We start from the raw sequence: 57671 nt of genomic DNA, 5'->3' as shown, positions 1-57671 counted from the left end.
CCCTCGGGCAGGACCTTGCCCGCGATGGCCCGTTCGGTCCTGGCCTCGCGCAGGTCCGCGGCGGGGACGAAGAAGTCCGTCGCGCCGGGCCGTACGACGTCCAGGCCCTGCTCCGTGAGGGTGAGCTCGACCCGGCTGCGGGTGCCGAGGCCGTGGGCGACGATCCGGTCGAGCCACTGCCCGGCCGTGGTCGAGCCGTGGTAGCGGCCGGTCAGGGTGAGCAGCTTCTCGCCGTCGGCGTAGCCCTCGGGGGTGGTCGCGAGCGCGTCCAGATCGGACTGGAGGCTCGCCCGCCACTTCCATCCCTGGCGCATCAGCCAGTAGACGAAGGCGATGAAGACGATCAGGCCGATCACCCAGCTGATGCGGGCGGACCAGTCGGTCACGTCCGCCGACTTCTGCTCGGCGGCCAGGTGGTGCAGGTGGTGCAAGGGGCGGAGTGTTGTCACGCGAGCTTCCCGTCGACGACCGTGGCACGGCCCCGCAGGAAGGTGTGGGTCACTCGGCCCGGCAGCTCGCGGCCCTCGTAGGGGGTGTTGCGGCTGCGGGAGGCGAAGCCCGCGGGGTCCACGGCTCCACGGTATGCCGGATCGACCAGCGTGAGGTTGGCGGGCTCGCCCTGCGAGACGGGCCGGCCGTGTCCTTCGAGACGGCCGATGGCGGCGGGGCGGAAGGACATCCGGTCGGCGACGCCCGCCCAGTCGATGAGCCCGGTGTCGACCATGGTCTGCTGGACGACGGAGAGCGCGGTCTCCAGGCCCACCATGCCCATGGCGGCCGCGGCCCACTCGCAGTCCTTGTCCTCGTGCGGGTGCGGGGCGTGGTCGGTGGCGACGCAGTCGATGGTGCCGTCGGCCAGCGCCTCGCGCAGGGCCATGACGTCGGCCTCGGTGCGCAGCGGCGGGTTCACCTTGTAGACCGGGTTGTAGGTCCGGACCAGCTCGTCGGTGAGGAGGAGGTGGTGCGGGGTGACCTCGGCGGTGACGTTCCAGCCCTTGGACTTCGCCCAGCGGACGATCTCGACGGAGCCGGCGGTCGACAGGTGGCAGATGTGGACGCGGGAGCCGACGTGGGCGGCGAGCAGCACATCGCGGGCGATGATCGACTCCTCGGCGACGGCGGGCCAGCCGCCGAGGCCCAGCTCGGCGGAGACGACGCCCTCGTTCATCTGGGCGCCCTCGGTGAGGCGGGGCTCCTGGGCGTGCTGGGCGACGACGCCGTCGAAGGCCTTCACGTACTCCAGGGCGCGGCGCATGATCACCGCGTCGTCGACGCACTTGCCGTCGTCGGAGAAGACCCTCACTCCGGCGGCCGAATCGTGCATGGCGCCGAGTTCGGCGAGCTGCTTGCCCTCCAGGCCGACGGTGACGGCGCCGACGGGCTGCACGTCGCAGTAGCCGGACTCCCGGCCGAGGCGCCAGACCTGCTCGACGACGCCGGCGGTGTCGGCGACCGGGAAGGTGTTGGCCATGGCGTGGACGGCGGTGTAGCCGCCGACGGCCGCGGCCCTGGTGCCGGTGAGGACGGTCTCCGAGTCCTCGCGGCCGGGCTCGCGCAGGTGGGTGTGGAGGTCGACGAGGCCGGGCAGCAGGATCAGGCCCTCGGCCTCGATCACGGTGGCGTCGCCGGCGTCCAGGCCGGTGCCGACCGCGGCGACGGTCTCGCCGTCGACGAGGACGTCCTGCGGGTCGCCGCCGAGGATCTTCGCGCCGCGGATCAGGGTCTTGCTCATGGTTACTTGGTCTCCTCGGTACGGGCGGCGGGGGCGGTGGCGGGCGAGGGGTGGGCGGGCTCGGCACCGCCGAGCAGCAGGTAGAGCACGGCCATGCGGATGGAGACGCCGTTGGCGACCTGCTCGACGGCCGTGCAACGGTCGGAGTCGGCGACCTCGGCGGTGATCTCCATGCCGCGGACCATCGGGCCCGGGTGCATGACGACGGCGTGCTCGGGCATCTTCGCCATCCGCTCGCCGTCCAGGCCGTAGCGGCGGGAGTACTCGCGCTCGGTCGGGAAGTAGGCGGCGTTCATCCGTTCGCGCTGCACACGCAGCATCATCACAGCGTCGGACTTCGGCAGCACCTCGTCGAGGCCGTAGCTGACGTCGCAGGGCCACTGCTCGACGCCGACGGGGACCAGCGTGGGCGGGGCCACCAGGGTGACGTGGGCGCCGAGGGTGTGGAGCAGGTGGACGTTGGAGCGGGCGACGCGGCTGTGCAGGATGTCGCCGACGATCGTGATCCGGCGTCCTTCGAGGTCCTTGCCGAGTCCGGTGTCCGCCCCGACGAGCCTGCGGCGCATGGTGAAGGCGTCCAGCAGGGCCTGGGTGGGGTGCTCGTGGGTGCCGTCGCCGGCGTTGACGACCGCGCCGTCGATCCAGCCGGAGGTGGCCAGGCGGTACGGGGCTCCGGAGGCGCCGTGCCGGATGACGACGGCGTCGGCGCCCATCGCCTCCAGGGTCAGGGCGGTGTCCTTGAGCGATTCGCCCTTGGAGACCGAGGAGCCCTTGGCGGAGAAGTTGATGACGTCGGCGGACAGCCGCTTGGCGGCCGCCTCGAAGGAGATGCGGGTACGGGTCGAGTCCTCGAAGAAGAGGTTGACCACGGTACGGCCGCGCAGGGTCGGGAGCTTCTTGATCGGCCGGTCGGCGACCCTGGCCATCTCCTCGGCGGTGTCGAGGATCAGGACGGCGTCGTCGCGGGTGAGGTCGGCGGCCGAGATGAGGTGGCGCTTCATCTGGGTGTTCTCCGGGTTGTGGAGGATTCAGGCATGCGGGCGTGCGGAAGCCGCCGTACGGCGATCGGCCGTACGGAGGGCAGCTACTGCTCGACCGCCGGGGCGGACTGCTCGACCCCGAGCAGCACGGCGTCGCGGCCGTCCTCCTCGGCGAGCTGGACCTTGACCGTCTCCCGCAGCGACGTGGGGAGGTTCTTGCCGACGTAGTCGGCGCGGATCGGGAGTTCGCGGTGTCCGCGGTCGACGAGGACCGCGAGCTGCACGGCACGGGGCCGGCCGATGTCGCCGAGCGCGTCGAGGGCGGCGCGGATCGTGCGGCCGGAGAAGAGCACGTCGTCCACGAGGACGACCAGGCGGCCCTCGATGCCCTCGCCGGGGATCTCGGTGCGGGCCAGGGCGCGCGCGGGGCGCAGCCGGAGGTCGTCGCGGTACATGGTGATGTCGAGGGAGCCGACCGGCATCTTTCGGCCGGTGATCTCTTCGAGCTTGTCGGCGAGCCGGCGGGCGAGGAAGACGCCCCGGGTCGGAATGCCGAGGAGCACCACATCGTCGGCGCCCTTGGCGCGTTCGACGATCTCGTGGGCGATTCGGGTCAGTACGCGAGCGATGTCGGGGGCCTCGAGAACGGGGCGTGCCGCATTGCCGGTGGCGTCGTGCTGTGCGTCCATAAGAAACGGACCTCCTTCTCCGCCTCACGGGACGGACCTTAAAGGACGTCGAAATTGCGTCATCCACGTTACCAGGGCCCCGGCGGGGGCCTTGACCCACCCCCCGGGAGGTGCCGGTCCGGACCATTCAGCTTGACGCACCCAAGTAACGCTGCGTAACCTCACAGTGAGTTACCAGCCACGCGGCTCAGCCGCGTAATGTTCCAGCGTCCGGGGAGCCTTATGTCCAGCGAATACGCAAAACAGCTCGGGGCCAAACTCCGTGCCATCCGCACCCAGCAGGGCCTCTCCCTCCACGGCGTGGAGGAGAAGTCGCAGGGCCGCTGGAAGGCCGTCGTGGTCGGCTCGTACGAGCGCGGTGACCGTGCCGTGACCGTGCAGCGCCTTGCCGAGCTGGCGGACTTCTACGGCGTTCCGGTGCAGGAGCTCCTGCCCGGCACCACGCCCGGCGGGGCCGCCGAGCCGCCGCCGAAGCTCGTGCTCCAGCTGGAGCGCCTGGCCCATGTCCCGCCGGAGAAGGCCGGTCCCCTCCAGCGCTACGCGGCGACGATCCAGAGCCAGCGCGGTGACTACAACGGCAAGGTCCTCTCGATCCGCCAGGACGATCTGCGCACCCTGGCCGTGATCTACGACCAGTCGCCGTCCGTGCTCACGGAGCAGCTGATCAGCTGGGGCGTCCTGGACGCGGACGCGCGCCGCGCGGTCGCCCACGACGAGGGCTGACCGCCCCCAGCAGAAACGTGCCGCCGGGTCGGCGGGGCCTCTCGGGCGCCCCGCCGGGCCGGCGTTCCGCTGTCCGGGCCCGAACAGGGCCGACCGGGCACGGAGACATGCCGAAGGGCCCACGGTCGTGCGACCGTGGGCCCTTCGTCGGCAGAACGCCCCGGGCTACTGCTCCCGGCGCAGATTCGGCTTGAGCTCCTTGAAACGGGCCAGCAGGCCGTTCACGAAGGACGGGGAGTCGTCGGTGGAGAACTCCTTGGCGATCTGGACCGCCTCGTCGATCACCACCGCGTCCGGGGTCGCGTCCACCCAGATCAGCTCGTACGCCCCGAGCCGCAGGATGTTCCGGTCGACGACCGGCATGCGGTCGATCTCCCAGTCCACGGCGTAGGTGACGATCAGGTCGTCGATCCGGTCCGCGTACTGCGCGTACCCCTCGACGAGCTCCATCGTGTACTCGGTGACCGGCGGCTGGCGGGTGTCGGACCGCGAGTGCCGCACCCAGTCCGCGAGGACCGTCTGCACGGACGTGCCGCGCTGGTCGGCCTCGAAGAGGATCTGGAAGGCTCGCTTGCGGGCCGTGTTCCGGGCAGCCACGGTTAGCTGTTCACCCGGCCGAGGTATTCGCCGGAGCGGGTGTCGACCTTGATCTTCTCACCGGTGGTGATGAAGAGCGGGACGCCGATCTCGTAACCGGTCTCCAGCGTGGCGGGCTTGGTGCCACCGGTGGAGCGGTCGCCCTGGACGCCCGGGTCGGTGTGCTGGATGGTCAGCTCGACGGCGGCCGGCAGCTCGACGTAGAGCACCTCGCCCTCGTACTGGGCGACGGAGGCGGTGAAGCCCTCGATCAGGAAGTTGGCGGCGTCGCCGACGGCCTTGCGGTCGACCATCAGCTGGTCGTAGGTGTCCATGTCCATGAAGACGAAGTACTCGCCGTCCATGTACGAGAACTGCATGTCGCGCCGGTCGATGGTGGCCGTCTCGACCTTCACGCCGGCGTTGAACGTCTTGTCGACGACCTTGCCGGACAGCACGTTCTTGAGCTTGGTGCGCACGAAGGCCGGGCCCTTGCCGGGCTTGACGTGCTGGAACTCGACGACGGACCAGAGCTGGCCTCCGTCGAGCTTGAGCACCAGGCCGTTCTTGAGGTCGTTCGTGGAAGCCACGGTTGCGGAATCTCCTGGACTGAAGCTGGTGGAACGACCGAGGATGCGCGCTAGAGCGCGAGCAGCTCCTTGGTCGTAATGGTGAGTAGCTCGGGTCCGCCGTCCGCCTCGGGGCGGACGACGAGCGTGTCATCGATCCGGACCCCGCCCCGGCCCGGGAGGTGGACCCCCGGTTCGACGGTGACCGGCACACAAGCGTCCAGTTTACCCATGGCGGCGGGTGCCAACTGCGGGTCCTCGTCGATTTCGAGCCCCACCCCGTGCCCGGTCGAGGGTGCGAGCCCCTCACCGTGGCCCGCCGCCTCCAGCAGATGACGGGCCGCCCGGTCCACGTCGCGGTAGGCGGCACCGGGCAGCAGCGCCTCGCGTCCGGCCCGCTGAGCGGCGAAAACCAGGTCGTAGAGCTCGATCTGCCAGTCCGCGGGGGCGGTGCCGATGACGAAGGTGCGGCCGACCTCGCAGCGGTATCCGCGGTAGCTCGCGCCGAGGCAGACGGAGAGGAAATCTCCTTCCTCCACCCGCCGGTCCGAGGGGCGGTGACGGCCCCGGCCGGAGTTCGGTCCGGTGGCGACGGAGGTCGCGAAGGCGGGGCCGTCGGCGCCGTGGTCCACCAGCCGGCGCTCCAGCTCCAGCGCCAGATGCCGTTCGGTGCGGCCGACGAGGATGGATTCGAGGAGTTCGCCCAGCGCCTGGTCGGCGATCTCGGCGGCGATCCGCAGACAGCCGATCTCCTCCTCGTCCTTGACGATGCGCTGCTGCTCCACGGTGGCGCCCAGATCGGCCAGCCGGAGCTTCGGGGCGACCGAGGCCATGGCCCGGTGCCGGGCGACCGTCAGATCGTGCTCCTCGACGGCCAGGGACTCCGCCCCGCCGGAGGCGGCGAGATCGGCCGCGGCGACCACCGGATCGCCGCCGGCCACCGGCAGCACGTCCACCCGCAGCCGGTCGTCGGTGCGCCCGTCGGCCGGATCACCGGTCGGGGGGCGCGGGCAGAGCAGGACGTCCTCGTCGGTGCCGAGCAGCAGCACGGCACCCGGGGGCGCTCCGCCCGCCAGATAGCGGACATTGGCGGGGCGGGAGACCAGGGCGGCCGCGGATCCGGCGGCGGCGCACCGGTCGCGGAGCAGCCCGCGTCGGACGGCGTGCACCTCTGACATGCGTCGAGCGTACGAGCGGATCGGCCGCCCCGCGCGGTCGGCGCATCCGACCGGGGGGCGGGGCGGGCGGCCCGTGCCGGGGGCCGCCCCCGCGTCACCAGGCCGGGGGGCTGGCGATGGAACGGGCCAGTATGTCGTCCAGGACGCGGGCGGTGGTCTCCACGTCGTACGTGGAGTTGTCGATGATCGGCAGACCGGAGCCGTACCAGCCGGCCATGCGGCCGTGGATGCGCGCGACCTCCTCGTCGGAGAGGCGGCGGTTGCCGGAGCGGGCGGCGTTGCGCTCCAGGACGATCTCCAGGCCCGGCAGCAGGACGACCGGGAGCAGCCCCGGGCCCACATGGCGTTTCCAGCCGCCGAGGCCCACGACGGGGCGGTCGGGGAAGACCGCGTCGTCGAGGATGCACGAGATCCCGTTGGCCAGGAAGTTGCGCGCGGCGAAGCCGCAGGTGCGGCGGGCCAGCCGGTACTGGGCCTCGGACTGGTCGTTCCACCCGGCCTGCGGGTCGGCGAAGCCGGAGCAGACCCATTCGCGGACGTCGTCGAGGCTGACGTGGGCGGTGGGCACCCGGCGGCGGCTGGCCCAGAGCCGGGCCACGGTGGTCTTCCCGGCGCCGGCCGGGCCGATCAGCAGCACGGCGAGGGTCGCGGTGCCGGTGCCGGGCTCGGCGGGCGGCGCGGGCAGCGCCACGGGGCCACCGGGCGGCAGCTGGATGTGGCCGGTGGTCTCCCGGGAGACCGGGACCGGGGCGTGGTGCGGAGCGGGTCCCGTCCAGCCCTGGCCCTGGTGGGCGGGGGGCGGCGGGAGCGGGGGGCCGGGGGGAGCGGCCGGGGGCGGGGCGGGCGGTCCGGCCGGCGGGACCGGCGGACCGGGGTGCCCGGGGTGGCCGGGGTGCTGGGCCCGGGGCGGCCAGCCGCCGGGGCCGTTTCCGGGTCCCTGGGGCGGCGGCAGCGGAGCCCCCACTGCGTGCTGCATCCGGTGGCACTCCGTCTCGTACAGGCAACTGGCGCTGGTGGAACGGCAACCGTACCGTCCCCGGCCGCCACTGGGGCAACGGCCGGGGACGCTCCGGAGTGCCCCGTCGGCCACAGGGACCGCGGAGCGGGTGGTGCGTCAGTCCGTCAGTTCGTCGGCGAGCGCGCGCAGCGCGAGCCGGTAGGAACCGATGCCGAATCCGGCCACGGTGCCCGTGGCGACCGGTGCGACCACGGAGGTGTGGCGGAATTCCTCCCGTGCGTACGGGTTCGAGATGTGCACCTCGATGAGCGGGGCGGTGCGCTGGGAGGCCGCGTCCCGCATTCCGTACGAGTAGTGCGTGAAGGCACCCGGGTTGAGAACGACCGGAATTGAACCGTCCGCGGCCTCGTGGAGCCAGCGGATCAGCTCCCCCTCGTCGTTGGTCTCCCGGACGTCGACGTCGAAGCCCAGCTCCTTGCCGAGGGTGCGGCAGGTGTCGACGAGGCCGGTGTAGGAGGTGCTGCCGTAGACGTCGGGCTCACGGGAGCCGAGGCGGCCGAGGTTCGGGCCGTTGAGGACGAGGACCCGGCGGGTCACGCCGACACCTCCCCGTAGGCGGCGAGCAGCACGGCCGGGTCGGGTCCCTCCAGGACGGTGGGCTTGGCGAGGCCGTCCAGGACGATGAAGCGCAGCAGGTCGCCGCGGGACTTCTTGTCGACCTTCATGGTCTCCAGCAGCTTGGGCCACTGGTCGCCGCGGTAGGTGAGGGGCAGCCCGACGGACTCCAGCACGGCGCGGTGCCGGTCGGCGGTGGCGTCGTCCAGGCGTCCGGCCAGCCGGCCCAGTTCGGCGGCGAAGACCATGCCGACCGAGACGGCGGCGCCGTGGCGCCACTTGTAGCGCTCGTTCTTCTCGATGGCGTGGGCCAGGGTGTGGCCGTAGTTGAGGATCTCGCGCAGACCCGACTCCTTGAGGTCGCTGGAGACGACCTCGGCCTTGACCCGGATGGCCCGCTCGATGAGTTCGGAGGTGTGCGGTCCGTTCGGGGTGCGGGCGCCCTCGGGGTCGGCCTCGACGAGGTCGAGGATGACCGGGTCGGAGATGAAACCGGCCTTGATGACCTCGGCCATCCCGGAGACGTAGTCGTGGACCGGCAGCGAGTCCAGCGCGGCCAGGTCGCAGAGGACCCCGGCGGGCGGGTGGAAGGCGCCGACGAGGTTCTTGCCCTCGGCGGTGTTGATGCCGGTCTTGCCGCCGACGGCCGCGTCGACCATGCCGAGCACGGTGGTCGGTACGGCGATCCAGCGCACTCCGCGCAGCCAGGAGGCGGCGACGAAGCCGGCGACGTCGGTGGTGGCGCCGCCGCCGACACCGACGATGACGTCGGTGCGGGTGAAGCCGGTCTGGCCCAGCGCCTTCCAGCAGTAGGCGGCGACCTCGACGGTCTTGGCCTCCTCGGCGTTGGGCAGTTGGACGGCGATGGCCTCGTAGCCCTGGTCCGCGAGGTCCTGGCGGACGGCCTCGCCGGTCTCGGCGAGCGCCTCGGGGTGCAGGACCGCGACGCGCTTGGCACGGTCGCCGATGAGTCCGGGCAGCTCGCCGAGGAGCTGCCGGCCGACCAGGACCTCGTACGGGTCGGTCCCGGCGCTGCCGGCGATGTGGATGCGGGTGGGTGCCTCGGTCATCGTTGCGTTCTCCCGGCCGGACGGGGCGTCCGGCAGTTCCAGTGCGTCGAGGACCGCCTGGGCGACCTCGTCCGGTGTGTGCCCGTCGGTCGCGACGGTGGCACGGGCGACCTCCGTGTAGAGGTGGCGGCGCGCCTCCATGAGTTCGCGCCACTGCCGGCGCGGGTTGACGGCGAGCAGCGGCCGGGCGGTGTTCAGTCCGACGCGCTTGACGGCCTCGTCCACGTCCATGGAGAGGTAGACGACGGGGCGGCCGGCGAGCAGGGCGCGGGTCGACGCGTCGAGGACGGCGCCGCCGCCGAGCGCGAGGACGCCCTCGTGCTCGGCGACCGCGGCGGACACGGCCTCCCGCTCCAGTGCGCGGAAGTGCTCCTCGCCCTCGTCGATGAAGATGTCGGAGATCGGCTTGCCCGCCGTCGCGACGACATCCGCGTCGGTGTCCCGGTAGCCGGTGCCGAGGCGGACGGCGAGGAGTTCGCCGACCGTGGACTTGCCGACGCCCATCGGCCCGACGAGGACGACCAGCGGACCGCTCATCGGATCTGGAGGTGGTCGAGGTACGACTGGACGTTGCGGTGGGTCTCCGCGACGCTGTCGCCGCCGAACTTCTCCGCGACCGCGTCCGCGAGGACGAGCGCGACCATGGCCTCCGCGACGATGCCCGCCGCGGGAACCGCACAGACATCGGAGCGCTGGTGGTGGGCCTTGGCGGGCTCGCCGGTCACCACGTCGACGGTGGCCAGGGCGCGCGGGACCGTCGCGATGGGCTTCATCGCGGCCCGGACACGCAGCAGCTCACCGGTGGTCAGTCCGCCCTCGGTGCCGCCGGAACGGCCGGAGGCGCGCTTGATGCCGTCCTCGGTCACCAGGATCTCGTCGTGCGCCTTGGAGCCGGGCACCCGGGCGAGGTCGAAGCCGTCGCCGACCTCGACGCCCTTGATGGCCTGGATGCCCATGAGCGCGGCGGCGAGGCGGGCGTCGAGCCGGCGGTCCCAGTGCACGTGCGAGCCGAGTCCGACGGGCACGCCGTACGCCAGCACCTCGACGACGCCGCCGAGCGTGTCGCCGTCCTTGTGGGCCTGGTCGATCTCCGCGACCATCGCCTTGCTCGCGTCGGCGTCCAGGCAGCGCACCGGATCGGCGTCGAGGCGCTCGACGTCGGAGGGCACGGGGTAGACCCCGTACGGCGCCTTGGCGGCGGCCAGCTCCACGACGTGGCTGACGATCTCGATGCCGGCGGTCTCCTTGAGGTAGGAGCGGGCGACGGCGCCGAGGGCGACGCGGGCGGCGGTCTCCCGGGCGCTGGCGCGCTCCAGGACCGGCCGGGCCTCGTCGAATCCGTACTTCTGCATGCCGGCGAGGTCGGCGTGGCCGGGCCGGGGGCGGGTCAGGGGCGCGTTACGGGCCTGTTCGGCCAGCACCTCGGGGTCGACCGGGTCGGCCGCCATGACCTGTTCCCACTTGGGCCACTCCGTGTTGCCGACCATCACGGCCACGGGAGAACCCATGGTCAGTCCGTGCCGGACCCCGCCCAGGAAGGTGACCTCGTCCTTCTCGAACTTCATGCGCGCACCGCGGCCGTAACCGAGCCGTCGCCGGGCGAGCGCGTCCGCCACCATCTCCGTGGTGACCGGGACACCGGCGGGAAGTCCCTCCAGCGTCGCCACCAGTGCGGGTCCGTGCGACTCTCCCGCGGTCAGCCAGCGCAACCTGCTCAACGGTGTGCTCCTCATGCTCGCGCCTGAAATCCAGCGGCGCGACCGGGTGCGCGGCCCTGGCCCGCCGCCCTCGATCCTCCCACGCCCGGCGCCCCGGCCCCGCCGCCGGTCCAGCAGACGGACGGATCGGACGGGGCGCGGCCGGTCAGCGGGCGGCCAGGGCCCGCTCGCCCGCCTGTCGCATGGCGGCCAGCGGCGCGGGCGCACGGCCCGTCATCTGCTCCACCTGGAGGACGGCCTGGTGCACCAGGAGATCCAGACCTCCGACGACTGCGCCCTTCCGGGCGGCCCAGGCGGCGGCGAGTCCGGTCGGCCACGGCTCGTACAGCACGTCGAAAAGGGAGCCCGGGTGCTCCGGCACGGCGGCTGCCAGCCCGTCCGTCGCCCCGGCCGGGGTCGTCGCCACGACCAGCGGTGCGCGCAGGGCCTGCGCGGCCTCGGCCCAGTCGGCGATCCGGACGTCGGCGCCGAGCCGTTCGCCCCAGCCGCGCATCTCGTCGCCGCGCTCGCGGCTGCGGACGTAGGCGGTGACCGGTCCCGTGCAGATGCGCGAGAGCGCGGCGAGCGCGGACGAGGCGGTGGCCCCGGCGCCGAGGATCGCGGCGGACTCGGCCTTCTCGACGCCGCGCTCACGCAGGGCGGCGATCATGCCGGGGATGTCAGTGTTGTCGCCGAGCCGCCGCCCGTCGTCGGTGAGGACCACCGTGTTCACGGCCTCGACGGAGGACGCGGTCGCGCTGATCTCATCCAGCAGCGGAATGACCGCCCGCTTGAGCGGCATGGTGAGGGAGAGCCCGGCCCAGGAACCGTCCAGCTCCGCGACGAACCCGGGCAGCGCCGCCTCGTCGATCTCGAACCGGTCGTACGTCCAGCCGTCGAGGCCGAGGGCGGCGTAGGCCGCCCGGTGCAGGACCGGGGAGAGCGAGTGGGCGATGGGGGATCCGAGGACGGCTGCGCGGTGGCGTCCGTCATTGGCTGGCATCGAACTTGTCCTTGAGCTTCAGGAACTCGGCGTAGGTCTTGGCGAACTCGGTCTTGTGCTCGCCGTCGGTGGCGACGAAGTAGATCCAGCCGTCCTTGGTCGGGTTCAGGGCGGCGGCAAGCGCCTCGTTGCCGGGGTTGCCGATGGGCCCGGGGGTGAGGCCCTGGTGGGTATACGTGTTGTACGGGTCCTTGTTCTGCCGGATCTCTTCCAGCGTGATGTTGATCTTGCTCTGCTTGTTCAGGTAGTTGTACGACGAGTCGAACTGGAGGTACTGGTTCGTCTGGGTGTTCGTCGGCTTGAGGCGGTTGTAGATCACTTCCGCCATCTTCCGGAAGTCGTCGTGCGTCTTTCCCTCGGCCTGAACGAGGCTGGCCGCGGTGAGCATCTCCCACGGACTGTCCAGATTGTGTTTCTTGGCCGCGGCGGAGAGGTCGAGCTTGTCGTACTCCTCGTTGGCCCGGGAGACCATCTTCTTGAGGATGGCCTCCGGCTTCGTCTCCTTGGTGACCGGGTACGCGGCCGGGTACAGGAAGCCTTCCAGCGGATCCTTGAGATCTTTGTGCCCACCCGCCCAGCCCGGCAGCCCCAGATCGGACTTCTTCTCCTTGGCGACGCCCTCGGTGGTGCCCTTCTTGAGCCCGAGCTTCTTGTCGACCATCGCGTAGACCGCGGAGTTCCGCGTGCCCTCCGGAATCACCAGAAGGTTCTGGCTCTTCGGGTCGACCATCATCTTCACGGCCTCGGCCGCCGACATCTCCTCGTGGAGGAGGTACACCCCGGCCTGGATCGACTTCCCCTTGGGGTTCTCGTTCTGGGCCGAGACGAAGGCGTCGACGCTCTTGACGACGCCGGCCTTCTTCAGGATGTTGCCGATGTCGTAGCCGTACGCGCCCTTGGGGATCTCGATCTCGACGGAGCCCGTACCACTGCCCGAGTAGTCGGGGTCCGGACCGTAGCGGTCCTTGTAGAAGGAGTAGCCGAAGTAGCCCACTCCCCCGAGGCCGCCGACCAGGACGAGGGAGACGACCAGGCAGGCGCAGCCGCTGCGGCCCTTTTTCTTCTTCTTGCCCTTGCCCCGGCGCTCGCCGTCCCCGCCGCCCCGCCGGGAGTCGCGGGGGTCGTCGTCGTAGTCCTCGTCCTCGGGCCCGCTGTCGTCCGCACCGGTGAAGAACGGGTGGGTCTCCTCGGGCTGGACGTCCGGGTCCCAGTCCTGACCGCGGTCGGGGGCCTGCTCGGGAGCGGCCTCACGCCGGCCGGGGGGCTGCGGCGGCGGATAGGCCTCGGGGGTGCCGTAGTAGTCGTTCGTCTCGCCGTAGCCGTACTGCGCGGGCTGCTGCCCGGTGTCGTACGGCATCGCGGCGGGCGTCTGGCCGGTGTCCCAGCCCCCGTTGTACGCGGGGTTGCCGCCGTAGGGGTCCTGCTGACCGCCGCCGTACGACGGCTGCTGCGGGTAGGACTGCTGCGGCTGTTGCGGGTGCTGCTGACCGCCGTACGGAGCCTGCTGGTGCTGCTGGGCGTAGGGGTCCTGCTGATGCTGCTGCGCGTACGGGTCCTGCTGATGCTGCTGGGCGTAGGGGTCCTGAGGGGCGTAGGACGGGCCTCCGCCGTACTGGTTCTGGCCGTGGGCAGGCTGCTGTCCGCCTCCCCATCCCTGGTCCCCGTACAGGGGATCCTCGGGATGCCACGGTTCGGAGCCGGGGCCCCGGCCATACTCAGTCATCGATCCCCTTGAGCCGCGAGACGACGTTCCGTCTCTTTTGCTGTGCGGTGTTTGTTCGACCACCGCCGCATCGCGCGGAACGTTACCGTATCGCGATCAGACAACCACTTCGACGCCTTCTCCGGGAGGATTGCCCGAAGCCCGCTCGGACTCCAGAGCGTTCTGGAGGATCACCACAGCGGCAGCCTGGTCGATGACGGATCGGCCCTTTTTGGACTTCACGCCCGAGGCCCGCAGCCCCTGACTGGCCGTTACTGTGGTCATCCTCTCGTCCACCAATCGCACCGGAATGGGTGCGACCGCACGGGCGAGCACCTGCGCGAAGGCACGCACCTTGGCGGCGGCCGGTCCCTCGCCGCCCCCCAGGGAGCGCGGCAGGCCGACGACGACCTCGATCGGCTCGTACTCCGCGACGATGGCGCCGAGCCGCCGGTGGGCGGCCGGGACATCGCGTCCCGGCACGGTCTCCACCGGCGTCGCCAGGATCCCGTCGGGGTCGCACGAGGCGACCCCGATCCGGGCGTCCCCGACGTCGATCGCCAGCCGGCGACCGCGGCGCATCTGCGGCATGTCCGTGGTCACGCCGTCTCGGTGACGAGACGCTCGACGGCGGCGACGGCGTCGCCGATGGCGTCCGGGTTCTGACCGCCGCCCTGGGCGACGTCCGGCTTGCCGCCGCCCCCGCCGCCGAGGGTCTTGGCGGCGGTGCGGACCAGGTCGCCGGCCTTGAGGCCGCGCTCACGGGCCGCCTCGTTGGTGGCGATGACGGTCAGCGGGCGCCCGTTGGCCGTGGTGAACAGGGCCACGACGGCGGGCCGGCCGCCCTGGATGCGGCCGCGGACGTCGAGGACGAGCTTGCGCAGATCGTCGGCGGAGGTGCCGTCCGGGACCTGACCGGTGACCAGGGCGACGCCCCGGACGTCCTGGGCGGACTCGACCAGTCCGGCGGCGGCCGCCAGGACCTTCTCCGCGCGGAACTTCTCGATCTCCTTCTCGGCGTCCTTGAGCTTGCCGAGCATGCCGGCGATCTTCTCCGGAAGCTCCTCGGGACGGCCCTTCACCAGCTCCTGGAGCTGGGCGACGACCGTGTGCTCCCGGGCCAGGAAGTTGTACGCGTCGACGCCGACGAGGGCCTCGATGCGGCGCACGCCCGAGCCGATGGACGATTCGCCGAGCAGCTTCACCAGACCCAGCTGGGCGGTGTTGTGGACGTGGGTGCCGCCGCACAGCTCCTTGGAGAAGTCGCCGATGGTGACGACGCGGACCCGCTCGCCGTACTTCTCGCCGAACTCGGCGATGGCGCCCTGCTTCTTGGCCTCGTCGATGGACATGACCTCGGCCTGGACGTCCAGCTCGCGCGAGAGCACCGCGTTGATCTTCTGCTCGACGTCGGTGAGGACCGTGCCGGGAACGGCGGCGGGCGAGCCGAAGTCGAAGCGGAAGCGGCCCGGGGAGTTCTCCGAACCGGCCTGGGCGGCCGTCGGGCCGAGCGCGTCGCGCAGCGCCTGGTGCGTGAGGTGGGTGGCGCTGTGGGCGCGGGCGATGGCCCGGCGGCGGGTGGTGTCGATCGAGGCGAGCGCGGCGGCGCCGACGGTCACCTCGCCGACCTGGACGACGCCCTTGTGGACGTGCACCCCGGGGACCGGCTTCTGGACGTCGCGGACCTCGATCACGGCGCCGGTGTCCAGCCGGATGCGGCCGGTGTCGGCGAGCTGGCCGCCGCCCTCGGCGTAGAACGGGGTGCGGTCCAGGACGACCTCGACCTCGTCGCCCTCGGTGGCGGCCGGCGAGGGCACGCCGTCCACGAGGAGGCCGACGATCGTCGACTCGCCCTCGGTGGTGGTGTAGCCGGTGAACTCGGTGGCGCCGGAGTTGTCCGCGACCTCGCGGTAGGCGGACAGGTCGGCGTGGCCGGTCTTCTTGGCGCGGGCGTCGGCCTTGGCCTTGTCGCGCTGCTCCTGCATCAGGCGGCGGAAGCCGTCCTCGTCCACGGACAGCCCCTGCTCGGCGGCCATCTCCAGGGTGAGGTCGATCGGGAAGCCCCAGGTGTCGTGGAGCAGGAAGGCCTTGTCACCGGGGATGACCCGGCCGCCGGCGGCCTTGGTCTCGGTGACGGCGGTCTCCAAGATGTTGGTGCCGCCCTTGAGGGCCTTGAGGAAGGCGGCCTCCTCCGCGAGGGCGACGGTCTCGATCCGCTTGCGGTCGGTGATCAGCTCGGGGTACTGCTGCCCCATCGTGTTGATCACGACGTCGATCAGCTCGTTGACGACCGAGCCGGTGGCACCCATGAGGCGCATGTTGCGGATGGCCCGGCGCATGATGCGGCGCAGCACATAGCCGCGGCCCTCGTTGCCGGGGGTGACGCCGTCACCGATCAGCATCACGGAGGTGCGGATGTGGTCGGCGACCACGCGCAGCGAGACGTCGGTGGACTCGGCGGCGCCGTAGCGCACCCCGGTCAGCTCGGTGGCCCGGTCCATGACGACACGCAGGGTGTCGGTCTCGTACATGTTCTGCACGCCCTGCAGGATCATCGCGAGGCGTTCGAGGCCGAGACCGGTGTCGATGTTCTTGGAGGGCAGGTCGCCGAGGATCGGGAAGTCCTCCTTGCCGTCCCCCGCGCCGCGCTCGTACTGCATGAAGACGAGGTTCCAGATCTCCACGTACCGCTCGTCGTTGACGGCCGGGCCGCCCTCGACGCCGAACTCGGGGCCGCGGTCGTAGTTGATCTCGGAACAGGGGCCGCAGGGGCCGGGGACGCCCATGGACCAGAAGTTGTCCTTCTTGCCCAGGCGCTGGATGCGCTCGGCGGGGACGCCGATCTTGTCGCGCCAGATGGCCTCGGCCTCGTCGTCGTCGAGGTAGACCGTGATCCAGAGCCGCTCGGGGTCCAGCCCGAAGCCGCCGTCCGCCACGGAGCTGGTCAGCAGCTCCCAGGCGTACGCGATGGCGCCTTCCTTGAAGTAGTCGCCGAAGGAGAAGTTCCCGCACATCTGGAAGAAGGTGCCGTGCCGGGTGGTCTTGCCGACCTCCTCGATGTCCGGCGTGCGGACGCACTTCTGCACGCTGGTCACGCGCGGGGCGGGCGGCTTGACCTCGCCGAGGAAGTACGGCTTGAAGGGCACCATGCCCGCCGGGACCAGCAGCAGAGTCGGGTCGTCCGCGATGAGCGACGCCGAAGGGACAACGGTGTGACCGCGCTCCTCGTAGAAGCTCAGCCAGCGGCGGCGGATTTCAGCCGACTCCATCAGTGGTCCTCATTCCGGTTGTACGTGTTGGAGGTGCGTGGGACAGGGGGGAGCGTGCGGCGGGGCCGGGGATCGGCCGCCTCCACGACGCTGTGGCGGCGCAGCGGCGGATCGGGGTCGACGGGTGCGTCGATTCCCAGCGCCTCGCCGAGCTCGGCTTCGCGTCTGGCCATGCCCTCGCGGACGTCCAGGGCGAAGTCCTTGAGCCGGTGGCCGGCCACGACCGCGCGGTCGGCGGCCTGGGCGGCCAGGCTCTCGGGGGCGAGCTGCCTGATCTTCCGGTTGACCTTGGTGGTGGCCCAGACCCCGGCGGCTGCGCCGGCGGTGAACCAGAACGTACGGCGGAACATCGCTGCGTCAGTCCTTCGATCCGCGGGCTTTGCGGCCGGCGCGCTTCCCGGCGCGGGCGGACGGCACGGTCCGGCCGGTGATGACCGTGCGCCGGGAGGGCTCCCCCGGCGCGGTGCCGTCGCGGCGGCCCAGCGCCCGTCGGACCCCGTAGCCGAAGGCCGCGACCTTGACGAGCGGGCCGCCGAACGTGGAGGCGACGGTGGTGGAGAGCGCGGAGGCGTTGGAGGTGACCTCCTGGACGTCCGTCGCGATCGCGTCGACCTTGTCGAGCTGGGTCTGCGCGGAGCGCACGGTCGCGGAGGCGTCGGCGAGCAGCGGGACGGCCTGTTCGGTCACGTCCGCCACGAGTCGGGTGGTCGCCCTGAGCGTCTGGGCGAGCCTCGCCAGCACGACGGCGAGGAACGAAACCAGGATCGCCCAGAAGACGGCCACCAGGATCCCGGCCACCTCACCACCGGACACAGTGCACCGCTCTCTGGTCGTGTCGTCTGTCTCTGTCTTGATCCCTGCTCTTCGGCTGCGGCCGTCTCGGCGGCCGGTTCACCGTGCCTTGAGCCTATCGCGCCGGGGCTCACGCCCTGTACCGCATTGTCGCCCGGCGCGGAGGGAGTTCCGGCACCGTGATTGTACGGAGCGCTTTCGGGCCAGTACTCTGCGTGTTTCATGCGACGCCCTCAGCGCTCCGTCCCCTCCCCCGGCTCCCCCGACGCGGCGGACACCCCCGCCTCCGCGCACGAGACCTGTGCGCCCTGCCACCCGGGCAACCTCCCGGCCGAACTGAGCGGGTTCGTGGGGCGCCGGGACGAACTGGCCGATGTGGCACGGATGCTGGAGGAGTCCCGGCTCGTCACCGTCGTGGGGGTGGGCGGGGTGGGCAAGACCCGTCTGGTCACGCGGGCCGCGGCGCTGCTGGAGAAACGGTACTGCGACGGTGCCTGGCTGGTGGAGCTGTCCGCCGTCCACGATCCGGCGCTGCTGGAGCACGCGCTGGCCGCCGCCCTCGGCCTGACGGACCACACCACGCGGTCCCCGCGCGCCACCGTCCTCGGCCACTGCGCGGACCGCCGGCTCCTGCTGGTGATCGACGGCTACGAACATCTCGTCGACGCCTGCGCGGAGCTGGTGCGTGAGCTGCTGCGGCGCTCGCCGGGGCTGCGGGTGCTGGCCGCCGGCCGGCTGCCGCTGGAACTGGACGGGGAGGCGGTGTACCCGCTGGCCACGATGGGCGACGAGGACGCGCTGCGGCTCTTCGCCGAGCGCGCGGCGGCGGTGCGGCCGGGTTTCCGGCTGACGGAGGGCAGTCGGGAGGCCGCCCGGGAGCTGTGCCGGCGGCTCGACGGGATCCCGCTCGCGCTGGAGCTGGCGGCGGGGCGGCTGCGCGCGCTCTCGGCCGAGCAGGTGCTCCAGCGTCTCGACGACCGTTTCCGGCTGCTCACCGGCGGGAGCCGGGGAGCGCTCGCCCGCCACCAGACACTGCGCACGGCCATCGGCTGGAGCCACGAACTGTGCGCGCCGGGCCAGCGGCTGCTGTGGGCCCGGCTCTCGGTCTTCGCCGGCTCCTTCGACCTGGAGGCGGTCGAGTACATCTGCAGCGGCCCGGAGCTGCCGGCCGACTCCGTGCTCGACGTGCTCTCCGGACTGCTGGCGCAGTCCGTCGTGCTGTGCGAGGACTCCCCGGCCGGAACCCGCTACCGGATGCTCGACACGATGCGGGAGTACGGCGCCGAGTGGCTGGCGGCGACGGGCGACACGGACCGGCTGCGCCGCCGCCACCGGGACTGGTTCCTGGGTCTCGCGACCTGGTGCGAGCTCGACTGGTTCAGCCCCCGCCAGGCCGAGGTGGCCGTGCGGGCCGAGAGCGAGCTGCCCAATCTGCGCCGGGCCATGGAGTGCTCCCTGGAGTGCCCCGAGGAGACGCATCTCGCGCAGTACCTGGCGGGCACGCTCTGGTTCCTCTGGGTCGGCTGCGGGCGCCTCGCGGAGGGCCGGCACTGGCTGGACCATGTGCTGGCCGAGGAGTCCCCGTACGACTCCTCCCGGCTCAAGGCCCTGTGGGTGCTGGGCTACGTCGCGGTCCTCCAGGGCGATCCGGTCGTCGCGATCTCGGCGCTGACCGAGTGCCGGGAGGAGGCGGAGCGGACGGGCGACGCCGTGGCCGCCGCCTACGCGGTGCATCGCACCGGCTGTCTGGCCCTGGTCACGGACGACATGGAGCGCGCCCGCACCCTCCTGAAGGAGGCGATCGGCCGCTACCGGGACATCGGCGAACTGAACAGCAATGTGCTGATGGCCCGGATCGAGCTGGCCATGGCCGTGGGCTTCCAGGGCGATCCGCAGGGCGCGGCCGAGATCTGCGAGGAGGTCCGGGAGATCTGCGAGGACCACGGCGAGCGCTGGGCGCACGGCTACGCGCTGTACGTCCTCGGGTTCGCCGCCCTCCAGCAGGGCCGCCCCGCGCACGCCCGGGAGCTGCTGGGACAGTCCCTGTCCGGCAGCCACTCCTTCCACGACCGGCTCGGCACCGTGCTCGCGGTGGAGCTGCTGGCCCTGGTCACGGCGGTGGAGGGGGACGCCGCCGAGGCGGCGCTGCTGCAAGGGGCGGCCGACCGGGTCTGGCCGTCGGTCGGACTCCCGCTGTTCGGCTCGGCGTACTACGGCGGGCCCCGCACGCGGTGCGAGGAGCTGTGCCGGGACGCGATGGGCGAGGAGGCGTACGCGGGGCGGCTGCGGGCGGGCGGCCGGCTCGCGGCGGACGCGATGGTGGCGAGGGCCCTGGCGGGCGGGGGCCGGTCGTCCGACACCGGGGATCCGCCCGGTGCGCGGCCCCCGGCCGGGCGTACGCGAAAGCCCGCCACCTCCCCGGTCGGGGAGGGGCGGGCCTGAAACGCCGGTGTTGAGCGGCTACGCCTGAATCAGCGGGCGTAGTACTCGACGACGAGCTGCTCGTCGCAGATCACCGGGATTTCCTTGCGGTTCGGGTCCCGGTCAAGGCGGAAGGCCAGGGCCTTCAGGTTCACCTGCAGGTAGCGCGGCGTCTCGCCGTCCGTGTCGTTGCCACCCTCACGGGCCACCTGGAAGGGGTGCTTGTCGCGGCTGCGCTCGCGGACCATGACGATGTCGTCCGGGCGGACGCGGAACGACGGCTTGTCGACCTTGCCACCGTTGACCTCGATGTGGCCGTGGACGACCATCTGGCGGGCCTGGTAGATCGTCTTGGCGATACCGGAACGCAGGACCAGCGCGTCGAGACGGCGCTCCAGCTCGACGACCAGCGCCTCGCCCGTCTTGCCCTCGGCCTTCTTGGCACGGTCGTAGGCGCGCACCATCTGGCGCTCGCTGATGTCGTACTGCGCACGCAGACGCTGCTTCTCCAGCAGACGGACCTTGTAGTCCGAGTTCTGCTTGCGGCCACGGCCGTGCTCGCCCGGCGGGTAGGGGCGGGCCTCGAAGTACTTGACGGCCTTCGGCGTCAGCGCGATGCCGAGCGCGCGGCTCTTCTTGACCTTGGGACGCGACTGATTAGGCACGTTCTCCAGACCTCCGAAATAGGTTAGGTTAGGCTCACCTTACTCAAGGAGATCGCATGTCTCGCCCTGGGAACACCACACACGTCACGGACAGCACAGACAGCGTCGACGCGCTCGATGGCGTCGAGATGACGGAGGACCGATCAGATCGTGGTCAGCCGCGTCCCAGCGGGCTTGAAAACACACGGATGCCGTCAGCAGCCGAGCGCACACGAACTCTCGTACAGAGTACCTGCTCCGCGGTGCTGCTCGTTCCCGGGGCCTCGGCGGCCGCCCCGGACGGTCCGGAGCCGCTGTCCAGGAGCGTCGGTCCGGACGGCGATCTCTTCCTTGAGTTCCCCTCGTCCTCCCCGGTCGTACGGGCCGTGACGCACCCCCGGGGCGGGGAGCCGGCCGGCGTGCTGGAGATCACGGACGTCGCCCCGGTCGCCGTACCGCACCGCGTGCGGGGCCGGGCCCGGATCTGCGGCCGGCTCACCGCGGTGCCGGGCCTCGCGGGCCCCGGCCGGACGGTGCTCTGCCTGGAGACGGCCGAGATCCATGTCGAGGACCTCTGGGGCGCGGGCCCCGTCACCCGCGAGGAACTGCGGGACGCGTCCGCCGACCCGCTCGCCGCCCACGAGACGGAGCTGCTCCAGCATCTGCACGCGGCCCACGGCGACACCCTGGGAACCCTGTGCGCGCTGCTCGGGGAGCGCGGCACCGGATCCGGTACGGCGGACGGACCGGCCGTCGTACCGCTCGCGCTGGACCGGCTGGGGCTGCGGGTCCGCGTCGTCGCACCCGGCGGCACCTGCTTCGACGCGCGCTTCGAGTTCCCCGAGCCGGTGCGCGACGCGGCGGAGCTGAGCCACGCCCTGCACATCCTCTTCCAGGCAGCCGCGGCCTGAGACCGTCCCGGCGCCCCGGATCCCGTTACGAGGCGTCCGCGTCGCCCGCGCCGTCCGCGCGGCCCAGCCGCTCGCGGACCCGGTCGGCCACATCCGCGTACCGCGCCTCGGCTCCGTAGCGCGTGGGCCGGTAGTAGCGCTTGCCGCGGACCGCGTCGGGGGCGTACTGCTGGGCGGCGATACCGCCCGGGACGTCGTGCGGATAGACATAGCCCTGGGCGTGACCGAGCTGGGCGGCGCCCTTGTAGTGGCCGTCGCGCAGATGCGCGGGCACCGGTCCGGCCAGCCCCTTGCGCACGTCCTCCTGGGCGGCGGAGATCGCCAGGGTGGCCGCGTTGGACTTCGGGGCGAGGGCCAGCGCGATCGTGGCGTGGCTGAGGGTGAGGGCCGCCTCGGGGAAGCCGATCATCGCCACCGCCTGGGCCGCGGCGACCGCCGTCGGCAGTGCCGTGGGATCGGCGAGGCCGATGTCCTCGCTGGCCGAGATCATCAGCCGACGGGCGATGAAGCGGGGGTCCTCCCCCGCCTCGATCATCCGGGCCAGGTAGTGCAGTGCCGCGTCGACGTCGGAACCGCGGATCGACTTGATCAGCGCGCTCGCCACGTCGTAGTGCTGGTCGCCGTCCCGGTCGTACTTCACGGCCGCCCGGTCGACGGTCTCCTCCACCGTGGAGAGCGTGATCGCCTTCTCGTGCTTGGCCAGCGCGGCGCCCGCCGCGGCCTCCAGGGCCGTCAGCGCCCGGCGCGCGTCTCCGCCGGCCACCCGCAGCAGATGCTCCCGGGCGTCCTCGTCCAGCGCCACCGCGCCGCCCAGTCCCCGTTCGTCGGTCAGGGCGCGGTCCAGCAGTCCGCGCAGATCGTCGTCGGTGAGGGATTCCAGCGTCAGCAGCAGCGAGCGCGAGAGCAGCGGGGAGATGATCGAGAAGTAGGGATTCTCGGTGGTCGCGGCGATCAGCGTGACCCAGCGGTTCTCCACGGCCGGGAGCAGGGAGTCCTGCTGCGCCTTGGAGAAGCGGTGGATCTCGTCCAGGAAGAGGACGGTCTCCTTGCCGTAGCCCCCGGTGGCGCGGCGGGCGCCCTCGATCACGGCCCGTACTTCCTTGACGCCCGCGGTGATGGCGGAGAGCTCGACGAATCGCTTGTTCGTCGCCTTGCTGACCACGTACGCCAGGGTCGTCTTCCCGATCCCCGGAGGACCCCAGAGGATCACCGACGAGGGGCCCGCCGGTCCTCCGCCGCCCTCGCCGACCAGGCGGCGCAGGGGGGAACCCGGCTTGAGCAGATGCTGCTGGCCGACGACCTCGTCCAACGTACGCGGACGCATCCGCACAGCGAGGGGGCTGCTGGACGGATCCTTCTCCTGGCGGTCTTCGGCGGCTGCGGTAAAGAGGTCGGGCTCCACGTCTCGAAGCCTATGCCACCCCACTGACAACGCCGCCGGGCCGGTGCGGGCCCGGCGGTGGGAGGGGTCCGGTCAGCTGGTCCAGAAGTCCCACCAGCGGGTCAGGATCAGCATGCCGATGATGCCCACCCACAGGACCGGGGGCACCCAGTGGAACTCGGTGAGGCCGTTGCGCAGCCAGGCGGGCGCGGGGATGATCCGGTGCTTGATGTTGTGCACGGTGACGTAGCAGAACATGAAGATCGTGGCGACCCAGGCCAGGCAGCACCACAGGCAGAGCGAGTTGATGTTGTACAGCGACTGGTACTGCAGCCAGGTGCAGAAGCCGACGCCGAAGAGCATGCCGGCGTTCATGCCCAGCCAGTACCAGGCGCGGAAGCGGGCCCCGGCGAGCAGCGCGAGACCGATGCCGATGATCACCGGGTAGGTGGCCATGCCGAGCATCGGGTTGGGGAAGCCGAACGCCGCCGCCTGCTCGCTCTTCATGATGTTGCCGCAGGCCACCACCGGGTTGAGGCTGCACCCGGGCACGAAGGTGGGGTCCTCCGCGAGCTTCAGCTTGTCGATCGTGATGACCCAGGCGGCGAGGAGTCCGGCGGCGCCCGTGATCACCAGCAGCAGCGCCAGCGCGCGGCCGCCGCCGATGGTCCGCGTCCCGCGGTCCTCGTCCTGGTCGGAGGAGGGATGGTCAACCGCTGCAGTCGTCATATCGCCGTTCCGTCAGTGAGTGGCCTGCTGGGGCAGGGTCATTGTGCCGTACGGTTCCTCCGCTTCTCCGTTCGATGCGGATAAAGACGCGCACACGGCAAGGGCTCCGCCGGGTGCCGAACGCGGTGGTGCCGGGGCCTCGTTGCCGCGACCGCCCGTCGGCAGGGTCCGCCCGCGCTCCGGGTAAATCGCCCGCCGGGGTGAAAACGACCGGCGCCCCGTTGACGTCGAGGTCAACGGGGCGCGTCGGTCGGGGTGTTGCCGTGGGTCAGACGAGGCGGGCGCGGACCGTCTCGACGACATCGGACAGGGGAACGGCGGTCTGCTCGCCGGACTCCATGTCCTTGAGCTGCACGACGCCTTCGGCCAGATCGCGTTCACCGGCCACGATCGTGAACCGTGCGCCCGAGCGGTTGGCGCTCTTCATGGCGCCCTTCAGGCCCCGACCGCCGAACGCGAAGTCCGCGGCCACGCCCTCGCGGCGCAGCCGGGTGACGACACCGAACAGCACCCGGCGCGCGTCCTCCCCGAGCGGGACGGCGAAGACGCTGGTGGTGGGGGGCAGTTCGAGCACGACGCCCTCCGCCTCCAGGGCGAGCACCGTACGGTCCACGCCGAGGGCCCAGCCGACCGAGGGCAGCGCGGGGCCGCCGATCATCTCGGAGAGCCCGTCGTACCGTCCGCCGCCGCCCACCGCGGACTGGGAGCCCAGTCCGTCGTGGACGAACTCGAAGGTGGTGCGGGTGTAGTAGTCCAGACCGCGGACGAGCTTCTCGTCGTCCTCGAAGACGACGCCCGCCTCGCTGAGCAGGTCGCGGACCTGCTCGTGGTACGCCTTGCAGGCGTCGCAGAGGTAGTCGCGCAGCACCGGTGCCCCGGCCAGCTGCTTCTGGACCTCGGGGCGCTTGTCGTCGAGGACCCGCAGCGGGTTGATCTCGATGCGGCGCCGGGTCTCCTCGTCGAGGTCCAGGTCGCGCAGGAAGGTCTGGAGCGCCTCGCGGTAGACCGGGCGGCACTCGCGGTCCCCCAGCGAGTTGAGCAGGATGCGGAACTCGCGCAGGCCGAGGTCCCGGTACGCCTGGTCGGCGAGGATGATCAGCTCGGCGTCGAGGACCGGGTCCTCGGCGCCGATCGCCTCGGCGCCCACCTGCGAGAAGTGGCGGTAGCGGCCCTTCTGGGGGCGCTCGTAGCGGTAGTACGAGCCGGAGTACCAGAGCTTGACGGGCAGATTGCCGGCCTTGTGGAGGTTGGCCTCCAGCGCGGCGCGCAGCACGGAGGCGGTGCCCTCGGGGCGCAGCGCCAGCTGGGAGCCGCCCTTGGTGGTGAGGGTGTACATCTCCTTGGTGACGATGTCGGTGGACTCGCCGACGCCGCGGGAGAAGAGGGCGACGTCCTCGAAGCCGGGCGTCTCGATGTATCCGTAGCCCGAGTTCTTCAGGGGGGCGGCGATCGCCTCGCGCACCGCGAGGAACTTCGCGGAGTCGGGCGGGGTCAGGTCGTACGTGCCCTTGGGGGCCTTGAAGGTGCTCACGATGTCTCTCGTCACATTCCTCGTCGGGGCGCGGCCGCACCGCTGAGGTACGGGTTGGTGGCGCGTTCGCGTCCGATGGTGGTCTGGGGGCCGTGGCCGGACAGCACCACCGTCGAGTCGTCGAGCGGCAGGCACACACGGGCCAGCGACTCGAGGAGTTCGACGGGGTCGCCGCCGGGCAGGTCGGTACGTCCGACGGAGCCGGCGAAGAGCAGGTCGCCCGAGAAGAGGACCGGCGGAACATCCGCGGCCTCGGGCATCCCGAACGTCACCGACCCCTTGGTATGGCCGGGCGCGTGCGAGACGCCGAACTCCATGCCCGCCAGCCGGAGCCGGGCGCCGTCGCTCAGCTCCTTGACGTCGTCCGGCTCGCCGACGGTCAGCTCACCCATGAGCGGCATCCCGATGGAGCGGCCGAGGGCCTTCTCCGGGTCGCTCATCATGTACCGGTCCTCGGGGTGGATCCACGCCGGGACGTCGTGCGCCCCGCAGACGGGGACGACCGAGGCGACGTGGTCGATGTGGCCGTGCGTGAGGATCACCGCGACCGGCTTGAGCCGATGCTTCTTCAGCGCGTCCTCGACGCCGGGAGCCGCCTGGTGGCCCGGGTCGATGATCACGCACTCCTCGCCCGCGGCGGGGGCGACCAGGTAACAGTTGGTCCCCCAGGCCCCGGCCGGGAACCCGGCAATCAGCACGATCGTCCTTAATGGTCGTCCGACGAGAGGTCGGCTGCGAGGTCGCAGCAGTTCAGAGCCTACCGGCGCTCCTCATTCCACAGCCAACGCGTATACGGTACGGGGCAACGCAGGCCCGGTCACACGACGTACAAGGAGATCACCCGGTGGTCAGCAGCGATCAGCGGCGGCGGCAGCTCGCCAGGGAGAAGTTCGAGCGGCAGCAGCAGCGCCGTGAGGAGGCCCGTCGCAGGACGAGGCGGCTGACGGTCGTCATCACCTCCTCGGTGGCCGTGGTGGCGGTCATCGCGGGTGCCACGTACCTCGCCACCAGCGGCGACGACGACAAGAGCGACAAGGCGGCCGCGTCGGCGAGCACCAGTCCGTCCGCGGAGCCCTCGCCCTCGGCGAGCGAGAAGGCCGAGCCCGAACCGGCGATGAAGATCGACAAGAAGGCGTCGTACACGATGTCGCTCAAGACGAGCCAGGGCGACATCGCGTTCACGATGGACGCGGCCAAGACGCCGCACACCACCAACTCCTTCAAGTCGCTCGCGGACAAGAAGTTCTTCGACGGCACGAAGTGCCACCGGCTGACGACGGACGGCATCTTCGTCCTCCAGTGCGGCGACCCGAAGGGCGACGGCACCGGCGGTCCCGGGTACACGATCCCGGACGAGAACCTGACGGCCCTGGGCAAGGCGGGCGCCGACGGCACGGTGACGTACCCGGCGGGCACGGTGGCGATGGCCAACACCGGCCAGCAGCACACCGGCGGCAGCCAGTTCTTCCTCGTGTACAAGGACAGCAAGCTGCCGCCCACGTACACGCCGTTCGGCACGATGGACAAGGACTCCCTGAAGGTCGTCGAGGCGGTCGGCAAGGCGGGCGTGGACGGCGGCGCGGCCGACGGTGCGCCGAAGAAGGCCGTGAACATCTCGAAGGTCACCGTCGACAAGGGGTGAACCCGCGGGAACGCGCTCGGTGCGGCCGGATAATTTCGGCCGCGCTGAGTGCGGACAGCCGGGCGGCGCGTCGCCTAGATTGGCGTCGTGCAGGGCGGGCGCTGCCCGCCCCAGGAAACTGTGGACGATGCCAGGGGGGCGAACCCCTTCGCGGGCATCAGGTGGAGGAGGCGCTGTGAGCAGCGACCCGTGGGGCCGTGTCGACGAGACAGGCACCGTGTACGTGCGTACAGCCGACGGCGAGCAGGTCGTCGGATCGTGGCAGGCCGGTTCTCCGGAGGAGGCCCTGGCCTACTTCGAGCGCAAGTACGAGGGCATTGTGGTCGAGATCGGCCTCCTCGAACGGCGGGTGAGGACCACCGATCTGTCCGCGAAGGACGCGACCACCGCCATCGAGCATCTGCGCGCCCAGGTCGACGAGCACCACGCCGTCGGGGACCTGGACGCGCTGCGCAAGCGGCTGGACGCCCTGGTGGCGACGGTCGACTCGCGGCGTGAGGAGCGCAAGGCCCAGAAGGCGAAGCAGACCGACGAGGCCAAGCTGGCCAAGGAGGCGCTGGTCGCCGAGGCCGAGGAGCTGGCGCGCAGCGAGCAGTGGCGTGCGGCGGGCGAGCGGCTGCGGGCGCTCGTGGACACCTGGAAGGGCCTGCCCCGGCTCGACCGCAAGTCCGACGACGAGCTGTGGCACCGCTTCTCGCACGCCCGCTCCGCCTTCTCCAAGCGGCGCAAGGCCCACTTCGCCTCGCTGGACGCCCAGCGCGAGGAGGCCCGCAAGGTCAAGGAGCGGCTGGTCGCCGAGGCCGAGTCGCTCTCCGGGTCCCGGGACTGGGGTGCCACGGCGGCCCGCTACCGCGATCTGATGACCGAGTGGAAGGCCGCGGGCCGCGCCCAGCGCGAGGCCGAGGACGATCTGTGGAACCGTTTCCGCGGTGCCCAGGACGTCTTCTTCGCCGCGCGCGGCGAGGTCTTCGCGGAGCGTGACGCGGAGCAGGGCGAGAACCTCAAGCTCAAGGAGGAGCTCGCCGCCGAGGCCGAGAAGCTGGTGCCGGTGACGGACCTGAAGGCGGCCCGTGCCGCGTTCCGGGGCCTGAACGAGCGCTGGGAGGCCATCGGCCATGTGCCGCGCGACGCCCGTCCGAAGGTCGAGGGGCGGATGCAGGCCGTGGAGCGGGCGCTCCAGGAGGCCGAGGAGGCGGAGTGGCGCCGGACCAACCCGGAGGCGCGGGCCCGTGCCGCGGGTCTGACCGGGCAGCTCCAGGCGGCCGTCGACAAGCTGCGGACGCAGATCGACACCGCGCGCGCCTCGGGCAACAACGCCCGTGCCGACAAGCTGGCCCGTGAGCTGGAGGGACGGCAGGCGCTGCTGGACCAGGCGCTCAAGGGCCTGGAGGAGTTCGGCGGCTGACCGCCGGCTCCGGCCGTGTGCGAGAGGGGCCCTTCCGCTTCGTGCGGAGGGGCCCCTCTGCTGTGTGCGTACGGCGTACGGGACCGGGTTACGGCCTGCGCGCCGAGGTCACCCGGTACACGTCGTAGACGCCCTCCACGCCCCGTACGGCCTTCAGGACGTGGCCGAGGTGCTTGGGGTCGCCCATCTCGAAGGTGAAGCGCGAGGTGGCCACCCGGTCGCGGGAGGTCTGCACGGCCGCCGACAGGATGTTGACGTGCTGGTCGGACAGGACCCGGGTGACGTCCGAGAGGAGCCGGGAGCGGTCCAGCGCCTCGACCTGGATGGCGACCAGGAAGACGGAGGACTGGGTCGGGGCCCATTCGACGTCGAGGATCCGCTCGGGCTGCTGCGACAGCGAGTCGACGTTGACGCAGTCGGCCCGGTGCACGGAGACGCCGCTGCCGCGGGTGACGAAGCCGATGATGGGGTCGCCCGGCACGGGGGTGCAGCAGCGGGCGAGCTTCACCCAGACGTCCTCGACGCCCTTGACCACGACGCCCGGATCGGCGTTGGAGCGGCGCTTGGCGCGGCTGCGGGAGGGCGGGGTGCTCTCCTCCAGGTCCTCGCTGGCCGCGTCCTCGCCGCCGAGCGCCTGGACCAGCTTCTGCACGACGCCGGCGGCGGCCACATGGCCCTCGCCGATCGCCGCGTAGAGCGAGGAGATGTCGGGGTAGCGCATCTCGTGGGCGAGGGTGACCAGCGAGTCGCCGGTCAGGATGCGCTGGATCGGCAGGTTCTGCTTGCGCATGGCGCGCGCGATGGCGTCCTTGCCCTGCTCGATCGCCTCGTCGCGGCGTTCCTTGGAGAACCAGGCCCGGATCTTGTTGCGGGCCCGCGGCGACTTGACGAAGCCGAGCCAGTCGCGCGAGGGACCCGCTCCGGCCGCCTTGGAGGTGAAGACCTCCACGAGGTCGCCGTTGTCGAGCGTGGACTCCAGCGGGACGAGCCGCCCGTTGACCCGTGCTCCTATCGTGCGGTGGCCGACCTCCGTGTGGACGGCGTACGCGAAGTCGACCGGGGTCGCCCCGGCCGGAAGCGCTATCACGTCGCCCTTCGGCGTGAAGACGAAGACCTCGTTGCGCGAGAGGTCGAAGCGCAGGGACTCCAGGAACTCGCTGGGGTCCTCGGTCTCCTTCTGCCAGTCCAGGAGCTGGCGCAGCCACGCCATGTCGTTGACGGTGTCCTGGCCCCGCCCGGTGTTCTTGGGGACGTCGGTGCGCACCTTGGAGGCGCCGGCGACGGCCTCCTGCTTGTACTTCCAGTGCGCGGCGATGCCGTACTCGGCGCGGCGGTGCATGTCGAAGGTCCGGATCTGGAGCTCGACGGGCTTGCCGCTGGGGCCGATCACCGTGGTGTGCAGCGACTGGTACATGTTGAACTTGGGCATCGCGATGTAGTCCTTGAACCGGCCGGGGACCGGATTCCATCGCGCGTGGACGGTGCCGAGCGCCGCGTAGCAGTCGCGGACGGTGTCGACGAGTACCCGGATGCCCACCAGGTCGTAGATCTCGGCGAAGTCCCGGCCTCGCACGATCATCTTCTGGTAGACGCTGTAGTAGTGCTTGGGCCGTCCGGTGACGGTCGCCTTGATACGGGCGGCGCGCAGGTCGGCCTGGACCTCGTCGGTCACTATGGCGAGGTACTCGTCGCGCTTGGGCGCCCGCTCGGCGACGAGCCGGACGATCTCGTCGTACATCTTGGGGTAGAGGATCGCGAAGGCGAGGTCCTCCAGCTCCCACTTGATGGTGTTCATGCCCAGGCGGTGGGCGAGGGGGGCGTAGATCTCCAGCGTCTCGCGGGCCTTCTTCTCCTGCTTCTCCCGCTTGAGGTAGCGCATGGTGCGCATGTTGTGGAGACGGTCGGCCAGCTTGATGACGAGGACCCGGGGGTCCTTGGCCATGGCGACGACCATCTTGCGCACGGTCTCGGCCTGGGCGGCCTCGCCGAACTTGACCTTGTCGAGTTTGGTGACGCCGTCGACGAGCAGGGCCACCTGGTCGCCGAAGTCCTTGCGGAGGGTGTCCAGCCCGTACTCGGTGTCCTCGACGGTGTCGTGCAGCAGTCCCGCCATCAGAGTGGCCGGATCCATACCCAGCTCGGCGAGGATCGTCGTCACGGCGAGCGGGTGGGTGATGTACGGGTCGCCGCTCTTGCGCTTCTGGCCGCGGTGCCAGCGCTCGGCGACCTGGTAGGCGCGCTCGATCTGGCGGAGCGTGGACGCCTCGGTCTTGGCGTCGTTGCCGCGGACGATGCGCAGCAGTGGTTCCAGCACGGGGTTGTACGGGCTGGAGCGCTGGACGCCGAGGCGGGCGAGGCGGGCGCGGACCCGGTTGGAGGAGCCCCCGGTACGGGACGCCGAGCTGGCGGGGGCGGTCGGCGCGGGCTTCGCGGGCGGTTTGGGCGCGCTGGGGGCCGGGGAGGCGGGGGCGGCCGGCTGACTGGGCGCGGCGGGCGCGGGCCCGTTCGCCGCGGCCGGGGCGGGGCCCGTGCCGGGCTGCGGTGCCGGGGGCTTCGGCTTCTCCGCGGGCGGTTGCTTCGCGGGCGTGGCGGAGGCCGCCGCGGGCTCGTCGGGCTGCGGGGCGGCGACTGGCTGGGCCTCGTCTGGCAAGAGCGCTCCTCGTGCGGATCCGGACACCCGGAAGGGCCATCGTATCGACCCGAGGGCCGGTCCTCCCCCGGGGACCGGGAGAGGAGTCACAACGCCGACGGGCACCCGGATTGTTCCCGGGTGCCCGTCGGTGGTGGTGCGGCGTGCGGTCAGACCGTGATCAGGGCTTCCAGAGGGGCGCCCTGCAGGTCCGGGGTGAGGCGCTCACGGCCGGCCAGGAAGCCCAGCTCCATGAGGACGCTGACACCGGCGACCCGGGCCCCGGCCCGCCGGATGAGCTCCAGCGAGGCGGCGGCGGTACCACCGGTGGCCAGGACGTCGTCGATGACCATGACGTGGTCGTCGGCCGACAGGTCCTCCGCGTGGATCTCGATCTCCGCGGTGCCGTACTCCAGCTCGTACGCCTGGCTGAGCGTGGCGCCCGGCAGCTTCCCGGCCTTGCGGACCGGGACGAAGCCGAGGCCGGCGCGGACGGCGACCGGGGCGGCCAGGATGAAGCCGCGGGCCTCCAGGCCGACGATCTTCGTGGCGCCGTGCCGTACGCACAGCTCCGCGAGGGCGTCCGTGAGGGCCGTGAAGGCGACCGGGTCCGCGAGCAGCGGGGTGATGTCCTTGAACATCACGCCCGGCTTCGGGTAGTCCGCCACGTCCCGGATGCGGCTGAGGAGCAGCTCGCGGGTGCCCTCCGCGGTGCTGGTCATCGGCGCTTCCCTCCGGTCCGGCCGTGGCCCGTCGGGGGCTCCTGGCGCTGGCCGACGACCGCACCGGCGGGCGCGGCGTCCTCGGGGGACCCGTTGTCCTCACCGGTGTCGACGGACTCGCCCTTGGCCGCGGCGGCGGCGCGCTTGGCGAGGACCCGCTTCTTCAGGGCCTTCATCTGCGGTTCGCGTTCCTTGAGGTCGGCGACGAGCGGCGTGGCGATGAAGATCGAGGAGTACGCACCGGCGGCGAGGCCGACGAAGAGGGCCAGCGAGATGTCGTTCAGCATGCCGGCGCCGAGGACACCGCCGCCGATGAACAGCAGACCGGCGACCGGCAGCAGGGCCACGACGGTGGTGTTGATCGAGCGGACCAGCGTTCCGTTGATGGAGCGGTTGGCGATGTCGCTGTACGTCCACCGGGTCTGCTTGGTGATCCCCTGCGTGCCCTCCTTGAGGCTGTCGAAGACGACGACCGTGTCGTAGAGGGAGTAACCGAGGATCGTCAGCAGACCGATGACCGTGCCCGGTGTGACCTCGAAGCCGACCAGGGCGTAGACGCCGACGGTGATGGTGATGTCGTGGATCAGCGCGGCGAGGGCCGCGACGGCCATGCGCCATTCGAAGGCGATCGCCAGGTAGATCACCACGAGGACCATGAAGACGCCGAGGCCGGTCCAGGCCTTGTTGGCGATCTGCTCACCCCAGCTGGGGCCGACCAGGTCGGCGGCGATCTTCTCGCTCGGGACGTTCAGGCCCTTGGAGAGCTCGTCCTTGATCTCGTCGGACTTGGCGGTGTCGACCTCGGTGATCTGGATGCGCAGGGTGCCGTTGCCCAGCTTCTGGACGATGGCCTGGTGGCCGGAGGCCTCCGTGGCCAGGTCCTCGGCCTGGGAGACCGTGGCGGACGTCTTCGGGGTGGTGAAGACGGCGCCGCCCTTGAACTCGATGCCCATGTTCAGGCCGCTGACCGCCAGGCCGAGGATGGCCGTGATGGTGATCAGGATCGAGACGCCGTACCAGATCTTCCGCTTGCCGATGAAGTCGTAGCCGACCTCACCGCGGTAGAGACGGGCGCCGAGATTGCCGAGTCGCGACATCTCACGCCTCCTTCGGGTCGGTGGGGGCGTTGACACGGCGCGAGCGGCGCAGCGGGGGCTTGGCACCGAGCCGCTTCGGGTCCAGTCCGGACCAGGGGTGGCCGCTGGCGAAGAACTTCTTCCGGGCCATGATCGTCATGACCGGCTTGGTGAAGAGGAACACCACGACCACGTCGAGCAGGGTGGTGAGACCCAGCGTGAACGCGAAGCCCTGGACCTTGCCGACGGTGACCACGAAGAGGACCGCGGCGGCGAGGAACGACACGAAGTCGGAGACGAGGATGGTGCGCCGGGCGCGCGGCCAGGCCCGCTCGACGGCGGGGCGCAGCGTACGGCCCTCACGGATCTCGTCCCGGATGCGTTCGAAGTACACGATGAACGAGTCCGCGGTGATACCGATGGCCACGATGGCGCCGCAGACCGCCGGCAGGTTCAGCGCGAAGCCGATGGCCGGGCCGAGGAGCGACATGATCGTGTAGGTCAGGATGCCGGAGGCCAGCAGGCTGAGCAGGGCGATGAACGCCAGTCCGCGGTAGTAGGCCACGAGGTAGACGACCACGAGGGCCAGGCCGATGGCACCGGCGATGAGGCCGGCCCGCAGCTGCTCGCCGCCGAGTGCGGCGGTGACGGTGGTGACGCTCTGCTCCTGGAAGGAGAGCGGGAGCGCACCGTAGGAGAGCACGTTGGCCAGGTCCTCGGCGGACTGCTGGGTGAAGCTGCCGGAGATCTCGGCGTTGGCGCTCAGCGCCTCGCGCACGGACGGGGCCGAGACGACCTCGTTGTCGAGGGCGATGGCGAACTGGTTCTGCGGCGACTGCTGCTGGGCCAGCTTGCCCGTGGTCTTGTTGAACTTCTTGGCTCCGCCGCCGGTGAACTCCATCTGGACGATCCACTGGCCGGTCTGCTGGTTGATCGCGGCCTTGGCGCTGTCCACGTCGGTGCCGTCGACCTCGGCGGGACCGAGGATGTACTTGGCGCTGCCGTCCTGCTCACAGGCGACGACCGTGTCGGTGGCCTTGGAGCCCGCGGCCGCCTTGGAACGTGCGGCCTTGGTGGAGCAGTCCAGCGCCTCGAACTTCTTCTGCAGGTCGGCGGCGGCCGCCTGCTCCTCGGCGGAGGCCGTCGGGGTGGCGCTCGCCTCGGGGGTGGCACTCGCCTTCGACGAGGCACTGGCCGAGGGCGACGGCGTGGAGTCGGCCTTCAGGGCGCCGGTGACCGCGCGGCCCTGGGTGGTGGCGCTCGCGCTCGGCTTGGCCGAGGAGCCGTTCGCCTGCTCCGAGGCGGAGGCGCTCGGCTTGGGCGACGGGCTGGCCTTGCCGGTGGACGAGGCGCTCGGCTCGGGGGTCGGCGTGCCTGCGGCGACGGTCAGCACGGGCCGGAAGTAGAGCTTGGCCGTGGTGCCGACCTGCTCGCGGGCCTGGGCCGAGTTCGTACCCTTGGGGATGTTGACGATGATGTTGCGATCGCCCTGGGTCTGGACCTCGGCCTCGGAGACGCCAAGACCGTTGACGCGGCGTTCCATGATCTGGACCGCGGTGTCCATGTTGGTCTTGTTGATCGCCGATTCCTGGCCCGGTTCGGCCTTCGCCTCCAGCGTGATGGACGTGCCACCCGCCAGGTCGATGCCGAGACGCGGCGTCGGCTGGTCCGCCAGGAACATCCCGCCGGTGAGCGCGACCATGGCGATCAGGATCAGGGCCAGGGAACGCCCCGGCCTCCCCTGACCACCGGCCGGGCGCCGGCCCTTCTTCGGTGCTGCCACCTTCTCGTTTCTCCCTGTCCAACCGCCCCGCGCCGGGTACGCGCCCGAGCGGCCACGAAGTTTAGTGGGGACCCGCCCCCGCAGAAGACCGCACGTCCCGGGGACGGCCCGACGCCTGTGGGCTCGGAACCATCCCCGGATCGTGTGCTACTTCGCGTCGGGCTCGCCGTCGGCCTTGCCCTCGGGCTTCTCGTCGGCCTTGCCGTCGCTCTCCTCGGCGTCGACCTCGTCGGAACCGGTCTTCTTGACCAGGTCCGTCTTGGCGTCGGCGGGGGCGTCGTCGGCCTCGGTCAGCGAGGAGGCGTCGTCCGGCACGACCGCGCCATCGACGTCCAGCTCGTCCTCGTCGCCGTGGACGATGCGGTTGTACTCCGCGTCGTCGAGCACCGCGCCGATGGCGTTCTTCGCGTAGACGGCGTGGACGCCGGGGGCGACCTCAAGGAGAACCGTGTCGTCGTGAAGCTCCTTGACGGTGGCGTACATGCCCCCGATCGTGCGGACGCCGGTGCCGGGCTGCATGTCGTTGCGCATGGCCACGGCAGCCGCCTGCTTCTTCTTGGCGGACCGCGTCATCAGGAACATGGCCCCGATGAGCACGATGAAGGGGAGGAGAGTCACGGGATTCACGGGACGATTTTCCTTCGCACGACCGCACTCGAAAGCGGCCTGGTCTACGGGGGTGGGTACACCGACCTTTAAGGGCGGCATCGGCGGAGTCTAAGCGAGTCCGCATCGATGGAACAACGCCCAGCATGGCTCCGTGGTTCCTGTGCGGGTCAACCTGTGACGCATCACGCCCCGAACAGGCCCTGTTGTCCCTTTCCGCCGTGCTGCGGCGGCACCAGCCCCAGATGGGCCCAGGCCGCGGGGGTGGCGACCCGCCCGCGCGGCGTCCTGGCCAGCAGTCCTTCCCGTACGAGGAAGGGCTCCGCGACCTCCTCGACCGTCTCGCGCTCCTCCCCCACGGCGACCGCGAGGGTGGACAGGCCGACCGGGCCGCCGCCGAACAGCTTCAGCAGGGCCTCCAGCACCGCCCGGTCCAGGCGGTCGAGCCCCCGGGCGTCCACCTCGTAGACCGACAGGGCGGCCGCGGCGGTCTCCCGGTCGATCCGTCCGTCGGCCTTGACCTGGGCATAGTCCCGGACGCGGCGCAGCAGCCGGTTGGCGATACGGGGGGTGCCCCGGGAGCGTCCGGCGATCTCCGCGGCGCCCTCGGCGTCGATGATCACGTCGAGGAGTCCGGCGGAGCGGTGAATCACCCGTTCCAGTTCGGCCGGGGCGTAGAACTCCATGTGTCCGGTGAACCCGAAGCGGTCACGGAGCGGGGGCGGCAGGAGTCCGGCCCGGGTGGTCGCGCCTACCAGGGTGAAGGGGGGAAGCTCCAGGGGGATGGCGGTGGCGCCGGGTCCCTTGCCGACGATCACGTCGACACGGAAGTCCTCCATGGCCATGTAGAGCATCTCCTCGGCCGGCCGCGACATGCGGTGGATCTCGTCGAGGAAAAGGACCTCGCCCTCCTGGAGGGAGGAGAGGATGGCCGCGAGGTCCCCGGCGTGCTGGATGGCGGGCCCGGAGGTGATCCGGATCGGGGCGGCCATCTCCGCGGCGATGATCATGGAGAGGGTGGTCTTGCCGAGGCCGGGGGCGCCGGAGAGCAGCACGTGGTCGGCGGTGGCGCCGCGGGCGCGGGCGGCCTTGAGGACGAGGTCGAGCTGCTCGCGGACCTTCTCCTGGCCGACGAACTCGTCGAGGTCCCGGGGGCGCAGCGCCGCCTCGACCGCGGTGTCCTCGCCGTCCGCGCCGGCGTCGACGAGGCGCTCGTCGAGCAGCTCGCCGGTGTCGGGGCCGGTCTCGTCCCAGTTCATCTCGTCTGTCCCGCCTCGGATCTTTCGGTGCCGGGTCCCGGGGGCCGGGTCCGGTGTCGGGGGTGGTGCCCGGAGCCGCTCAGCGGGCCCGGTTGAGGGTCTGGAGGGCGGCGCGCAGCAGTTGCGGCACGGGGGGTGCGGCGCCCTCGGCAAGGGCGGCCTCGGCCCGGGGTGCCACGGCGGTGACCGCCTCGTCCGCCTCGCGGGTGGCGTAGCCGAGGCCGATCAGGGCTGCCTGGAGCTGGTCGCGCCAGGAGGCGGTAACGGCCGTGCCGATGCCCTGGGGGGCGTGGCCGGTGCCGACCGGTTCGCCGAGGCGGTCCTTGAGTTCGAGCAGGAGCTTCTGGGCCCCCTTCTTGCCGATGCCGGAGACGGCGGTCAGCGCCTTCTCGTCGCCGGTGGCCACGGCGATCCGCAGGGCGTCGGGGGTGTGGGTGGCCAGCATCGCCTGGGCGAGCCGGGGTCCGACGCCGCTGGCGGTCTGGAGCAGTTCGAAGACCTGGCGCTCGTCGTCGTCGGCGAAGCCGTAGAGCGTCAGGGAATCCTCGCGCACGACGAGGGAGGTGGCGAGTCTGGCCTCCTGGCCGACGCGCAGCGCGGCCAGGGTGTTCGGCGCGCACTGGACGGCCATGCCGACGCCGCCGACCTCGATGACGGCCGTGGTCGGGGCGAGCGCGGCGACGGGGCCGCTGACGAAGGCGATCATCGGGGGACCTTCCGGACGGGTGCTGCTGCGGTGCGCGGGACGCGCGGGGTGCGGCCGGCGGCGGCCGCCGCGTGCGCCTGCTGGAGGCGGTTGATCACGGGGGCGCGCCAGATGTGGCAGATGGCGAGGGCGAGGGCGTCCGCCGCGTCGGCGGGCTTCGGGGGTGCGTCCAGCCGCAGGAGCCGGGTGACCATGGCCCCGACCTGCGCCTTGTCGGCGCGTCCGTTGCCGCTGACAGCGGCCTTGACTTCGCTGGGGGTGTGCAGGGCGACGGGGATACCGCGCCGGGAGGCGCAGAGCATGGCCACGGCACTGGCCTGGGCGGTGCCCATCACCGTACGGACGTTGTGCTGGGCGAAGACCCGCTCGACCGCCACGAACTCGGGACGGTGCTCGTCGAGCCAGGCCTCGATGCCGCGCTCGATGGCCACCAGCCGGTGGCCCAGCTCCGCGTCGGCCGGGGTGCGCACGACACCCACCCCGAGCATCGTCAGGGGCCGTCCGGCCACTCCCTCGACGACGCCGACCCCGCACCGGGTCAGCCCGGGGTCCACCCCGAGAACGCGCACGTCCCGTCCCTCCCCGCCGATCGGTCAACTGTTCTGGCAGGCTATCGGCTCGCACTGACAATGCGACGGGCCGACGGGGTGTGTCCCCGTCGGCCCGTCGCAGGAACCGTGCCGGCGTACGGCGCCGGATCAGGCGTCGACCTTCTCCATGACCTCGTCGGAGACGTCGAAGTTGGCGAAGACGTTCTGCACGTCGTCGCTGTCCTCCAGCGCGTCGATCAGCTTGAAGATCTTGCGTGCGCCCTCCTCGTCCAGCTCGACCTGCATGGTCGGGACGAAGTTGGCCTCGGCCGAGTCGTAGTCGATGCCGGCCTCCTGGAGCGCGGTGCGGACCGCGATCATGTCGGTGGCCTCGCTGAGCACCTCGAAGGTGTCGCCGAGGTCGTTGACCTCCTCGGCACCCGCGTCGAGCACGGCGCCCAGCACGTCGTCCTCGGACAGCTCGCCCTTGGGGACGATCACGACGCCCTTGCGGTTGAACAGGTACGAGACCGAGCCCGGGTCGGCCATCGAGCCGCCGTTGCGGGTCATGGCGACGCGGACGTCGGAGGCGGCGCGGTTGCGGTTGTCGGTGAGGCACTCGATGAGCACCGCGACACCGTTGGGGCCGTAGCCCTCGTACATGATCGTCTCGTAGTCGGCGCCACCGGCTTCGAGACCGGCGCCGCGCTTGACCGCCGAGTCGATGTTCTTGTTCGGGACCGAGCTCTTCTTCGCCTTCTGGATGGCGTCGAAGAGGGTCGGGTTGCCCGACACATCGGCGCCGCCGGTGCGCGCGGCGACCTCGATGTTCTTGATCATCTTCGCGAAGAGCTTGCCGCGCTTGGCATCAATCACGGCCTTCTTGTGCTTCGTCGTAGCCCATTTAGAGTGGCCGGACATCTGCCTTCTCCTTCGCGTCACCAAATTCCGTACGAACCCGAGAGATCCTACCGGGATCGAATCAGGTGGCTGTGCGCACCATGTCCACGAAGTAGGCGTGAACCCGGTGGTCACCGGTCAGTTCCGGGTGGAACGACGTGGCGAGGGCGTTTTCCTGCCGAACCGCCACGATATGCCCACCGTACTCGGCCACGACCCTGGCGCGGGCGCCCACCGACTCCACCCAGGGGGCCCGGATGAAGACGCCCTCGACCGGCCCGCCCTCGATGCCGGCGACGTCGACGGCCGCCTCGAAGGACTCGTTCTGCCGCCCGAAAGCGTTACGGCGCACGATCATGTCGATGCCGCCGATCGTCTCCTGGCCCGAGCGCGGGTCGAGGATCTTGTCGGCGAGCAGGATCATCCCGGCGCAGGTGCCGTAGACCGGCATCCCGGCCGCCACCCGCTCGCGGAGGGGTTCGATCATGCCGAACAGGGCGGCCAGCTTCGACATGGTGGTCGACTCGCCGCCGGGAACGACCAGACCGTCGACCTCGGCGAGTTCCTCGGGACGCCGGACCGGCCTGGCCAGGGCGTCCGCCGAGGCCAGGGCGATCAGGTGTTCCCGTACGTCGCCCTGAAGGGCCAGGACGCCGATCACAGGAGTGTCGCTCATGGTGGCTACCAGCCGCGGTTGGCGTAGCGCTCGGCCTCGGGCAGGGTGTCGCAGTTGATGCCGACCATGGCCTCGCCCAGGTTGCGGGAGGCGTCCGCGATGATCTTCGGGTCGTCGTAGAAGGTGGTGGCCTTGACGATCGCGGCGGCGCGCTTGGCCGGGTCGCCGGACTTGAAGATGCCGGAGCCGACGAAGACGCCCTCGGCACCGAGCTGGCGCATCAGCGCGGCGTCGGCCGGGGTGGCGACACCGCCGGCGGAGAACAGCACAACGGGCAGCTTGCCCAGCTCGGCGACCTCCTTGACCAGCTCGTACGGGGCACGCAGCTCCTTGGCCGCGGCGTACAGCTCGTTGTTGTCGTAGCCGCGCAGCCGGGCGATCTCGTTCTTGATCTGGCGCAGGTGGCGGACGGCCTCGACGACGTTGCCGGTGCCGGCCTCGCCCTTGGAGCGGATCATGGCCGCGCCCTCGGCGATACGGCGCAGCGCCTCGCCCAGGTTGGTCGCACCGCAGACGAACGGGGTGGTGAAGGCGAACTTGTCGCTGTGGTTGACCTCGTCCGCCGGGGTCAGGACCTCGGACTCGTCGATGTAGTCGACACCGAGCGACTGGAGGACCTGGGCCTCGACGAAGTGGCCGATCCGGGACTTGGCCATGACGGGGATGGAGACGGCCTCGATGATCTCCTCGATCATGTTCGGGTCCGACATCCGGGCCACGCCGCCGTCCTTGCGGATGTCGGCGGGCACCCGCTCCAGGGCCATGACGGCCACGGCACCCGCGTCCTCGGCGATCTTCGCCTGCTCGGCGTTGACGACGTCCATGATCACGCCGCCCTTGAGCTGCTCGGCCATGCCGCGCTTGACGCGGGCGGTGCCGGTGGCCGGGGCGTCGGCGGACTGCGGGGTGCGGGGAAGCGTGGACACGGATCGACCTCACTACGGAAGAAGGGGGTGCCAGGAGTGGTCTGGCCTGCGGTGTGGCGCACTGCAGAGCAAACTCCCGGGCACCGGTCCACAGCAAGGGCCAATGAGGGGCCGGTGGATCGTTTTGGGGCCGGGTGCGGACGGGTCCGGGTGCGGGCGGGTCCCCTTCGTCCCGCCCCGGTTCAGCCGGCGGGCCGGTCCGCGAGGGCCACCGGCGGTTCGTCGTCCATCTCAAAGGCCATCGGGAACGGGGCGTGCCCCGCCAGCCGGAACCAGCGCACCGTACGGTGACGGCGCAGGGCGCGGGCGGCCCGCACCGCGTCGTTGTGGAAGCGGCGCGCCATCGGAACCCTGCGCACCGCGGCCGCCAGCTCCGAGGCCGCCTCCTCGCCGCCGGGCACCTCCTTGACCGCCTCCACCTGGGCGCTCTCGCCGAACACGGCGCGCAGGGCGGTGCTCAGTTCGCTCTCGGCGACCTCGCGCTGCTCCTCCTCCGATTGCCGGGCGGCGTGCGCGGCCTCGTACAGCACGATGGAGGAGGCCGGGTCGAGGAGTCCGGAGGTGGCGAGTTCCTGGGTGACCGAGGCGCGGCGCAGCAGTTGGGCGTCGAGGGCGGCACGGGCCGCGTCGATCCGGGTGTGCAGGCGGTCGAGCCGGCCGGCGGTCCAGCTGAGGTACAGGCCGATCGCGACGAGGACGACGACGGCCCAGATGAGGGTTGCGGTCACGGGCGGCAAGGCTACCGGTGAGCGGGCACCCGTCCCGCGTCCCGGCGGCGCGCGTGCCGCCGGGACGGGGCCGTCTCGTCGCGACGGGGCCGTTGCGCTGGAACGGGACGGTTACGTCGCGACGAGACCGTGGCGTCGGAACGAGACGGTCCCGTCGCAACGGGGGCGTCGCGCCGAAACGGGAGCGTCCCCCGAAACGAAACCGATCCGTCCCAACGAGACCGTGCCATCGGGACGAGACGGTCCCGTCGCAACGGAAACGTCGCGCCGAAACGGGAGCGTCCCCCGAAACGAAACCGATCCGTCCCAACGAGACCGTGCCATCGGGACGAGACGGTCCCGTCGCAACGGAATCGTCGCGCCGAAACGGCAGCGTCCCTCAGAACGAAACCGTTCCGTCGCAACGGCAGCGTGACGTCGGAACGACACCGTTCCGCCTCCCGTCGCCGAAACCCCGACGGCACCCCCGCCTCAGCCCCGCAGCTGACCGCCCGGCTCCCGGTCCCGGCTCAGCCCGAACCGCGCCCGCAGCCCGGTGCGTTCGTCGGTCGCCACCGACGCGGCCCCGTCGGTGACCGTCTCGTACACCGCGAGGATGTCCGCGCCGACCGTCGACCAGTCGAAGCGCCGTACGTGCGCGCTGCCGCGCTCGCGCAGCGCGGCGCGGCGGACGGGGTCGCCCAGCAGCCGGACCGCCGCATCGGCCAGCGCGTCCGCGTCCTCGTTGGCGAAGAGTTCACCGGCCGCGCCCTGGTCCAGGACCTGGGCGAAGGCGTCCAGATCGCTGGCAAGGACCGGCGCGCCGGCCGACATCGCCTCCACGAGGATGATGCCGAAGCTCTCGCCGCCGGTGTTGGGCGCGACGTAGAGGTCGACGCTGCGCAGCAGCCGCGCCTTGTCCTCGTCGCTCACCATGCCGAGGAACTCCACGCGGGCGCGCATCTCGCGGGGCAGCGAGGCAACGGCCTCCTCCTCGTCGCCGCGGCCCGCCACCAGCAGCCGGACGTCCGGCCGCGCCGCCAGGATCGCGGGCAGCGCGCGCATCAGGACGGGCAGGCCCTTGCGGGGCTCGTCGATCCGCCCGATGAAACCGATGGTGGAGCCCTGCCACTCGGGCCGCGGCTCGGCCGACGCGAAGAAGTCCACGTCGACGCCGTTGGGGATGACGACCGCGTCACCGCCCAGATGCTCGACCAGGGTCCGGCGCGCGTACTCGCTGACCGCGATGCGCGCGCTGATCTTCTCCAGCGCCGGCTGGAGGATCGGGTACGCGGCGATCATGGCCCGCGAGCGCGGATTGGAGGTGTGGAAGGTGGCGACGATCGGCCCCTGCGCCGCCCAGCAGGTCAGCAGCCCCAGCGACGGGGAGGTCGGCTCGTGGATGTGCACGACGTCGAAGGTCCCGTCGTGCAGCCAGCGCCGCACCCGGGCCGCCGACAGGAAGCCGAAGTTCAGCCGGGCGACCGAGCCGTTGTACGGGACGGGCACGGCCCGGCCCGCCGAGACCACGTACGGCGGCAGCGGCGTCTCGTCGTCGGCCGGGGCCAGCACCGAGACCTGATGGCCGAGACCGGTCAGATGCTCGGCCAGATCACGGATGTGGAACTGCACACCGCCCGGTACGTCCCAGGAGTAGGGGCAGACGATGCCGATCTTCACGGCGGGGCCTTTCGTTCGGAGCAGGCCGGGTCGAGGAGCGCGGCCGGGAGCCGTCAGGCCCGGGGTTCGAGGTCGTCGGTCCACAGGCGCTGCAGCATGTGCCAGTCCTCCGGATGCTCGGCGATGCCCCGGGCGAAGGCGTCGGCCAGGGCCTGGGTCATCACCGACGTCTTCCGCGTACGGTCACCCTCCCCCGGCACCTCCACCGGCGGGTGGATCCGCGCCTTCATCACCGGCGTGTCGTCGTACGAGAGCGTCACCGGCAGCAGCAGCGCGCCGGTCTGCTGGGCCAGCAGGGCCGGGCCCGCGGGCATCCGCGCGGTGGCGCCGAAGAACGACACCTCCACGCCCGACGCCGACAGATCGCGGTCCGCGACCAGGCAGACCAGCCCGCCCGCCCGCAGCCGCCGCGCCAGCGTCCCGAACGCGGCCCCGCCGTTGTGCGGCAGGACCTCCATGCCCAGCCCCTCGCGGTACGCCACGAACCGGTCGTACAGCGACTCCGGCTTCAGCCGCTCGGCGACCGTGGTGAACGGCACCTTCAGGTCCGTGGTCACCCACGCCCCGGCCAGATCCCAGTTGCCCAGGTGCGGCAGCGCGAGGATCACCCCGCGTCCGCTGTCCAGACCGTCCGTCAGCCGGTGCGCGTCCGTCACGTCGATGGACGCCTTGATCCGCGCCGGACTCCAGGCGGGCAGCCGGAACGACTCCATCCAGTACCGCATGTAGGAGCGCATCCCGGCCCGGGACAGTTCGGCGAGCCTCGCCGGATCCGCGTCCGGCACCACCCGCGCCAGATTGGACTCCAGCCGCAGCACGCTCTTCCCGCGCCGCCGCCACACCTGATCGGCCAGCGTCCGGAACAGCCCGCGGGCCACCGGTTCGGGCAGTTTGCGGACCGCGGCCCAGCCCAGCCCGTACAGCCCGTCGCTCACACGCTCGGTGAGCCGGGGGGCACCGCTCACTGCGCGGCCTCGCTCCCCCGGTCCACGGCCGCGGCGGCGTCGGCCTCCGCGGACTCGCGGCGCACCGTCACGACCCGCTGGATCAGCGTCACCAGGCTGCCCACGGCGACGATCCACAGCGCGATCGGCAGCAGCACCTGGATCCCGGGCACGCCGAACTTGTGCAGACCCGCGAATCCGGCCGCGACGAGCGAGATCACCAGCCGCTCGGCCCGCTCCACCAGCCCGTTGACCGCGACCGGCAGCCCGATCGACTCACCGCGCGCCTTGGTGTACGAGACGACCTGGCCGCTCGCCAGACAGAAGATCGAGACCGCGCACAGCACGTTGTCGTCGCCGCTGCCCGCGTACCAGAGCGCGAAGCCGGCGAAGATCGCGCCGTCCGCCACCCGGTCCAGGGTCGAGTCGAGGAACGCGCCCCAGCGGCTGGAGATCCCCGCCTGCCGCGCCATGTTCCCGTCGACCAGGTCGGAGAAGACGAAGATCGTGATGACGATCGTGCCCCAGAAGAACTCCCCCATCGGGAAGAAGACCAGCGCACCTGCCATCACCCCGGCCGTGCCGATCAGGGTGACCGTGTCCGGGCTGACTCCGAGACGGAGCAGCAGGGCGGCGAACGGCGTGAGGACACGCGTGAAAAAGGCACGCGCGTACTTGTTCAGCATGGCCTTCCCGAGGGTCGGTGGGCCGGATGACCCCGTCGGCCACCGGCTGAAGGGTGCTGAAGGCCCCGGCCGGACCGGGCGGCGGTGTCCGGTGCGTGCGCCCGCGGAACGCCGGTGCGTCCCCGCGGCGAGCCCCGGGAACGTACCGGTGGCGACGCGGACATGCGTGCCGGGCGCAGCGAGCCCGGCCGGGGCCTTCAGCACCCTCGTCGCCCATCGTAGTCACGCCCGTCGCCCGCCACCCTCCGGGCACCCCGGGGGATGTCGTGCGCGGACGTACGGCGTATGGACGCGCCCGGTACGGAGTGGAAAGCTCGGAACTACCGCGGGCGTCGCCGCAGCCGCCGCGGGCGGCTCCCCGTGCCCGTGCCACCGCTCCCCATCCCGTGCCGGCGGGACCGCCGCCCGGCGCCACCACCCGGGAGGCACCCACCATGGGCGACAGGACACACACCCCCACCGGAGCCGCCGCCAGGGCACTGACGGCCGACCGCCCCGCCGCGATCCGCAACGTGGTGCTGGTCGGCCACAGCGGATCGGGCAAGACCACCCTCGTCGAGGCCCTGGCCCAGACCACCGGAGCCGTCAACCGGGCCGGCCGCGTCGAGGACGGCACCACGGTCTCCGACCACGACGACGTCGAACAGCGCGGACACCGCTCCGTCTCGCTCACCCTCGTCCCCGTCACCTGGGGCGGAATCAAGATCAACCTGCTGGACACCCCCGGCTACGCCGACTTCGTCGGAGAACTCAGGGCCGGACTGCGGGCCGCCGACGCCGCCCTCTTCGTCGTCTCGGCCGCCCAGGAGGCCGAGGCCGTCGACGGCACCACCCGGGCCGTCTGGGAGGAGTGCGCCGCGGTCGGCATGCCGCGCGCCATCGTCGTCACCCACCTCGACACGGCCCGCACCCCGTTCGACGCGATGACCCGGGTCTGCGCCGAACTCTTCGGCGGCGACGACCCCGATGCCGTGCTCCCCCTCTACCTGCCGGTCCACGGCCCCCGCTCGGCCGACGGACACGCGCCCCTGACCGGCCTGACCGGACTGCTCACGCAGCGGATCCTCGACTACTCCGGGGGCGAACGCAGGGAGCACCCGCCCGCAGCCTCCGAACAGGACCGTCTGACCGAGGCCCGCGACCGGCTCATCGAGGGGATCATCGCCGAGTGCGAGGACGAGACCCTGATGGACCGCTACCTCGCCGGTGAGCCCGTCGACGTCAAGACCCTCGTAGACGATCTCGAACGCGCCGTGGCACGCGGCACCTTCCACCCCGTCCTCACCGCCGCCCCCGCCGCCGAAGGCGCCCGTCAGGGCCTCGGCACCGTCGAACTCCTCGATCTGATCACCGGTGGCTTCCCCACTCCCCTCGAACGGCCCCTGCCCGCCGTCAGCACCCTGCACGGCGCCCCGCTGCCCGCCCTGGAATGCGACCCCGACGGCCCCCTCGCCGCCGAGGTCGTCAAGACCTCGCCCGACCCCTACGTGGGCCGGCTCTCCCTCGTCCGCGTCTTCTCCGGCACCCTGCGCCCCGACGACACCGTGCACCTCTTCGGGCACGGCCTCGACGACCCCGCCCGCGAGGCCCGCCCCTTCCACGAGGCCGAGATCCGCGTCGGCGCCCTCTCCTCCCCCTTCGGCAAACAGCAGCGCCCGCTCACCGCCTGCGTCGCCGGCGATCTCGCCTGCGTGGCCCGGCTGGACACCGCCGAGACCGGGGACACCCTGTCCGACCCGGCCCACCCCCTGCTGCTGCGCCCCTGGGCCACCCCCGACCCGCTCCTCCCGCTCGCCATCGAGGCCCACGGCAAGGCCGACGAGGACAAGCTCTCCCACGCCCTGGCCCGTCTCGTCGCCGAGGACCCCACCCTGCGCCTGGAACAGAACCCGGACACCCGCCAGGTCGTCCTGTGGTGCATCGGCGAGGCCCACCGCGACGTGGCCCTGGACCGGCTCCGCACCCGCCACGGCGTCCAGGTCGACGCCGTCCCGCACCGCGTCGCCCTCCGCGAGACCTTCGCCGCACCCGCCGGCGGACTCGGCCGCCACGTCAAACAGTCCGGCGGCCACGGCCAGTACGCCGTCTGCGCCATCGACGTCGAGCCGCTGCCCGCGGGCTCCGGCATCGAGTTCGTCGACCGGATCGTCGGGGGCTCCGTGCCCCGCCAGTACATCTCCTCCGTCGAGAAGGGCGTCCGCGCCCAGGCCGCCCGCGGCGTCGCCACCGGCCATCCCCTCGTCGACGTCCGCGTCACCCTGCGGGACGGCAAGGCCCACTCCGTGGACTCCTCCGACGCCGCCTTCCAGACCGCCGGCGCCCTCGCCCTGCGCGAGGCCGCGCACGCCGCCCGCATCCAGCTCCTGGAACCGGTGGCCGAAATCGGTGTCCTCGTCCCGGACGACTACGTCGGCCCCGTCATGAGCGATCTCTCCGGCCGCCGCGGCCGCGTCACCGGCACCGAGCAGACCGCCCCCGGCCGCACCCTCGTCCGTGCCGAGGTCCCCGAACTGGAGATCGGCCGCTACGCCGTCGACCTGCGCTCCCTCACCCACGGCACCGGCCGGTTCGACCGCGCCTACGCCCGCCACGCCCCCCTGCCCCCGCACCTCGCCGACCGCCTCACGAGCTCACCGGAGGCCGACGCGAAACACGCGTAGCGGAGCGGTTTGTTCCTCGTTGTCCACAGGGCCGGACGATGTACCGATCCGGACGATACGCTGTGGTCCCAGCTCAGAAAGTGTGCCGGGCACGGCAGTTGGGAAACAGCCGCAGGAGCGGTTCCTCGGTGGCGAGTGGGGGCGACAGTGAGCAACGGATTCGATTTCTCTCCCGGAGCGCAGATTCCGCTCCAGGGCGCGGCGGGAGCGGCGGTGGCGACCAACGCCCTCGCCTCCGCGGCGTACCGCGACAGCCCGGTGGAGGACATCCTCAAGGCCAACAACGAGTGGCACAAGTCCGCGGTGAAGGAAGGGCGCTCCAAGCTCTTCAAGTCCGCCTACTTCAAACCCAACCTCGGCGAGGCCTACGCCCGCGCCGTCCAGGAACGCATGCTGGGCGGCGCCCGCAAGGCCCTCATCCAGTCCTTCGGCAGCGACCCCCAGACCGTCGTCGAGCACTGCCTGTCCGCCTCCCGCCTCCGCAAGGCCCGCGACACCAAACTCACCGCCGTCACCGCCCTGTTCGGCTTCCTCTTCCTGCCCGGCATGCTCCTGTGGATCATCGCCTTCCGGCTCCGCGACGCCCTCGCCAAGACCAAGGACAAGGCGCTCTCCACCCTGGGCAACGCACTCCTGCCGATCCTCGGCATCGCCGCCCTGTACTTCCTGATCACCATGCCTCTGAGCGGATTCCTCGCGCTCTACCTGCGGGCCATGGTCATCGCCCCCGTCGTCGGCTGGACCATCGCCCGGCGCATCGCCGAGAAGTCCGCCCAGGACATGCGGGCCCGCTGGGAAGGGCTCCTCTCCGGCGGCGGTGTCGTCGCGAAGATCCCCGAAGCCGTCCCCAAGAACCCCAGCGAGACGGCCCGCGAAGCCCTCCGCCAGGGCCTGGAGAAGCTCTCCGCCGAGCAGCAGTCCAACTCCGTCTTCTACGCCGGCCCCAAGGGCATCCTCGGCATGGGCACCCGCTGGGGCAGCTGGCAGCTCGCCGAGGACCTCAAGCCCAAGGAGCCCGGCAAGGAGTTCCACCAGTTCCGCAGCTGGGACCTGATCCGCGTCATGCACGACCAGCTCAAGATGCTGGAGCGCGGCCCGCTGAACACCGGCGGATTCCCCACCCCGACCGTCACCCACTGGATCGTCTCCCCCGTCGGCGAGAACGCCGACTCGGTCTCCCGCCCCGACGGCGAGGACGTCGCCACCTTCCAGGTCAAACCCCACGAGATACAGCGCATCTGCAACCACCAGCAGTTCGGCGGCGGCGACCGCCACTACCTCGGCGTGCAGTTCACCCTCTGGGACGGCCAGCTCGTCATCACCATGATGATCACGGTCACCGTTCTCTACGAGACCCTGCGCATCGAGGTCACCGGACACGCCCTCGGCCCCGTCCACTCCCTCTTCACCAGCAAGCCCTCGGCCAAGACCAAGACCGTCAACAAGACCGTCCGCTTCTGGGAGACCCGCGACATCACCCTGGCGCTCGTCGACGCCTCGGAGGTCGTACGCCTGGCCCTGCGCGCCCCCTTCACGTGGTACCCGCCGCTCCTCGACTACCTCGGCGGCAAGATCGCCCTGCCCGAACCCTTCGGGCTGCGGCACGCCTGGGCGGAGCAGCCGTGGCGCCACCGCTTCATGGCCGACGACGCCATGCGCACCGCCACCCCGGTCCTGCGCGTCGTGCACAACGCCGCGATCAAGGTCCTGGAGGAGAACGGTGTCGACACCGAGAACTTCGGCAACCGCTCGACGATACTGAGCGGCCTCATCCAGGACCCCAGCCCCCGCAAGGCCGACCTGTACGACGCCTGACCGCGCCGCGCACAGCTGCGGGGCGCCCGGACCACCCGGACGCCCCGCACCTCGTACCGAACCGCTCAGACCGCCGGCCAGGCCGCCGCCAGCATCGACCGGGTGTCCGCCAGCAACTGCGGCAGCACCTTCGTGTGTCCCACCACCGGCATGAAATTGGTGTCCCCGCCCCAGCGCGGCACCAGATGCTGATGCAGATGCGCCGCGATGCCCGCACCGGCCACCGCACCCTGGTTCATCCCGATGTTGAACCCGTGCGCCCCCGAGGCCGCCCGCAGCGCCGTCATGGCCCGCTTCGTGAAATCGGCCAGCTCCACCGTCTCCGGACCGTCCAGCTCCGTGTAGTCCGCGACATGGCGGTACGGCACCACCATCAGATGCCCGCCGTTGTACGGATACAGATTGAGCACGGCGTAGACCTTCTCACCGCGCGCCACGACGAGCCCGTCCTCGTCCGACTTCGAGGGAATCTCGCAGAACGGACAGCCGTCCCCGGCCTCCGGGCCGGTCGGCTTGTTCTCACCCTGGATGTACGCCATCCGGTGGGGCGTCCACAGGCGCTGGAACGCGTCGGGCGTTCCCACTCCGATCTGCTGCTCCGGCTCACTCGTCATGCCGATCAGCATATGGCGTCCCCCGGGCGCAGCGTGTCGCCGGGGCCGAACCCGTACGGCCGGCGCGATGCTGGGCCGATGAGCGACCGCACCCCGGACCGGCCCCCACCCGCTCTGACCCAGTGGGAACAGCGCACCGAGGTGCCGCTCCTCGCCGCCTCCCTGCTCTTCCTCCTCGGCTACGCGGTCCGCGTCCTCGCCCCGCACGACGCCCAGCCCTGGCACGACATCTCCCTCGCCCTCGTCGGCGCCACCTGGCTCCTCTTCGTCGCCGACTACGCGGTCCGCGTCCGCCTCAGCGGCCTCGGCCACCGCTTCGTCCGGGTCCACTGGCTCGACACCCTCGTCCTGCTGCTGCCCCTGCTCCGCCCGCTGCGGCTGGTCAAGGTCTACACGGCGGTCCAGAAGCGCCACGAGGCCCCGCGCCTCGGTCTGTACGCCCGGGTGATGTCGTACGCCGGTCTGGCGGCCCTGCTGCTGGGCTTCTCCGCCGCGCTGGCCGTCTACAACCGCGAGCACGAGGCCCCGGGCGCCTCGATCCGGACCTTCGGCGACGCGGTCTGGTGGGCCTGCGCGACCCTCACGACGGTGGGATACGGGGACGCCGTCCCGGTGACCCCGGTCGGCCGGACCGTGGCGGCGTTCCTGATGGCCTGCGGTCTGGCACTGCTGGGGGCGGTGACGGGTTCGTTCTCGTCGTGGCTGATCCAGGTGTTCCGCAGGGAGGACGAGAAGGGGCCCCCGGGGAGCGGGTAGCTCACCGAGGGCCCCTGCCGGGCACGGCTCAGACCTGGACGCGGTCCTCGACGGCCTTGGCGATCTTGGCGAGGGCGTCCTCGACCGGGACGCCGTTCTCCTGCGATCCGTCGCGGTAGCGGAAGGAGACGGCACCGTTGGCCATGTCCTCGTCACCGGCGATGATCATGAACGGAACCTTGGCCTTCTGCTGGTTGCGGATCTTCTTCTGCATCCGGTCCGAGGAGGCGTCCACGTCGACCCGCAGCCCGCGCTTGCGGGCCTCGGCCGCGAACTCCTGGAGGTACGGGATGTGGGTGTCGCCGATCGGGATGCCGACCGCCTGGACCGGGGCCAGCCAGACCGGGAAGGCGCCCGCGTAGTGCTCCAGGAGCACCGCGAAGAAACGCTCGATGGAACCGAACAGGGCGCGGTGGATCATGACCGGGCGCTGCTTGGAACCGTCCGGGCCGGTGTACTCCAGGTCGAAGCGCTCCGGCAGGTTGAAGTCGAGCTGTACGGTCGACATCTGCCAGGTCCGGCCGATGGCGTCCCGCGCCTGCACGGAGATCTTCGGTCCGTAGAACGCGGCGCCGCCCGGGTCCGGGACCAGCGGCAGCCCCTGCTTCTCGGCGACCTGGCGCAGCGTCTCGGTGGCTTCTTCCCAGATCTCGTCCGATCCGACGAACTTCTCCGGGTCCTTGGTGGACAGTTCCAGGTAGAAGTCGGTGAGGCCGTAGTCGCGGAGCAGGTTCAGGACGAAGGTGAGCGTCCGGTCCAGCTCGTCCGCCATCTGCTCCTTGGTGCAGTAGATGTGCGCGTCGTCCTGCGTGAAGCCGCGCGAGCGGGTCAGGCCGTGCACGACGCCCGACTTCTCGTACCGGTACACCGTGCCGAACTCGAAGAGGCGCAGCGGCAGTTCGCGGTACGAGCGGCCGCGCGCGTCGAAGATCAGGTTGTGCATCGGGCAGTTCATCGGCTTGAGGTAGTAGTCCACCCCGTCGTCGAGCTGCATGGGCGGGTACATGCCGTCGGCGTACCAGTCCAGGTGGCCGGACTTCTCGAAGAGCTTGCCCTTGGTGGCGTGCGGCGAGTAGACGAACTCGTAGCCCTCCTCCTCGTGGCGGCGGCGCGAGTAGTCCTCCATGGCCCGGCGGATGATGCCGCCCTTGGGGTGGAAGACGGCGAGGCCGGGGCCGATCTCGTCCGGGAAGGAGAAGAGGTCCAGCTCGTTGCCGAGCTTGCGGTGGTCGCGCTTGGCGGCCTCCTCCAGGAACTCCAGGTGCGCCTTCAGCTCTTCCTTGGTCGGCCAGGCGGTGCCGTAGATGCGCTGGAGCATCGGGTTCTTCTCGCTGCCCCGCCAGTACGCGGCGGCGTTCCGCATCAGCTTGAAGGCCGGGATGAACCGGGTGGTGGGCAGGTGCGGACCCCGGCAGAGGTCCTTCCAGCACAGCTCGCCGCTCTTCGGGTCGAGGTTGTCGTAGATGGTCAGCTCGCCGCCGCCCACCTCGACGTCCGCGCCGTCGTCCGAGGAGGCGGAGCCCTTGATGCCGATCAGCTCCAGCTTGTACGGCTCGTCGGCCAGCTCCTCGCGGGCGGCCTCGTCGGTCACGACACGGCGGGCGAAGCGCTGGCCGCGCTTCTGGATCTCCTGCATCTTCTTCTCGATGGCCTTGAGATCCTCGGGCGTGAACGGCTTCTCGACGTCGAAGTCGTAGTAGAAGCCGTCCTTGACCGGCGGGCCGATGCCCAGCTTGGCCTCGGGGAAGAGCTGCTGCACGGCCTGGGCCATCACATGCGCGGTGGAGTGGCGCAGGATGTCGAGGCCGTCCTCGGAGGAGATCTCGACGGGCTCGACGACCTCTCCGTCGGCGACGGCGTACGCGAGGTCCTTCAGCTCGCCGGCGACCCGCGCGGCGACGACGGTGCGCTCGCCGGCGAAGAGCTCGGCTGCCGTCGTGCCCGTCGTCACCACGCGCTCTTCCCGCTCGGAATCGCGTTGGATGGTCACACGGACGTCTGACACCGTTCTCTCCTGACTCAGGGGGGCGCACCCGCATTCCTCCAGCGCGTGCAGAAGGAATCGTACCGAGCCGAGGGCCCCGTGTGCGAAAGGGCCGGGTACGAGCGTGCTCGGCCGTCCTACTCCCCCGCGCAGGCCTCCTCGAAGAAGTCGACGTTCTCCTGGAGCGATTTCATCAGCCGGTCGCGTTCCTCCTCGTCGACCTGGACCGGAACGACCTGCGAGGCCCTCGTCAGCCGCCGGAATCCGCCCCGGCTCTCCAGACGTCCCTCCACCCGCACCGGCAGCCCGACGAGATGGGCCTGGCCCGCGATGCGGTACGCCTCCTCGTCGAGTTCCAGCCGGACGTGCGGCACCTCGGCACCGGCGAGCACCCGCAGCCGGACGGTGCCCGGACCGCGCGGACCGGCGCGGCGCAGCCGGACGACGGCGCCGGTGATCCGGACCGGGACGGAGGGCTCGTCCCGGAGGTAGCGGGCGCCGGCCCGGCGCAGGGCGGGCAGGTCGCCCGGGGAGAACTCGACGGGTTCGGGCCGTGCCGGGCAGCCCTCGGGGGCGTCGGCGGCCGGTGCCCAGTCCAGGGCGATGCCTGCGCCCTCGGATCCCCGGACGAGGGCGACGAGGGCCTCGGTCAGTTCGCGGCAGACGCCGGCGCCGACGGCGGTGTCGAAGGCGTCCATGGCGCCGGTGGCGCGCTGGTAGTCGACGGCCTCCCGCGCGGCGTGCAGGGCGTGGTGCAGGCGTACGGCCAGTGGCCGGCCCGTCTCGACGGGGAGGTAGGCGGTGAGGTCGCGGCCGCCGGGGGCCGGGCCGATCAGCAAGGGGTCCAGGGCGGTCAGGGCGCGGCGGCGGTGGCGGGCGCCGTGGTAGCCGGCCCGGTCGCGGACGGCGAGGGCGCCGGCGAGCAGGATCTGCCGGGCGGCGATGTGGAGCCGTTCGGCGTGGGTCCAGCCGGTCGCGCCGGCGGTGCCCGCCGCGGGTTCGGGGACCTCGCGCCACCAGCGGATCGCGTCGCTGGGCACGGCGAGGGAGACGAGGACGTGGCGGGCGGAGGGGGTGGCGCTGCGGGCGAGGGCGGTGAGGGCTTCGGTGAGCAGGTCCTCGCTGTCGGGGAAGGCGGTGGTGTCGGGGACGAGGAGGCTGGTGGGGCCGCCGGGCGGGGCGGGCGGTCCGGGCGGGGTCCAGCGGCTGTAGCGGCCGGCGGCGCCGCCCCGGCGGCGCCAGCCGTGCCGGGCGAGCAGGGCGCCGAGCACGGCGGGATCGACGCGGGCGGGGTCGGGGAGGCCGCCGGGGCCGGGGGCCGGATCGTTGGGGTGGGACCGCGGGTCCGACGGGAAGGCGTCGGCGGCGGGTTCGTCCATCGGCCGGTGCATCAGGGTCTCCCTCCCGCCCCGACCCGGGTCATGATCTCGCAGAGGGCGCGGTCGTCGAAGACGCGCGAGGTCGGGATCCGTACGGTGGTGCGGTGACGGCCGGTCACGGGGTGTCCGGCCAGATTGGTCCAGTAGCAGCAGTGGCGCAGGGCGAGGTGGTCGGGTCCGGCGCTCAGCCAGTCGTCCTGGCTCCGGGGCACGATCATCACGACGAGGATCTTGTGCACGGACACGGGGGTCCGGGCGAGTTTCACCAGGTGGGCGTTGTCGAGGGTGAAGGCGAAGGTGGGTCCGGGGGGTCGGGGCGGTATCTGGTAGGTGCACTTCAGCTGGACCTTGATGGTCACCTCGTCGTCGACGGTGTGGCCGGGGGCGCCGTGGCTGAGGTGCCAGTCGATGCCGTTGTCGGGGAAGGGCTGCGACAGGGAGCACCCCGCCGCGGCCGCCACCGCGTGCAGATAGCCCACCTGGAGGGTCTCCATGCAGGCGGTGGTGGCGAGTGTGCCGCGCGGCGGTGGGGTGGTCCGCCGGGACAGCAGCCCACCCGGTTCGGGCTGCGCGAGTGCCATGGCTCCGTATGCCTTCCGGGCCGTGCCGAGGGGTGTGGGGCGCGGTGGTCCGTCAACGTCCGCCCCCGTCACCTGTGTTGTCACCGCAGGGAGCGGTCCGCAAACGGCGTATCAGGCAAAGGGCGCGGGTATCACCGAACCGGGCGGAGGGATCGCCCCATCTGCCGTGCGGGTGCGAGGAGTTCGGGGATGACTCATTGGTTCGAGGGGCCGTTGGCCGCTTTCGACACGGAGACGACGGGTGTGGACGTCGAGGGGGACCGGATCGTTTCGGGTGCCCTGGTCGTCCAGGACGGTGCGGGCGGGCGGATGCGCGTGACCCGCTGGCTGGTGAATCCGGGGATTCCGGTGCCCGCGGGGGCGACGGAGATCCATGGGCTGACAGACGACCATCTCCAGCGCAACGGGCGGTGGCCGGCGCCGGTGATGGAGGAGATGGGCCGGGCGCTGGCGGAGCAGTGTGCGGCGGGACGGCCGCTGGTGGTGATGAACGCGCCGTTCGATCTCACGCTGCTGGACCGGGAGCTGCGGCGGCACCGGGCGTCGTCGCTCGCCGCCTATCTGGAGAACGCCCCGCTGTGCGTGCTGGATCCGCGCGTGCTGGACAAGCATCTGGACCGCTACCGCAAGGGGCGGCGCACGCTGACGGATCTGTGCGAGCTGTACGGGGTGACGCTGGACGGGGCGCATGACGCTGCGGCGGACGCGGCGGCGGCGCTGGAGCTGGTCCGGGCGGTGGGGCGGCGGTTCGCGCCCCGGCTGGAGCGGCTGACCCCGGCGGAGCTGCACACGCTCCAGGCGGTGTGGCACGCGGCTCAGGCGCGAGGGCTGCAGGCGTGGTTCGCGAAGAGCGGGACGCCGGAGACGGTGGATCCGGCGTGGCCGCTGCGGCCGGAGCTGCGTGCCGCGGCGTGAGCGGGGCGGATCGCGTGGCCGGATACGCGAGAAGCCGGTCCGTCGGTGGTGCTGACGGACCGGCCTCTCCCCGGGTGGGCGATACTGGGTTCGAACCAGTGACCTCTTCGGTGTGAACGAAGCGCTCTCCCACTGAGCTAATCGCCCGGGAACGGGTTGAACCATACAGGGCTCGGCGGGTGTGGTTCAAACCGCTTGTCGCGTGCCGGGGAGCGCGCGTACTCAGGCAGGGATCTGAGTATCCGTGCGCATGTTCGTACGGCGTGGCGCGCGCCACACTCCCGTTCATGGAACATGTGCCGCCGCCCGCCGAGGAACTGGCGCTCCTCGACCGTGAACTCGCGCGGCTGGATCTGCGCCGCGCCCAGTTGCTGACCCGTCGTGCCTGGCTGGTGAGCATCCTCCAGGCGCCGCGTCCGGTGGCGGCCCCGCCGGTGGCGGCGCCCGTCGCGGGCTCGTTCGGGCCGCCGTTCGCACCGCCCGCCGCACCGGCCCGTCCGGCGGACGGGGGGAACGGTGCGCAGAATCTGCTCCTCACGCTCGGGGGGCTGCTGCTGACGGTCGCCGCGATCGCGTTCACCCTGGTGAGCTGGGGTCATATGGGGATCGGCGGACGGTCGGCGGTGCTGGCCACCGTCACGGCCGCCGCGCTGGCGGCTCCGGCGCTCCTGCTGCGCCGTGGGCTGACCTCGACGGCGGAGTCGCTGGGGGCGCTGGCCGCGGTGCTGATGGTGCTCGACGCCTATGCGCTGCACCGGGTGGCGCTGGCGGACACGGACCCGCTCGGGTACGCGGCGGTGGCGTCGGCGGTTCTGGCGGTCGTGTGGGCGGCGTACGGGCTGCTGCTCGACGGGCTGCGGCTGCCGTTGCCGCTGGCGGTGCTGACCGCGCAGCTGCCGTTGGTGCTGGGGGCGGCGGCCGAGGGGGCGGCTCCGGTGGTGTTCGCCGGAGCGCTGCTGGTGACGGCCGCGCTGGACTGTGCGGTCGCGGTGCGGTTCACGGGGCTCGCGGTGCGGGTCACGGCCGGTATCGGGCTCTGGGTGACCGGTGGGGCGGGGCTGCTGGTGGCCCTGGGCGAGTCGCTGGACGCGGCGCGTCCGTCCCAGGCGGTGGTGCCGGGGGCGCTGCTGCTGGCGGGGGCCGCGATCGCGCTGGCCGGGGCCCGGCGGGCGGCTGCGGGGTTCGCGGGGGCGGCGGGTGCGGTGGCCGGTCTGGCAGCGGTGGCCGCGGTCGGCGGGGTGCTGACCACGACGCTGTCGGGCGGCTGGTCGGTGCCCGTGTATCTGGTGTGCGGCGGGCTGGTCCTGCTGGGCGTACGGGCTCCGCTGGGGCGTCCGGTGAGGCAGGGGCTGGCCGGGGCCGCGGGTGTGGTGGCGCTGGGCGCGGTGCTGTTCTCCGCGACGCCGGTCGCGGTGGTCCTGGTGGGTCCGGTGGCGCAGTTGGGGCGTCTGTGGTCGGGGGTTCCGGACGGCGGGATCCGCGAGGCGCTGGGGGCCTCGGAGCTGCCGTGGGACGAGATGGCCTCGTCCCCGGTGGTGCTGCTGATGGTGGCGGTGACGCTGGGGGCGGCCCGGTTCCGGTGGGAGTCCGTGGCGCGGTGGGCGGAGCCGGTGCGTGGCGTCGGTGCCTCGGGCCGGGGTACGGCCGGGGCATGGGCCCTGGTGCTGGGCTGGGCGGGGCTGACGGTGCTGGCGCCCGCGCTGGACGTGTCGTACGCGGTGGCGGTAGCGACGCAGTCGGTGCTCGTGGTGGCGTCGGCGGCGCTCGTGGTGGGGGCGCTGCGCCGCGGGACGGCGGGGGTGGCCGTGGCGGCCTCGGTGTGCGGGGCGTTCGGTGCGGTGGGGGTGGCTCTGCTGTCGCTGTGCTCGGAGCCCGCCACGTACGCCGTGTTCGTGCTGCTGACGGCGGTGGGCGCCGGTGTGGCGACGGCGCTGGACGGTCCGGCGCGGGAGCCGCGTCCGCCGGTGTGGTCCGGGGTGCGGTCGGCGGCGGCGTGCGCGGCGGTGGCCGGGGCGACGGTGCTCGCCGTGGCGGGCGGGGCGTCGCTGGAGCTGGAGGCGCACGAGACGGCGCCGCTGCTGCTGGTGGTGACCGCGGTGACGGCGGTGCTGGGGGCGGTGCTGAAGGGCCGCGCGCTGGGGCTGCCGGTGGAGGCGGCGGGAGTGCCCGCGGGGGCGGCCGCGGTCGTAATGGCCGTGGGCGATATGCCGTTCCTCGCGCTGGTGCTGGCGCTGTGCGGGACGGTGGCGGCGGGCACGGCGCTGCGTCCGGAGCGGCGTCCGGTGGCCGGGTACGTGGCGACGGCGCTGTTCGTGCTGGCGTCGTGGGTGCGGTTGTCGGCCTCGGGGGTGGGCTCGCCGGAGGCGTACACGCTGCCGGTGTCGGTTCCGGTGCTGGTGATCGGGTGGCTGCGCAGGCGGCGTGACCCGGCGGCGTCGTCGTGGACGGCGTACGGGGCGGGGCTCGCGGTGTCGCTGGTGCCCTCGCTCCTGGTGGCCCTGGGTGACACGGGCTGGACGCGTCCGCTGCTGCTCGGGGTGGCGGCGCTGGTGATCACGCTGCTCGGGGCGCGGCTGCGGCTCCAGGCGCTGCTGGTGCTGGGCGGCTCGGTGCTGGCGCTGGACGCGTTGCACGAGTTGGCGCCGTATGTGGTGCAGGTGGTGGGTGCGATGCCGCGCTGGGTGGTGCCGGCGCTGGCCGGGGCGGTGCTGCTGGCGGTCGGGGCGACGTACGAGAAGCGGCTGCGGGACGCGCGGCGGCTCCGGGACGCGCTGGGGCGGATGCGCTGAGGCACGGTCCCCGTACGGGGGTGGCCGCGGCGGGCCCGGCCGCGCGGCTGGCGGCCCCCCGGGCCCCCCGGGGGCAACCCGCGCGCCGCCGTGGTCGCCGCGGCGGCCGCCCGCGCGCCCGAGGTGGAGTC

The 57671-nt window shown here is 71.8% G+C and carries 50 protein-coding genes, 1 tRNA gene and 1 pseudogene (1 of these 52 running past the window's edge); 10 read left to right on the top strand and 42 right to left on the bottom strand.

The annotated features are described in order from the left end of the window. The 4 genes from ACFVDM_RS28130 to pyrR all read right to left on the bottom strand — a co-directional run. Positions 1-449: the 5' portion of a hypothetical protein gene (locus ACFVDM_RS28130; RefSeq protein WP_383646088.1), read on the bottom strand. The gene continues 139 nt to the left of window position 1, outside the view; 449 of the gene's 588 nt are visible here — the first part of the coding sequence; it begins with the start codon at positions 447-449; its stop codon lies beyond the left edge, outside the window. Next, positions 446-1732 (bottom strand): dihydroorotase, encoded by a 1287-nt coding sequence (locus tag ACFVDM_RS28125; RefSeq protein WP_383646085.1) that lies wholly within the window; start codon positions 1730-1732, stop codon positions 446-448. The genes ACFVDM_RS28130 and ACFVDM_RS28125 overlap by 4 nt, the downstream gene beginning before the upstream one ends. Positions 1733-1734: 2 nt before the next feature. Continuing rightward, on the bottom strand, positions 1735-2733 hold the full coding sequence (locus ACFVDM_RS28120; protein WP_383646082.1) for an aspartate carbamoyltransferase catalytic subunit: 999 nt from the start codon (positions 2731-2733) through the stop codon (positions 1735-1737). 83 nt (positions 2734-2816) lie between these two features. Then, positions 2817-3401, bottom strand: a complete 585-nt coding sequence (gene pyrR / locus ACFVDM_RS28115; protein WP_383646079.1) for a bifunctional pyr operon transcriptional regulator/uracil phosphoribosyltransferase PyrR — start codon at positions 3399-3401, stop codon at positions 2817-2819. Positions 3402-3623: 222 nt separating this feature from the next. Here pyrR and bldD point away from each other — a divergent pair, with 222 nt between their 5' ends. After that, positions 3624-4124 carry a transcriptional regulator BldD gene (bldD, locus tag ACFVDM_RS28110; protein WP_018103903.1) on the top strand — a complete coding sequence of 167 codons (501 nt, stop codon included), beginning with the start codon at positions 3624-3626 and terminating at the stop codon, positions 4122-4124. Between the two features lie 165 nt (positions 4125-4289). Here bldD and nusB read toward each other — a convergent pair whose 3' ends face one another. From nusB to ACFVDM_RS28045, 13 genes are all read right to left on the bottom strand, one after another. After that, positions 4290-4721 (bottom strand): transcription antitermination factor NusB, encoded by a 432-nt coding sequence (nusB, locus tag ACFVDM_RS28105; protein WP_383646076.1) that lies wholly within the window; start codon positions 4719-4721, stop codon positions 4290-4292. A 2-nt stretch (positions 4722-4723) separates the two neighbouring features. After that, positions 4724-5290, bottom strand: a complete 567-nt coding sequence (efp, locus tag ACFVDM_RS28100) for an elongation factor P (RefSeq protein WP_383646073.1) — start codon at positions 5288-5290, stop codon at positions 4724-4726. 50 nt (positions 5291-5340) lie between these two features. Further along, a complete protein-coding gene (locus ACFVDM_RS28095) occupies positions 5341-6447 on the bottom strand; it encodes a M24 family metallopeptidase (RefSeq protein WP_383646070.1) in 1107 nt (368 codons plus the stop codon). Positions 6448-6541: 94 nt separating this feature from the next. Further along, positions 6542-7423 carry a Pro-rich N-terminal domain-containing protein gene (locus tag ACFVDM_RS28090; protein WP_383646067.1) on the bottom strand — a complete coding sequence of 294 codons (882 nt, stop codon included), beginning with the start codon at positions 7421-7423 and terminating at the stop codon, positions 6542-6544. A gap of 138 nt (positions 7424-7561) precedes the next feature. Further along, on the bottom strand, positions 7562-8002 hold the full coding sequence (aroQ, locus tag ACFVDM_RS28085; RefSeq protein WP_383646065.1) for a type II 3-dehydroquinate dehydratase: 441 nt from the start codon (positions 8000-8002) through the stop codon (positions 7562-7564). After that, positions 7999-9627, bottom strand: a complete 1629-nt coding sequence (aroB, locus tag ACFVDM_RS28080; protein WP_383646061.1) for a 3-dehydroquinate synthase — start codon at positions 9625-9627, stop codon at positions 7999-8001. Before aroB ends, aroQ begins: the two co-directional genes overlap by 4 nt. Continuing rightward, complete coding sequence (aroC, locus tag ACFVDM_RS28075) at positions 9624-10808, bottom strand: chorismate synthase (protein WP_383646058.1); 1185 nt, start codon at positions 10806-10808, stop codon at positions 9624-9626. Before aroC ends, aroB begins: the two co-directional genes overlap by 4 nt. 145 nt (positions 10809-10953) lie before the next feature. Further along, on the bottom strand, positions 10954-11790 hold the full coding sequence (locus tag ACFVDM_RS28070) for a shikimate dehydrogenase (protein ID WP_383646053.1): 837 nt from the start codon (positions 11788-11790) through the stop codon (positions 10954-10956). Then, complete coding sequence (mltG, locus tag ACFVDM_RS28065) at positions 11777-13513, bottom strand: endolytic transglycosylase MltG (protein ID WP_383646050.1); 1737 nt, start codon at positions 13511-13513, stop codon at positions 11777-11779. The genes ACFVDM_RS28070 and mltG overlap by 14 nt, the downstream gene beginning before the upstream one ends. A gap of 96 nt (positions 13514-13609) precedes the next feature. Continuing rightward, positions 13610-14083, bottom strand: coding sequence for a Holliday junction resolvase RuvX (gene ruvX / locus ACFVDM_RS28060; RefSeq protein WP_383646163.1), 474 nt, complete (start codon positions 14081-14083; stop codon positions 13610-13612). Positions 14084-14091: 8 nt separating this feature from the next. Then, complete coding sequence (gene alaS / locus ACFVDM_RS28055) at positions 14092-16761, bottom strand: alanine--tRNA ligase (RefSeq protein WP_383646047.1); 2670 nt, start codon at positions 16759-16761, stop codon at positions 14092-14094. Next, positions 16761-17111 (bottom strand): DUF6167 family protein, encoded by a 351-nt coding sequence (locus tag ACFVDM_RS28050; protein ID WP_383646044.1) that lies wholly within the window; start codon positions 17109-17111, stop codon positions 16761-16763. The genes alaS and ACFVDM_RS28050 overlap by 1 nt, the downstream gene beginning before the upstream one ends. Before the next feature lie 7 nt (positions 17112-17118). Then, a complete protein-coding gene (locus tag ACFVDM_RS28045; protein ID WP_383646041.1) occupies positions 17119-17574 on the bottom strand; it encodes a DUF948 domain-containing protein in 456 nt (151 codons plus the stop codon). Between the two features lie 201 nt (positions 17575-17775). Between ACFVDM_RS28045 and ACFVDM_RS28040 the strand changes: the two are divergent. Beyond that, positions 17776-20023 (top strand): annotated as a pseudogene (locus tag ACFVDM_RS28040) (ATP-binding protein). 1 nt (position 20024) lies between these two features. Here ACFVDM_RS28040 and rpsD read toward each other — a convergent pair. Next, a complete protein-coding gene (gene rpsD / locus ACFVDM_RS28035; protein ID WP_383646038.1) occupies positions 20025-20639 on the bottom strand; it encodes a 30S ribosomal protein S4 in 615 nt (204 codons plus the stop codon). 188 nt (positions 20640-20827) lie between these two features. Here rpsD and ACFVDM_RS28030 point away from each other — a divergent pair, with 188 nt between their 5' ends. Then, positions 20828-21529 carry a DUF2470 domain-containing protein gene (locus ACFVDM_RS28030; RefSeq protein ID WP_383646035.1) on the top strand — a complete coding sequence of 234 codons (702 nt, stop codon included), beginning with the start codon at positions 20828-20830 and terminating at the stop codon, positions 21527-21529. Positions 21530-21554: 25 nt separating this feature from the next. Here ACFVDM_RS28030 and ACFVDM_RS28025 read toward each other — a convergent pair whose 3' ends face one another. From ACFVDM_RS28025 to ACFVDM_RS28010, 4 genes are all read right to left on the bottom strand, one after another. Next, positions 21555-22931 (bottom strand): replication-associated recombination protein A, encoded by a 1377-nt coding sequence (locus ACFVDM_RS28025; protein WP_383646031.1) that lies wholly within the window; start codon positions 22929-22931, stop codon positions 21555-21557. Between the two features lie 72 nt (positions 22932-23003). After that, positions 23004-23639, bottom strand: a complete 636-nt coding sequence (locus ACFVDM_RS28020; RefSeq protein ID WP_383646027.1) for a vitamin K epoxide reductase family protein — start codon at positions 23637-23639, stop codon at positions 23004-23006. A 268-nt stretch (positions 23640-23907) separates the two neighbouring features. Further along, positions 23908-25170, bottom strand: a complete 1263-nt coding sequence (gene hisS, locus ACFVDM_RS28015; RefSeq protein WP_383646024.1) for a histidine--tRNA ligase — start codon at positions 25168-25170, stop codon at positions 23908-23910. An 11-nt stretch (positions 25171-25181) separates the two neighbouring features. Then, complete coding sequence (locus ACFVDM_RS28010; protein ID WP_383646021.1) at positions 25182-25868, bottom strand: MBL fold metallo-hydrolase; 687 nt, start codon at positions 25866-25868, stop codon at positions 25182-25184. A gap of 146 nt (positions 25869-26014) precedes the next feature. On the opposite strand from ACFVDM_RS28010, the gene ACFVDM_RS28005 reads away from it, so the two are divergent. After that, positions 26015-26812, top strand: a complete 798-nt coding sequence (locus ACFVDM_RS28005) for a peptidylprolyl isomerase (protein ID WP_383646018.1) — start codon at positions 26015-26017, stop codon at positions 26810-26812. A 175-nt stretch (positions 26813-26987) separates the two neighbouring features. Then, the gene (locus tag ACFVDM_RS28000; RefSeq protein WP_383646015.1) at positions 26988-28217 is read left to right on the top strand and encodes a DUF349 domain-containing protein; all 1230 of its coding nucleotides are present in this window, start codon (positions 26988-26990) and stop codon (positions 28215-28217) included. 88 nt (positions 28218-28305) lie between these two features. Here ACFVDM_RS28000 and ACFVDM_RS27995 read toward each other — a convergent pair whose 3' ends face one another. The 15 genes from ACFVDM_RS27995 to pgsA form a co-directional block, all read right to left on the bottom strand. After that, positions 28306-30867: a RelA/SpoT family protein gene (locus tag ACFVDM_RS27995; RefSeq protein WP_383646012.1), complete on the bottom strand. Its 2562-nt coding sequence runs from the start codon at positions 30865-30867 to the stop codon at positions 28306-28308. A gap of 149 nt (positions 30868-31016) precedes the next feature. Further along, the gene (locus tag ACFVDM_RS27990) at positions 31017-31568 is read right to left on the bottom strand and encodes an adenine phosphoribosyltransferase (RefSeq protein WP_383646010.1); all 552 of its coding nucleotides are present in this window, start codon (positions 31566-31568) and stop codon (positions 31017-31019) included. Then, complete coding sequence (gene secF, locus ACFVDM_RS27985; RefSeq protein WP_383646007.1) at positions 31565-32665, bottom strand: protein translocase subunit SecF; 1101 nt, start codon at positions 32663-32665, stop codon at positions 31565-31567. The genes ACFVDM_RS27990 and secF overlap by 4 nt, the downstream gene beginning before the upstream one ends. 1 nt (position 32666) lies before the next feature. Beyond that, positions 32667-34427, bottom strand: a complete 1761-nt coding sequence (gene secD / locus ACFVDM_RS27980) for a protein translocase subunit SecD (protein ID WP_383646004.1) — start codon at positions 34425-34427, stop codon at positions 32667-32669. Positions 34428-34574: 147 nt separating this feature from the next. Continuing rightward, positions 34575-35054 carry a preprotein translocase subunit YajC gene (yajC, locus tag ACFVDM_RS27975; protein ID WP_383646001.1) on the bottom strand — a complete coding sequence of 160 codons (480 nt, stop codon included), beginning with the start codon at positions 35052-35054 and terminating at the stop codon, positions 34575-34577. A gap of 164 nt (positions 35055-35218) precedes the next feature. Continuing rightward, positions 35219-36292, bottom strand: a complete 1074-nt coding sequence (gene ruvB / locus ACFVDM_RS27970; RefSeq protein ID WP_383645998.1) for a Holliday junction branch migration DNA helicase RuvB — start codon at positions 36290-36292, stop codon at positions 35219-35221. A gap of 79 nt (positions 36293-36371) precedes the next feature. Then, positions 36372-36998 (bottom strand): Holliday junction branch migration protein RuvA, encoded by a 627-nt coding sequence (gene ruvA, locus ACFVDM_RS27965; RefSeq protein ID WP_383645995.1) that lies wholly within the window; start codon positions 36996-36998, stop codon positions 36372-36374. Then, entirely contained in the window at positions 36995-37567 is a 573-nt protein-coding gene (gene ruvC / locus ACFVDM_RS27960; RefSeq protein ID WP_383645992.1) for a crossover junction endodeoxyribonuclease RuvC, read from the bottom strand. Before ruvC ends, ruvA begins: the two co-directional genes overlap by 4 nt. 129 nt (positions 37568-37696) lie before the next feature. Beyond that, positions 37697-38449: a YebC/PmpR family DNA-binding transcriptional regulator gene (locus tag ACFVDM_RS27955; protein ID WP_383645989.1), complete on the bottom strand. Its 753-nt coding sequence runs from the start codon at positions 38447-38449 to the stop codon at positions 37697-37699. Positions 38450-38510: 61 nt separating this feature from the next. Continuing rightward, complete coding sequence (gene pdxT / locus ACFVDM_RS27950; protein WP_383645985.1) at positions 38511-39104, bottom strand: pyridoxal 5'-phosphate synthase glutaminase subunit PdxT; 594 nt, start codon at positions 39102-39104, stop codon at positions 38511-38513. A gap of 5 nt (positions 39105-39109) precedes the next feature. Then, positions 39110-40030: a pyridoxal 5'-phosphate synthase lyase subunit PdxS gene (gene pdxS / locus ACFVDM_RS27945; RefSeq protein ID WP_383645980.1), complete on the bottom strand. Its 921-nt coding sequence runs from the start codon at positions 40028-40030 to the stop codon at positions 39110-39112. 182 nt (positions 40031-40212) lie between these two features. Next, positions 40213-40758, bottom strand: a complete 546-nt coding sequence (locus tag ACFVDM_RS27940) for a hypothetical protein (protein WP_383645977.1) — start codon at positions 40756-40758, stop codon at positions 40213-40215. A gap of 471 nt (positions 40759-41229) precedes the next feature. Continuing rightward, positions 41230-42417, bottom strand: a complete 1188-nt coding sequence (locus ACFVDM_RS27935) for a glycosyltransferase family 4 protein (RefSeq protein ID WP_383645971.1) — start codon at positions 42415-42417, stop codon at positions 41230-41232. A 53-nt stretch (positions 42418-42470) separates the two neighbouring features. Continuing rightward, positions 42471-43382, bottom strand: coding sequence for a phosphatidylinositol mannoside acyltransferase (locus ACFVDM_RS27930; protein WP_383645968.1), 912 nt, complete (start codon positions 43380-43382; stop codon positions 42471-42473). After that, on the bottom strand, positions 43379-44047 hold the full coding sequence (gene pgsA / locus ACFVDM_RS27925; RefSeq protein ID WP_383645964.1) for a phosphatidylinositol phosphate synthase: 669 nt from the start codon (positions 44045-44047) through the stop codon (positions 43379-43381). The genes ACFVDM_RS27930 and pgsA overlap by 4 nt, the downstream gene beginning before the upstream one ends. A gap of 434 nt (positions 44048-44481) precedes the next feature. Between pgsA and ACFVDM_RS27920 the strand changes: the two genes are divergently transcribed. Both ACFVDM_RS27920 and ACFVDM_RS27915 read left to right on the top strand, forming a co-directional pair. Further along, positions 44482-46707, top strand: a complete 2226-nt coding sequence (locus ACFVDM_RS27920) for an elongation factor G-like protein EF-G2 (protein WP_383645961.1) — start codon at positions 44482-44484, stop codon at positions 46705-46707. Positions 46708-46854: 147 nt separating this feature from the next. After that, positions 46855-48522 (top strand): hypothetical protein, encoded by a 1668-nt coding sequence (locus ACFVDM_RS27915; RefSeq protein ID WP_383645956.1) that lies wholly within the window; start codon positions 46855-46857, stop codon positions 48520-48522. A 65-nt stretch (positions 48523-48587) separates the two neighbouring features. On the opposite strand, the gene ACFVDM_RS27910 is transcribed toward ACFVDM_RS27915, so the two are convergent. Then, on the bottom strand, positions 48588-49148 hold the full coding sequence (locus ACFVDM_RS27910) for an HIT family protein (RefSeq protein WP_383645950.1): 561 nt from the start codon (positions 49146-49148) through the stop codon (positions 48588-48590). A 66-nt stretch (positions 49149-49214) separates the two neighbouring features. On the opposite strand from ACFVDM_RS27910, the gene ACFVDM_RS27905 reads away from it, so the two are divergent. After that, positions 49215-49892, top strand: coding sequence for a potassium channel family protein (locus ACFVDM_RS27905; RefSeq protein WP_383645945.1), 678 nt, complete (start codon positions 49215-49217; stop codon positions 49890-49892). A 28-nt stretch (positions 49893-49920) separates the two neighbouring features. Here ACFVDM_RS27905 and thrS read toward each other — a convergent pair whose 3' ends face one another. The 3 genes from thrS to ACFVDM_RS27890 all read right to left on the bottom strand — a co-directional run bounded on the left by thrS (position 49921) and on the right by ACFVDM_RS27890 (position 53836). After that, positions 49921-51897 carry a threonine--tRNA ligase gene (thrS, locus tag ACFVDM_RS27900; RefSeq protein ID WP_383645941.1) on the bottom strand — a complete coding sequence of 659 codons (1977 nt, stop codon included), beginning with the start codon at positions 51895-51897 and terminating at the stop codon, positions 49921-49923. A gap of 116 nt (positions 51898-52013) precedes the next feature. Then, positions 52014-53267, bottom strand: coding sequence for a hypothetical protein (locus ACFVDM_RS27895; RefSeq protein WP_383645938.1), 1254 nt, complete (start codon positions 53265-53267; stop codon positions 52014-52016). After that, positions 53267-53836 (bottom strand): DUF4365 domain-containing protein, encoded by a 570-nt coding sequence (locus tag ACFVDM_RS27890; RefSeq protein WP_383645933.1) that lies wholly within the window; start codon positions 53834-53836, stop codon positions 53267-53269. Before ACFVDM_RS27890 ends, ACFVDM_RS27895 begins: the two co-directional genes overlap by 1 nt. A 189-nt stretch (positions 53837-54025) precedes the next feature. Here ACFVDM_RS27890 and ACFVDM_RS27885 point away from each other — a divergent pair, with 189 nt between their 5' ends. Next, positions 54026-54751, top strand: a complete 726-nt coding sequence (locus tag ACFVDM_RS27885; protein WP_383645929.1) for a 3'-5' exonuclease — start codon at positions 54026-54028, stop codon at positions 54749-54751. Between the two features lie 75 nt (positions 54752-54826). Here ACFVDM_RS27885 and ACFVDM_RS27880 read toward each other — a convergent pair. Then, a tRNA-Val gene (locus ACFVDM_RS27880) sits at positions 54827-54898 on the bottom strand. Positions 54899-55038: 140 nt separating this feature from the next. On the opposite strand from ACFVDM_RS27880, the gene ACFVDM_RS27875 reads away from it, so the two are divergent. Continuing rightward, on the top strand, positions 55039-57540 hold the full coding sequence (locus ACFVDM_RS27875; RefSeq protein WP_383645925.1) for an SCO7613 C-terminal domain-containing membrane protein: 2502 nt from the start codon (positions 55039-55041) through the stop codon (positions 57538-57540). Positions 57541-57671 lie beyond the last annotated feature (131 nt).

The sequence above is a fragment of the Streptomyces sp. NPDC057682 genome (assembly GCF_042799575.1).
GTDB lineage: Bacteria > Actinomycetota > Actinomycetes > Streptomycetales > Streptomycetaceae > Streptomyces.
This window is presented reverse-complemented; position numbering and strand designations above follow the sequence as displayed.

Coding starts and splice junctions, on each gene's coding strand:
- ACFVDM_RS28125 (WP_383646085.1), bottom strand. CDS start 1,732: ATGAGCAAGACCCTGATCCGCGGCGCGAAGATCCTCGGCGGCGACCCG.
- ACFVDM_RS28120 (WP_383646082.1), bottom strand. CDS start 2,733: ATGAAGCGCCACCTCATCTCGGCCGCCGACCTCACCCGCGACGACGCC.
- pyrR (WP_383646079.1), bottom strand. CDS start 3,401: ATGGACGCACAGCACGACGCCACCGGCAATGCGGCACGCCCCGTTCTC.
- bldD (WP_018103903.1), top strand. CDS start 3,624: ATGTCCAGCGAATACGCAAAACAGCTCGGGGCCAAACTCCGTGCCATC.
- ACFVDM_RS28095 (WP_383646070.1), bottom strand. CDS start 6,447: ATGTCAGAGGTGCACGCCGTCCGACGCGGGCTGCTCCGCGACCGGTGC.
- ACFVDM_RS28090 (WP_383646067.1), bottom strand. CDS start 7,423: ATGCAGCACGCAGTGGGGGCTCCGCTGCCGCCGCCCCAGGGACCCGGA.
- aroB (WP_383646061.1), bottom strand. CDS start 9,627: ATGAGCGGTCCGCTGGTCGTCCTCGTCGGGCCGATGGGCGTCGGCAAG.
- ACFVDM_RS28070 (WP_383646053.1), bottom strand. CDS start 11,790: ATGCCAGCCAATGACGGACGCCACCGCGCAGCCGTCCTCGGATCCCCC.
- mltG (WP_383646050.1), bottom strand. CDS start 13,513: ATGACTGAGTATGGCCGGGGCCCCGGCTCCGAACCGTGGCATCCCGAG.
- ruvX (WP_383646163.1), bottom strand. CDS start 14,083: ATGCCGCAGATGCGCCGCGGTCGCCGGCTGGCGATCGACGTCGGGGAC.
- alaS (WP_383646047.1), bottom strand. CDS start 16,761: ATGGAGTCGGCTGAAATCCGCCGCCGCTGGCTGAGCTTCTACGAGGAG.
- ACFVDM_RS28050 (WP_383646044.1), bottom strand. CDS start 17,111: ATGTTCCGCCGTACGTTCTGGTTCACCGCCGGCGCAGCCGCCGGGGTC.
- ACFVDM_RS28030 (WP_383646035.1), top strand. CDS start 20,828: ATGCCGTCAGCAGCCGAGCGCACACGAACTCTCGTACAGAGTACCTGC.
- ACFVDM_RS28020 (WP_383646027.1), bottom strand. CDS start 23,639: ATGACGACTGCAGCGGTTGACCATCCCTCCTCCGACCAGGACGAGGAC.
- ACFVDM_RS27990 (WP_383646010.1), bottom strand. CDS start 31,568: ATGACCAGCACCGCGGAGGGCACCCGCGAGCTGCTCCTCAGCCGCATC.
- secF (WP_383646007.1), bottom strand. CDS start 32,665: ATGTCGCGACTCGGCAATCTCGGCGCCCGTCTCTACCGCGGTGAGGTC.
- ruvB (WP_383645998.1), bottom strand. CDS start 36,292: ATGAACTGGGACGAGACCGGCCCCGACACCGGCGAGCTGCTCGACGAG.
- ruvA (WP_383645995.1), bottom strand. CDS start 36,998: ATGATCGCCTTCGTCAGCGGCCCCGTCGCCGCGCTCGCCCCGACCACG.
- ACFVDM_RS27955 (WP_383645989.1), bottom strand. CDS start 38,449: ATGTCCGGCCACTCTAAATGGGCTACGACGAAGCACAAGAAGGCCGTG.
- pdxT (WP_383645985.1), bottom strand. CDS start 39,104: ATGAGCGACACTCCTGTGATCGGCGTCCTGGCCCTTCAGGGCGACGTA.
- pgsA (WP_383645964.1), bottom strand. CDS start 44,047: ATGCTGAACAAGTACGCGCGTGCCTTTTTCACGCGTGTCCTCACGCCG.
- ACFVDM_RS27920 (WP_383645961.1), top strand. CDS start 44,482: ATGGGCGACAGGACACACACCCCCACCGGAGCCGCCGCCAGGGCACTG.
- ACFVDM_RS27910 (WP_383645950.1), bottom strand. CDS start 49,148: ATGCTGATCGGCATGACGAGTGAGCCGGAGCAGCAGATCGGAGTGGGA.
- ACFVDM_RS27905 (WP_383645945.1), top strand. CDS start 49,215: ATGAGCGACCGCACCCCGGACCGGCCCCCACCCGCTCTGACCCAGTGG.
- ACFVDM_RS27895 (WP_383645938.1), bottom strand. CDS start 53,267: ATGCACCGGCCGATGGACGAACCCGCCGCCGACGCCTTCCCGTCGGAC.
- ACFVDM_RS27890 (WP_383645933.1), bottom strand. CDS start 53,836: ATGGCACTCGCGCAGCCCGAACCGGGTGGGCTGCTGTCCCGGCGGACC.
- ACFVDM_RS27885 (WP_383645929.1), top strand. CDS start 54,026: ATGACTCATTGGTTCGAGGGGCCGTTGGCCGCTTTCGACACGGAGACG.
- ACFVDM_RS27875 (WP_383645925.1), top strand. CDS start 55,039: ATGGAACATGTGCCGCCGCCCGCCGAGGAACTGGCGCTCCTCGACCGT.